Here is a 55,066-nt window from a genome sequence, read left to right on the forward strand (position 1 = left end):
GGGTTTCCAAACCCACGTTCAAGGTTCCACAAGTTTCAGTTTTGTTCAATTTTCAAGGTCCTGCTGTGCTGTCGCGTCTCCGTGACAGCTTGTATATTATAGCCTGTCCAACCAAAAATGTCAATAGGGTTTTTAAAAGTTTTTTGATTTTTTTGAAGGCTGTGTGGTCACGCACAATTCTTTACAAAGCACTTACATATTTCCCCTTGATGCGACAAAGCTTATGGTGTATACTATAAGCATAAGAGCGGTTCTTTCCTACTATATCTTGTACCAGTTATTCCCATTCTGTTGCCTGATCTGCCGAAAGGAGCGTGTTCTCTATGCTGCCTTGCCAAAAAGGCTGTCATGCCTATTGCCCCGGTTGCCATAAGTCCTGCCCGCATTTCCGCGCGATGCAGGAGGCCCAGCGCCGCGACCTGGCCCGCAAAAAGGAGTACTTACGCCGCGCTGATGAATCCTGCCGCACCGTGCTGCACCAATGCCGCGCGGCGGGCGGGTATCTGGGGCCGCTGCCCTATTGAGCTTTACAACGTACTCTGCCTGCGGTATACTACTATAAAATAGTACACGCAGGAGGTTTTCCCCCATGGTTCGACCGCTTATGACCGATACCGTTTTCCTGGCGCAGAAGGCCCAGCCCGCTGACGCCGGGGATGTTGCTGTTGCCGATGACCTGCTCGACACGCTGAAAGCCCACGAGGACGGCTGTGTCGGCATGGCCGCCAACATGATTGGCGTGAACAAAGCCATCATCGTGTTCGACAACGACGGCACCCCCCTTGAAATGTTCAACCCGGTCATCCTCTACCGCAAGGGGCTGTACCTGGCCGAGGAAGGCTGTCTGTCCCTGCAAGGGCTGCGCAAGACCAAGCGCCACCGCACCATCAAAGTGCAGTGGCAGGACCGCACCATGCAGACCCACGTAAAGAATTTTACCGGCTGGACGGCGCAAATCATCCAGCACGAGGTCGACCACTGCAACGGCATTCTTATATAATGAGGTAAGGCGATGCGCTTTTTGGAGCGCATCGCCTTTTGTTATCTCCTATCTAATTTAACAAATATTCTGTCTGTGTCAAATTTGTTACAAAACGTATTGACTGCGCAACAAACGCTATTGCCTATTCGTGTGGATAACAAAAATTCACGAAATATCCTCATTTTTGTTTTCTTCCAAATATTGACAATGTTTCCAATAGCTCGTATAATAGAGACAACAAGTCCGACTGTACGACAGGAACGGACACCGTTTTTCGGCATTTGTTATGTCGAAACGTAAAATAGGAGGTTAGAAAGATGATTTCTACCGGCATCGTCCGCAGTATTGACAACCTGGGGCGCGTGGTATTACCCAAGGAGCTGCGCAACACCTACAGCATCACGCCCGACACCCCGCTGGAGATTTTCACCGATGGGGAATCCATTGTGCTGCGCAAGTACCGTGCCCAAGGCGCCTGTGTATTCTGCGGCGAGATTTCGCCCGACGCAGTTTTGCTGCACGGGAAGTATATTTGCCCGGCCTGCCGCAAGGCACTGGGGAAATAAGGCATCGATAAAAAGTAAAGCAGGGCATCCGCGTTGGATGCTCTGCTTATTTTTTGTGTCCGTTTTGTTGGCGGGCGAGCCATGTTCGCCCCCTACATTTTCTATGGGGCAACGGCTTCATTCTCCCTTTTTCAGCCCGCGCATAGATTCCTCGGCGTTTTTGACGAGGTTGAACAGGCTGGTGGCGTGGCGCGGGTAGTCCCGGGCCAGCTGGTCGGTGCTCAGGGCCAGGGTGGCGGGTTCCAGGCTGTCCTTCGTGCCGTCCTCGCCGGTCAGGGTGGCCGCCAGGTCGCCCTCGGCCATGTGCATGGCGGCGTCGGCGCTGCTGTTCCAGCGGGCCGAGCCGACGCGGAACATACCGCTGATATTTTTCGGCGATGCCTCGTACATCTGGCGGAACATCTTGTAGACAGCCAGCATCAGGTAGTTGCTGACGCCCACGACCAGCTGCTTGTCCTTGCTCTCCTGCAGTTTATCGTAGAGGATATCCAACGAATTTTCGATCAATTTTTTGTACATTGTGGGCAGGACACTGCCTCGGTAGACGCTGCCGCCGGTGGCGGTGTTGCCCTCGGGCAGGTCGTCCACGTTGATGGTCTGGCCGCTGCGCTCGGCACTGCGGCCCAGCAGGTAGTCACAGCTGACGTCGTAGTAGTCCGCCACCTGCACCACGAAGGCCAGGCCGCACTCGCGGATGCCCTTTTCGTAATGGGAAAGCTGAGCCTGGCTGATGCCAAGGTCCTGCGCCGCCTGCTTTTGGGTGATGCCGCGCTCTTTGCGCAGCAGCGTGATGATCCGATTAAATTCGATCCCCATGATCTATCCTGTTCCGGGGCATTGCCGACTTGCGCCGAGCCGCAGTATGCCCCTGCTATGTTTTCTACACGCTGTATATTATAGCGGGTGGAAAACGCTTTGTAAACCCGAAAATTCGACAGATTTTCCGCTGAAAAAGCCGTCAAAGCGCCGAAGTGCAGGACTTTTCCCACATCTAGTCATTATACAGCGAGTACAGCTATAAATATTGTGGGCAAATTTTGGCAGTTGGGCGCAGCCGGCGCGGGCTGTAACCAAATTGTAACAATTTATGGTTGCGCAGGACACGATTTTAGGGTATGCTGATAGGTAGACATTTACGAAAGTGAGAGCTGCATAGTGAAATATTACAAACTGCATTTGATCCGCCACGGCCTGACGGCGGGCAATTTACAGGGGCTGTACATTGGCAGCGGCAGTGACCTGCCGCTGTGCGATGAGGGCCGCGCCCAGCTGAAAACGCTGGTGAAGGATTTTGATTACCCCCAGGTGCCGCTGGTGTTCACCAGCCCGATGAAGCGCGCCACCGAGACGGCGGATATTTTGTTCCCGGGCGTGCGGCAGATCGAGCTGGACGACCTGCGCGAGATGGCCTTTGGCAAGTTTGAGGGCCGCGCCGTGCAGGAGTTGGTAAAGGACCCGGAGTTTGCCCAGTGGATGGACCCGACGAGCCGCACGGTGCCTGAAGGTGCCGAGGACCGGCAGATGTTTTTCAACCGCACGTCCTCGATGCTGATGAAGATGTTTGAGTACATGCTGCGCACCCATACCGAGGAGGCCGCCTGCGTGACCCACGGCGGCGTTATCATGAATATGCTGTCCCAGCACGCGCTGCCTTTCCGCAAGCCGGAGGAGTGGATGACCGACCCGGGCGCGGGGTACAGTGTGCGGCTGGACGCCGAAATGTGGATGCGTGATCATCTGGCCGAGGCGTACGATGTCGTGCCCCACGGGTATCTGGACGGGATGGAATAATGCGGGGTTTTGTTCCTTCTTTACAAAGAAGGAAGCAGAAATCCCAAACAAAAATGCACCTGCTTATGGTAAGCAGGTGCTTTTTTATTGCAGGGGGCGGCGTCCTCGACGCCCCGCGGGCGGATGCAGGCGTCCGCCCCTGCAAGTCGTTTTTATTCTGCCGGGTTCTCGGACTCGGATTCTGCCGGTTGTTCTTCCTCGGGGGCCGGGGTTTCCTCCGGCGCGGCGGCGTCGAGGATAGCCTGATTGTCAGCGATGGTCTGATTCAGCTCGTCGATTTTGGCCTGAACAGCGTCGCGGGCAGCCAACAGGTCGGCATTCTCACTGTCGGCATCACAGGCAGCCTGAGCCTCCTGCAATTCGTCCAGCGCGTCGGCCAGATCAGCCTTGGCCTGATCCACGGCAGCCTGTGCGTCGATGATCCGCTGTGCCGCGCTCAGTTCTTCCTCGGCGGCTGCGGCGGCCTCATCGGAGACACCGCTTTCCAGCAGAATGGGCTTTTCCGGCAGAGTCTGCTCGCTGCCGTCGGCGGCGGTCAGGGTCAGGCCCTGACCGTAGTAGCCGCCCCAGATAGCGATAAAGCTCTTGCCGGGGGCCACAGTCAGCGGCGCACCGTCGGCATCCGTCAGAGCGAACGGCCCGGTGGCATCCTCTTTCGTCCAGTTGATCTGCTCCCACGCGCCGCCCTGCAAGTACAGGCCGGTGCCGCCGGTCATATCGTACTGGCGGGTGTAGCCATCGTCCTTGATGCCGCTGGACGCGTAGAGCACGAACACGTTGGTAAAGCCCACCTGTTGGCCGTTGTCGGCGTCGGTCATCGGGCTGCCGTCTGCGTTCAGCTTCTCATACAGGCCGGTGCCGGTGTTGTAGTTCAGCTGTTCGCTGTCGGTCTTGGAGAAGGTAACGGTCAGGTTCATGCCGTTGCGGTTCTCGGGGTTGACTTCGGGCCGGGTGCCAAAGCGGAACAGCGGCGTGTTGTCGCCCTCAGCCGATGCGCCGTAGTTCGTCAGGCCGGTGCGGATCAACTCACCGGTGGTATACCAGCAGTTTTCCTCGCGGTAGCCTGCGTCCTGGCGGCCCTGGTCAAAGGCGAAGGCTGCCTTGCCGATGTGGTAGCCATCCAGGTCCTGATAGCCCAGCGTGTTCAGCAGGTTGGAGGCGTAAATGTTCTTGTCGATGGACACCGGCACAGCGTTCAGCGGCAGGGCCACCTGCAAAAACAGGTCGCGCCCCGCCCCGACCGGGCCGACTTTGCTGATGCTGTCCACATCGGCAAAGATAGCGGTCAGTCCTGCGGTGCTGCCCTCGGTCACGCCCTCGACCAGCACGTCCGCGGAGGCAACGCCCCACTGAGGCTGTGCGCCGTCCAGCGTGCGCAGCGTCACGGCCACCGGGCGCTTGCCGGTGTAGTCGCCGTCGTCCAAGCCGGTCAGCGGGTTGGTGCTGGGAGCCGGGGCGGGTTCCGCCGTGGCTTCGGGGGCGGCGGTGGCCGCCTGTTCAGGCGTGGCAGGCACAGCCGTCTGGCTGCAGCCGCCCAGCAACAGTGCGGCCAGCAAAGCCGCCGCGCCGCCCAATGCCTGCAATTTTCTCATACAAAACCTCTTTCACAAAAACAACGCGGCCCGCCGCCGGGCGAGCCACGTTGTCGGGTTAGACCTGTTTAGCCTACGTTGTTTTCCTCTGCGGGGGCCTCGGTGTTCTCCACGGGGGTTTCCTCAGCCGGGGCCTCTTCGGCGGGTGCCTCTTCCACAGGGGCTTCCTCCTGGGCAGGGGTCTCGTTCGCGGTGGTCTCCTGGGCGGGTGCCTCGGTGACGGTCTCAGCCTCGCCGCTGCCGGTGGCGGCTGCGGTCAGGTCGTCGGTGGAAGAGCCCAGCGTCTCACCAGCCTTGGCGTCGTCCTCGACGTAGCTGTGCTCGTAAGTGACGGTGGTAGCGCTGGACAGGTCCACACCGTCCAGGCTGCTGTGGACAAAGTTCTCGGCAAAGTCAACGTCGGTCACGGCCACATAGCTCTTGCCGGTGTTGATCTCCAGCGGGGTATCGCTGCAGGTGCCGTCCTCGTTCAGGTAGTACAGGCGCAGAGCCTCCAGCGGGGTGCCCTTCTGCCAGTAGATCTTCTCGCACTTGCCGCCGTAGCAGTAGTAGCCAACGCCGCCCCAGGCGTACTCAGCGTACTGCAGGTCCGTTTTCTCATGGCCGGGGTAGGTGTGGATATCGGTGTAGAGCACGATGACATTGGGGAAGGTCAGCACCTGGTTGTCGGCGGCCTCATCCACGGTATCGCGCCACTGGCCGTCCGAGTAGTTCTGCTGCATCTTGTACTGGTTCGTGGCCTCGTCATAGATGAAGCGGGTCTTGTAGGACTGGCTGTGGACGATCTCGACATACTGGCCGTCAGAGACAACAGGGCCGTACTTATCGCTGTAGGCACTGTCGATGCTGCTGGACAGGTCGCGGGTGGTGCCGAGGCGGTAGTCCACAAAGTTGAAGAAGGTGGAATTGTAGGTGCGGTTCATATCCACGTTCTGGCTGGTGATATAATTCGCGATGTTGTCGGAGTTCGTGTACATCGTGTGCTCCAGCGCCAGCGTGCCGGCGTTGTAGCTCTTGCCGGCCCAGTTCACGCGGCCATAGTCGCGGTAGCCGTTGGCACCGTCGTTGTTGTTCAGCTTGCCGTAATCGTAGTCGATGCCGTACTGCTGCATGACGACGGACTGGCCTTCATGGATATACAGTGCCTGCCAGGGCAGGATGAGGCGGAAGAACTGGTCACGGCCGGAACGGACCGGGCCAATTTCGCCGATGGTCTTATAATCGGTAAAGACCGGCATAAAGCGGGTGATGCCGCCCTCGACCTTGATTTCAAACAGGATGTCGGCTTTGGACAGGCCGCGCTGGGGGCGGGCCGCCACGATGTTGTTGACCATGACCGCCGTGATGCGCTGGCCTTCGGGGTAATCGGCCCCCTTCGGCTCGCCGGTCAGGACGTTGGCCTCATAGGGGGGCAGTTCGGTGGGCGCGGGGGTCGCCTCGACCTGGGCAGGGGTGCTGCCCGGGTTGGTGGCTGCAGAGGAGGTATCGTCGCTCTTTTTGCAGGCTGCCAGCAGCACAGTCAGGGAGAGCAGCGTCGCGATCACAAGCAGAAGACGTTTCATTCCATAGCTCCTTTTCGGGTTTCCGTATCGGTTTAGTAGTTATTTCTTATTGTATCCGTTTTGGGGGCGTTTGTAAAGGTAGGCGGGGAGATTTTACAAAAAACAGTTTTTTCCTATCAAAGTGTAAACTCGTAAAGGTCCGGGCTGTTCAACCGTGTTGCGTGATGGACGAAGAGCACCACATCCGGCTGGTATTCATCCAACAGCTGCTGCGTCAAGGTCGTCTTTGCACTATACGCATCCAGGCATTTCACATTCTGAAAGGTCAACACAAAGAACGGCGCGAGTGCCTTTGTCATGGAGTCACCGACGATCAGTATTTTCTTATCACACGGTGTCCCCTGATTGGAGAAAGTGTCAAACGCTTTGTTGAAGAAATAGTCATACAAGACCACTTTTCTGAACTTTTCCGGGTTCGCTTCCAGTTCCTGCTTGCGGGTCAGTACATCCGTAAAGCTCCCTGTTTCGCCGGTCGTCACATTCACGATATCTGTGTCGTAGTCCGGTTCTATCAGGTCAAAGTCTTCTGCCCCGGAGAAGGCAATTCCCGTTCGCTGCCCATAACCGCCAAACTCTACATCTTTATACGTTGTAATGTTGTAGCTGTCCAGGTCCGTCAGCGCTGCGGGAATCTCAACATCCAGCATATCCTCCATACGTGCCACGATCTGCTTGTAGGCCCAAAACGCTCCCACCATATTCCAGTGATGATCCGTCTTGAACTCCAATGCATAGTACCCGCCGGGATACGCCTCGAACGCAGGCCGCAGATCCAGTGAGGACACGCCCTGCTCATCCAGAGCCGCATAGAGTTTGTCCATTCCTTCGTTCAGGTATTCTACCTCTCCCGTCGGCAATTCCGGGTCAGTTGGTGAAACTTTGGACGGTGTCATTACGTAGAGCATCGGGATGTTCTGCGCCGCCAGCTTATCTTGCAGGGCTTTCATCGCATCCGCACTATATTGGATGTCCTCATCCTTCGGGCGGTCACTATCCAGGATCAGACAGCCATTGTTCAGTTTGACGACCTCGTTCATCCGCCGCTGCCCCAGCAGCCGCCGCACCCCGCCGTTCAGGTTTAAAAACATATCTTTGCCTAGAATCGACGCGGAAAAGTCTGCTTCCAGGGCGTTCTCAGTACCGGTGGCTTGGTTGTTGATGGCTGTCTTTGTCACGTAGGAATGCAGCAGCGTCAGGCAGCTGGCAAGGGATATGATGCCGATGGCCGCAAAGAACAGTACCGTGAGCAGGTGGTCTTGTATGTACTGCACAAGGTGGTGCTTCTGTATTACCTTCATGGACTTACTTCCTTACTAAAAGTTGAAATAGATGAATGGGTTGTGGGCCCCCAGCACCACAAAGGACACTGCCCATGCAAAGACCGCTATCTGCCCCAGGGGCAGCAGCACCTTTTGCCAGGCAGTTCCGGCGCGCCCTAAGCACAGCCGCTGGCCGCACACCTTGGTAATAGGGGTGGAGAACATGACCCCCAACAGCAAAAACACACCATATTCCCGAAAAGAACCTGTCACGGCGGCGCTCCATAACGGCAGGCCGCGCAGACCCAGCATCCCGAAGATATACTGCTTTGCGTCCGCAATACTCAGTGAGTTGAACAGCACCCAGCCGAAGTTGACGATGAGCAGCGTTACTACACGCCACCCCATCGCCGTCGCGCCGTTCAGCCGCTGCGGCTTGACAAGGAACTTTTCCACCAGCTGCATGACAAAGTACATCATGCCCCAAGCCAGGAAAGTGTAATTTGCACCGTGCCATAGGCCGGTCAAAAACCACACAACGAACAAATTAAAGATATGCCGCGCAGGTGTCACGCGGGAACCGCCCAGCGGGAAGTAGACGTAATCGCGGAACCACTGGCTCAGCGAGATATGCCAGCGGTGCCAAAAGTCCGTGACAGACTTTGCCATGTAGGGATAATTGAAGTTTTCCTCAAACTCAAAGCCGAACATCTTGCCCAGGCCGATTGCCATATCGGAATAGCCGCAGAAATCGAAGAAAATTTGCAGCGTGTAGGCCAGCGAGCCGACCCACAGCAGCGCCACGGATTTTTCCCCGTGTACGTCGAAAGCTGCCTCTGCCACAAGGGCGACATTGTTGGCGAGCAGCACTTTTTTTGCAGAAGCCGGCGATGAACCGCTGCACACCCTGGGAGAGTTTTTCCGGCGTGACCTTGCGGTCATCGATCTGTTCAGCGATCGTGCTGTACCGCACGATGGGACCCGCGATCAGCTGCGGGAAGAACGATATGTACAGCGCCAGCGAGAAAGGGTTGCGCTGCACGCGGGTCGTACCGCGGTAGACATCCACTACGTAGGACAGCGCCTGGAACGTAAAAAACGAGATGCCGATAGGCAGCGCAATGCTGGGCAGCTGCAGGTCGATGTGCAGCGCCTTACCCACCATATGCCCAAAGAAGTTCAGATATTTAAATACAAACAAAATGCCCAGATCACACGCCAGCGCCGCCAGCAGCCAGTCCCTGCGCCAGCGTTTTGACCCATAGCCGGGCAGTTCGATGAGCATAGCAAAAGCGTAGTTCAACACGATAGACGCCAGCATGACGAATACGAATTTTGGCTCTCCGTATGCGTAGAACAAAAGGCTGGCCGCCAACAGGATACCGTTTTTCAGCCGCTGCCCTGCAAGGCAGTAGAGCAGCAGCACAATCGGCAAAAACGCGAACAAAAATATCGCGCTTGAAAAAACCATTACAATATGTCCTTTCTGGGCAGTATCTTACTTACCCCCGCGTCTTGAGCCAGTATTCTCCCATGCTGCTGCCGGGTTTACCGGTGCATTCATCGTGGAGGTAGTCGGCCAGGCCGCAGGCAGCCGGGTCCCAGGCGAGGGCCTGGGCTTCGGTTTCGTACTCGACCTCGGCATACCAGAAGGCGGTGGGCAGGTCGGGATCCACGCAGTTGACTTCCAGCGTCAGCCCGCCGGGCAGCCGATAGCCGCGGCGCTCCTTGTGGATGAGCGGCTTACCTATTAAATGTTCGAGCTTGGCGAACAGTTCGGCATTGATTTCCGTTTCGATTTCCTCCCGGCTCAAACCGCCCGCACCTTTAAAGCAGAGCACCAGCGCCGTGCGCCCGCCCTGCAAAGCCTCGCGCCGGATGCGCACCGTGGGCCGCACGCTGATGTAACCTTGATCCATATTATAAACGGAGGTCTGCTCCAGCCCTGCCGGCCAGCCCGTGACCATCCATTTGCGTTCGATTTCCATTTTTATCCTTGCCTCCCCTGTAGGGGCCGGACATGTCCGGCCCTCAACCTATCCGTTATCGCTGCAATGCCGTACAGCAGCGGGCCGGGCATGCCCGGCCCCTACGGCGCTGCGCGTAGGGGCGGATTCCATATCCGCCCGCAAAGTTCCCGCTGCCATAAGGTCCATGGGAGGGATGAATCCCTCCCCTGCTATCTTTTATCCCTTATCTGAAATTATACCACATTCCGTCCGCCGCACGCACCTCACAATCCTGCCAGTTTTCCACTGAAAATTCTGCCCTGCTTTCGTCAAATTGCCACTTGCATTTTGCGGGCTTACCCCGTATAATAGAGGCATAACAGCAAGGGCGCTGCGAATGTGTTTTCGCAGCGCCCTTTTTCTGTAAATAGAGGAAATAAAGGAGTAAGAAGTATGGCAGCAACCGTTATGGAACTTTACGGCAGCAAAGTCTTCAACGAGCATGAGATGCGCGAGCGTCTGCCTAGCTCGACCTACAAGAGTCTGAAAGCGACGATTGAAAAGGGTCAGCCGCTTGACCTTGAGGTCGCCAATGTCGTGGCCAGCGTCATGAAGCGCTGGGCCATTGAGCAGGGCGCGACCCACTACACCCACTGGTTCCAGCCCCTGACCGGCATCACCAGTGAGAAGCACGACGGCTTTGTCAGCCCCCAGCCGGACGGCACTGCCATCATGGAGTTCTCCGGCAAAGAGCTGATCAAGGGCGAGCCGGATGCTTCCTCCTTCCCCTCCGGCGGTCTGCGCGCCACCGCCGAGGCCCGCGGCTATACCGCCTGGGATCCCACCAGCTACGCTTTCGTGAAGGACGACACGCTCTGCATTCCCACAGCGTTCTGCTCCTACACCGGCGAGGCTCTGGACAAAAAGACCCCGCTGCTGCGCTCGATGCAGGCCATCTCCGACCAGGCCTGCAAGGTGCTGCATCTGTTCGGCAAGGATGTTGACCGCGTGGTCACCACCGTCGGCCCCGAGCAGGAGTACTTCCTTATTAAAAAGGAAGACTACGAGAAGCGCCTTGACCTGGTGCTCTGCGGCCGCACGCTGTTCGGCTCCGCCCCCTCCAAGGGCCAGGAGCTGGAGGAGCACTACTTCGGCACCATCCGCCCCATCGTCTCCGGCTTTATGAAGGAGCTGGACGAGGAGCTGTGGAAGCTGGGCATCCCCGCCAAGACCAAGCACAATGAGGTTGCCCCCTGTCAGCATGAGCTGGCCCCCATCTACGACACCACCAACGTCGCCATCGATCACAACCTGCTGACGATGGAGATGATGAAGAAGATCGCCGACAAGCACGGCCTGGTCTGCCTGCAGCACGAGAAGCCTTTCGAGGGCGTCAACGGCAGCGGTAAACACAACAACTGGTCCATTGGCATCAAGCACGAAAACCTGCTGGATCCCGGCGACACCCCGATGGAGAACCTGCAGTTCATGGTGTTCCTGTCCGCTGTCATCAAGGCTGTTGACGACTACGCCGACCTGCTGCGCACCTCCGTCGCCACCCCGGGCAACGACCACCGCCTGGGTGCTAACGAGGCACCCCCGGCCATCATCTCTATCTTCGTCGGTGAGGAGCTGGAAGCTGTCATTGATGCCATCTGCACCGACTCCCCCTATGCGGGCCCGATCAAGATGAAGATGGATCTGGGTGTTGACGTCCTGCCCAAGTTCAGCAAGGATACCACCGACCGCAACCGTACCTCTCCCTTCGCCTTCACCGGCAACAAGTTTGAGTTCCGTATGCCCGGCTCTGCCGAGAACCTGTCCGACGCGAACACCATCCTGAACACCGCCGTGGCCAAGAGCCTGAAGGAGTTCGTGGCCGAGACCGCCGACGCCGCCGATTTTGAGTGCGCTGCCGCCGCCTGGGTCAAGAAAACGCTGAACGCCCACCGCCGCGTCATCTTCAACGGCAACGGCTACAGCGATGCGTGGGAGCAGGAGGCTGAGCGCCGCGGCCTGCCGAACCGCAAGTGCACCCCCGATGCTATGATTGCCCTGAAGGACGACAAGAACATCGCCCTGATGGAGGAGTTCGGCGTCCTGACCAAGACCGAGATGCTGAGCCGCTACGAGGTCGAGATGGAGCATTACTCCAAGATCCTCAACATCGAGGCCCGCACGATGCTCAAGATCGCCAACAAGCAGCTGATCCCCGCCGCCACCGCTTACATGGGGGAGGTCGCATCCAGCGCTGCTGCCAAGACCGCCGCAGTCGAGGGTATCTCCACCAAGGCCGAGACGAAGGTCCTGACCCGCCTGAGCAAGTACACTGACGAAATGTCCGACGCTGCCGATACCCTGACCGAAGTCACCGACAAGGTCAGCGCCATGGACGACGAGGCCGCCAAGGCACACGCCTTCCACGACGAGGTCATTCCCGCTATGGACGCCCTGCGTGCCGCCGCCGACGAGGCCGAGAGCCTGGTCGACGAGGACTACTGGCCGCTGCCCTGCTACTCTCGTATGCTGTTCTATACGGAGTAATTTAACCGTCACCCTCATGTTGTAGGGGTCGATGCCAGGCATCGGCCCGCACCCCCGCGGGCGGATGGCAAGCATCCGCCCCTACGACCAATCGCGGTTCCTACCGCATTTTACAATCGCCATTCTCCTTTTCCTATTTCTTACACCAGCTCGGAAGGCCCGCCTCGCACAAGGTGGGCCTTTCGAGTATGTGTGGCTTCCCCCTTGGGGGAAGGCTTTTACAGGAGGTTCCCTATGAAACGCACCGCACAGGACATTCTCAATTTTGTTGAGGACAACGACGTCAAGTTTGCCAAACTGACGTTCTGCGATATCTTCGGCAACCAGAAAAATGTCTCCCTCTTCGCCAGTGAGCTGCCCCGCGCTTTTGCCGAGGGCGTCAGCTTCGACGGCTCGTCCATCGCCGGGTTCATGAACGTGGAAGAGAGCGACCTGGTGCTCTGGCCCGACCCTGACACCGCCACCGTGCTGCCCTGGCGGCCTACCGAGGGCCGCGTCATCCGTATGTACTGCGATATCACGCTGCCCAACGGCAAACCGTTCGAGGGCAACTGCCGCGGCTACCTGCAATCCGTCGTCAAGCGCGCCCGCGCCATGGGCCTGACCTGCAATGTGGGCTGCGAGTGCGAGTTCTATCTGTTTGAGACGGACGAGAACGGCAACCCCACCCGCATCCCGCTGGATATGGGCGGCTATTTTGACATTCCGCCGCTGGACAAGGGCGAGAACATCCGCCGGGAGATCTGCTTTGCCATCGAGGAAATGGGCCTGCATCCCGAGCACAGCCACCACGAGAGCGGCCACGGCCAGAACGAGGTCTGCTTCCGCTACACCACGGCGCTGAAATCCGCCGATAATCTGAATACTTTCAAGAGCACGGTCAAAGCCATTGCGGCCCGCAACGGCCTGTTTGCCAGCTTTATGCCCAAGCCCCTTGCCAACCAGCCGGGCAGCGGCCTCCACGTCAATGTCTCGCTGCTGCGGGACGGCAAGAACCTGTTTGACGGTGATTTCACCCCCGACAGCGAGGCCGGGCATTTTGTGGCGGGCATCCTTGCCCACGCACGGGAGCTGACGGCCTTCTGCAACCCGGTTCCCAACTCCTACGCGCGGCTGGGTGCCAACGAGGCCCCGCTCTACGTGAGCTGGAGCCGCCAGAACCGCAGCCAGCTGGTGCGGCTGCCCAGCGCCCACGGCGAGTTCTGCCGCGTGGAGCTGCGCGGCCCGGACCCTGCGGGCAACCCGTATCTGGTCATCGGGCTGATTCTGGCAGCCGGCCTGGACGGCATCCAGCGCAAGCTGCCCCTGCCTGAGGCCGTGAACCGCAACCTGTTCCACCCCAGCGCTGCTGCCGGTCTGGAAAGTCTGCCCCACACCCTGCGCGAGGCCATCACCGTAGCAGGCCAGAGCGAGTTTATCAGCGCCGAGCTGCCGGTCGCGCTGCAAAATAAATACTTTGAGTACCAGACCCAGCTCTGCCACGACGCCGAATCCGCTCCCGACACCGACAGCTGGGAAAGAGCGCATAGCTTCCTGATTATTTGACCCTGCGACCCACCCGGAAATTTTCCGCCGCCCGCACACGGCAGGCACAAAAATTTATCAGGAAGGGAGGGCGGCCCATGGCCAAAGCATTGATCGTTTCGGCCGGGAACAACGCCAATGAATATTTAGCGCGGCATATCGGGGAACTGGGCTACACCCGCCCCACGATCGTTGCCAGCGGCGGTGAGGCACGCCGCCGCATGGACACAAACGACTATGAGGTCATCATCATCAATACGCCCCTGCCTGACGAGTTCGGCCATGAGCTGGGCACCGACGCGGTGCAAAAGACCGACGCCGGCGTCATTCTGCTGGCCAAGACCGGCACTGCCGAGCAGATCGCCGACAAATTGCAGGATTTCGGCGTGCTGGTGCTGGGCAAGCCGTTCACGGCGATCCAGTTCCGGCAGGCCGTACAGATCGCCGCCAGCAACTACAAGCGTTTGGCCGTGCTGCGCACCGAGAACGCCAAGCTGCTGGATAAGATCGCCCAGCTGCGGCTCGTTGACCGCGCAAAGTGCTATCTGATCGAGAAAAAGGGCATGACCGAGACCGAGGCCCACCGCCTCATCGAGAAGGGCGCGATGGATACCCGCCGCAGCCGCGGCGAGGTCGCGCAGGAGATTTTGGAGGCAGAAGAGGAAGAGTAACGCCTCAAGCCTTCCCCCTTCGGGGGAAGGTGGCCGAAGGCCGGATGAGGGGCGAGTTTGCCGCTATTGAGCCGCAAAAGGGCAAAAAGGCAAGCTCGCCCCTCATCAGTCCGCTTACGCGGACAGCTTCAGTCTCCGCGCTAAGAGCCGCCTCCGGCGGTTGCGCTTCGACACGCGCCTGCGGGCGCAGTCCCGAGGGGGAAGCCTTTTGGCGTAAAAAAGAGGACGCTTTCGCGTCCTCTTTTTTACATATACCCATATTTCCGGCGTCCCCACACAATAAACCCCGCCGTACACACCAGCGCCATGGCCTCGGCGGCCACGACAGCCAGCCAGATGCCGTCCACACCGATGAGGAGCGGCAGGGTCAAAATCGACACGATCTGGAACAGCAGCGTGCGCAAAAAGCTGATGGCCGCCGACACCGCGCCGTTGTTCAGCGCCGTGAAGAACGCCGAGCCGAAAATGTTGAACCCGGACAGAATAAAGCTGATGGAATACAGCTTCATGCCGTGTATCGTCAGCGCCAGCAGGCCCGCATCGTAGCCGACAAAGATTTTTGCCAAGGGGCCTGCCAGCAGCTCACTGGAAGCCAGCATCGCCACCCCGGCCACCGCAATGATGCCCGCACTTTTGCGCAGCAGGTTTTTCAGTTCGTCCTTATTGTCCGCGCCAAAGTGGTAGCTGACGATGGGCGCACAGCCCTGCGCATAGCCGATGAACACCGCCGCGAACACAAAGCCCACATACATAAGCACGCCGTAGGCCGCAACGCCGTCCGCGCCAAACAGCTTGAGCAGCTGGATGTTATACAGCGCGCTGACCAGCGACATGGAGATGTTCGTCATCAGCTCGCTCGCGCCGTTTGTGCAGGCCTTGAACAGCTCCCGCAGACTGAACAGCGGCTTGGTGAAATATAAGCGGCAGCCGGGGCGTCGCTTGATAAAGTAGAAGATGGGGGCCACGCCGCCGACCATCTGGCTGATGACGGTAGCCGCCGCCGCGCCGGCCAGGCCCAGCCCCGCCACACCTACAAGGACGAAGTCCAGCACCATGTTGGTCGCGCCCGCCGCCACCGTGAAGAACAGGCCCAGCTTGGGCTTTTCCGCGGCAATAAAGAAGCTCTGGAACAGGTATTGCAGCATGAACGCCGTCTGGAACGTCAGCAGAATGCGGCCATACAGCAGACAGCTGGGCAGCAGCTCCGGTGTTGCGCCCAGCAGCAGGGCCACAGGCTCCAACAGCGCAAGGCCGAAAGCGCTAAACAGCACACCCAGCACGGCGGTTGCCACCACCAGCATACTGAACAGCCGGTTTGCGCGCTTCTCATCGCCGGTGCCCAGCGTCATGGCAACAAGGGCGCTGCCGCCCGTGCCGATCATAAAGCCGAGGCAGCCCAGCATCTGAAGATACGGGTAGATGAGGTTCAGCGCTGTAAACGCCGTTTTACCCGCATAGTTCGAGACAAAGAAGCCATCCACGATGGTGTAGATGGAGGTAAAGATCATCATGATAATGGGCGATGCCGTGAATTTCAGCAGCCGCCCGGTGGTAAAGTGGTCGGATAGTTGGATCCGGTTTGATTTTGACATAAATGCTCCTGTTTTTACGGTAAACACGCTTGTAGGGGCGACCATTGGTCGTCTCAACAAGCGTTTTTCGACAGCCTGCGGGCCGGGCATACCCGGCCCCTACCGCGCAATTTTTTCAAACTCCTGCCGTAAGCATTCCAGATACCGCTGGGTCAGTCGGCAGTTCTGCTCGACCTCAGCAAGACCCTGACGGGTCATGGCCTGCTGCTCGGCTGCGATGACCGGCTCCACCGTGCGCTCGGCCAGGGCACGCCCCTCGTCCGTCAGGGTCACGATCTTACCGCTGTGCGCGCCATTTCCCGGGCAAAGCTCCACCAGCCCCTTTTTCACCATGGCGGCAACGGCAGAGTTCAGCGTCTGCTTGGGCTGCCCCCACTCTGCCGCCATACGGTTCTGGGTCTGCGGCTCATGCGTAGTGCGCAGCGCATACAGCACCCAGAACGCTGCGTCCGACAGGCCGCACCGCTGCGCCACCGCGTGGTACAGGGCGTTGCACTCATTGAACTGGCGGTTCGTTATTTCAAGCAGATCATATACCTGCCGCTGTTTCTCCTGCATAGGGCGCCTCTTTTCAAAATCCGATTTCGGATTTTTATTATAATCCGAAATCAGATTTATGTCAAGCCTACAAATTTTAACGCAGTTTTTTGTACACCTTTGCCATTGTGTGTCCGTTTTTCTGCTTTTATAATAGGAGTATAAAAGGGGGTTTTTACCATGTATCAGGCATCCCAGAACCGTTACTGTGTCCTGCCCTACCGCCGCTGCGGCGATAGCGGCCTGCTGCTGCCCGCCGTCTCGCTGGGGCTGTGGCATAATTTTGGCGACACGGCACCCTACGAAAATATGCGCGCGCTCTGCCGCACGGCGTTCGACAACGGCATCACCCATTTTGACCTTGCCAACAACTACGGCCCCGAGCCGGGCGCGGCCGAGCGGAATTTCGGTAAAATTCTGCGGGACGACCTCGGCGTCTACCGCGACGAGCTGATCATCTCCACCAAAGCCGGGTTCGAGATGTGGGACGGCCCCTACGGCAACTGGGGCAGCCGCAAGTACCTGTTGGCCAGCCTTGACCAAAGCCTGCGCCGCATGGGGCTGGACTATGTGGACATTTTCTACCACCACCGTATGGATCCGAACACCCCGCTGGAAGAGACAATGGGTGCGCTGGCACAGGCCGTGCGCAGCGGCAAAGCGCTGTATGTGGGCCTGTCCAACTACGACGGCCCGACACTGGAAAAGGCAGCGGCCATTCTGGACGAGCTGCACGTGCCGTTCGTCATCAACCAGAACCGCTATTCGATTTTCGACCGCACGGTGGAAAACAATGGGCTGAAAGAGACCGCCGCGAAGCTGCACAAGGGCATCATCACCTTCAGCCCGCTGGCGCAGGGCTTGCTGACGAACCGCTACCTGGACGGCATCCCGGCCGACAGCCGCGTACACACCGACGGGCGTTTTTTGAAGGAGAAGGACATCACGCCGGAGAAAATCGCAAAGATCCGCGCGTTGAATGAGATCGCCGCCGCCCGCGGCCAGACCCTGGCCGAAATGGCGCTGGCCTGGCTGCTGGGCCACGAGGAGATCACGACCGTTTTGATCGGCGCGTCCAAGACGCAGCAGATTTTGGATAACATCAAGGCCGTGCAGAACATGAAGTTTACAACCGAAGAATTGGCGGAAATCGACAGGATCAGCAAATAGAAAACGGCTTCCCCATGGGGGGAAGCCGTTTTTGTTGTAGGGTGGCCAGTCCTCTGGCCGCCGTGGCCGTTTGCGGCGGCGGGAAGTGCCCGGGAGGGATGAATCCCTCCCCTACAATGCGAACCGCAAAAAGGGATTTGGCGCAAGCTTGCGGGCCGGGCATGCCCGGCCCCTACAGGGCCGTCTCCTTTCCTTGCCCGCGTTCGCGGGCGGGGTCATCGGAACAACCGCTGTACGCGGTTGTTTTTTATTGTTGCGCCCTCTAAGGGGGTGCACCAATAAAAAATCCCCCATCGTCCGGAGCAGAGAACGATGAGGGCAAAACGCAATAAGCAGACCGCTAAAAAGGCGCAGAGCAAAACGCCAAAACGGAGGCGCAGCCTGTTATTGGCAGGAACCGTACCGGAGAGGCAAACAGCCGGTTGACGGTTCGAGGTTGGTTATGGTTAGCAGTTCCTAACCACGAGTATACTTTACCATATGGAAGCGCTGGTGTCAAGGGTTTTTCAAAAATAATTCCCACTATTTTTGTAGAAATTAGTTTTTCGGGGCATCGGGGTAATCCTGTACGTGCAGCAGCTGCTCCGCCGCAGCGATTTCCTCCGCCGTGGGCACGCGCACGCCGTCCAGCGGATAGGGAATCCCCAAATTCTGCCACTTGAACAGCCCCAGCGTGTGGTAGGGCAGAATTTCCACCCGGCGCACGGTGGGCAGCGCCTTGATAAACGCATCCAGCTGGCGCAGGCCGTCGGCATCGTCTGTCAGGCCGGGTACCAGCACATGGCGTATCCAGAGGTCAACGCCCCTGGCCGCCACATACTGCGCCATGGCCAGGATGTTTTTGTTGCTGTGGCCGGTCAGCTTCTTGTGCTTTTCGTCGTCAATTTCTTTTAAGTCGAGAATCACAAGGTCGGTGTTTTCCAGCAGTTTATCAAAGCGAGCCATCCACTCTGCGTCGTCAGGCGCAAAGGGCTGGGCGCTGGTGTCCAGCGCGGTCTGCACCTTTTTGGCGTGGGCCAGGCGGAACACCTCGCTGACAAAATCCATCTGCAGCAGCGGCTCGCCGCCGCTGATCGTCAGGCCGCCGTTGCTGCGCCAGTAGTTGCGGTAGCGGTAGGCGGCAGTAAAGGTCTCCTGCGGGGTCTTGGCGGTATCTTTGGTAAAGGCCCATGTCTCGGGGTTATGGCAGTATTGGCAGCGCATGGCGCACCCCTGCAAGAAGATGATATACCGCACGCCGGGACCATCGACCAGGCCGAAGGTCTCAACGGAATGGATGTAGCCTAAGGTTTCGGACATAAAGTGTGCCTCCGTTTATTGGGAAAATGAATTGGTAGGGGGCGGCGTCCTCGACGCCCCGCGGCTGCCGCACACGTCCCGGGAGGGATAAATCCCTCCCCTACGCATTCCTTTTGCGGGCGCTTGTAGGGCGGCCAGCCCTCTGGCCGCCGCGGAGGGTCAAGACCCCTCCCTGCGATGCGAACCGTGAAAGGGGCAGCGCCGTAAACCTGCGGGCCGGGCATGCCCGGCCCCTACCGGGTGGTATAACACAGTATACCACAAAAAAGCCCGCAGCCGCAGCTGCGGGCCTTATTCAGCTTAGAAAATCACAGGACCTTATGGCAGGTACGCGCAATAACATCCAGCTGCTGCTCCTTGGTCAGGTCGATGAACTTGACCGCGTAGCCGGAGACACGGATGGTGAAGTTGGCGTACTCCTCCTTCTCGGGGTGCTCCATGGCGTCCAGCAGCTTCTCGGTGCCAAAGACGTTGACATTCAGATGGTGGGCACCCTGGTCAAAGTAGCCGTCCATAACCTGCACAAGGTTGGTCACGCGCTCGCCCTCGCTGTGGCCCAGGGCATCAGGGTTGATGGTCTGGGTGTTGGAGATGCCGTCCAGCGCCCAGTGGTAGGGCAGCTTGGCAACGGAGTTGAGGGACGCCAGCAGGCCGTGGGTCTCAGCGCCGTAGCTCGGGTTGCCGCCGGGGGCAAACGGAGTGTATGCCTTGCGGCCGTCGGGCATAGCGCCGGTGGCCTTGCCGTAGACGACGTTGGAGGTGATGGTCAGGATGGAGGTCGTCGGCTCAGAGTTGCGGTAGGTGTGGCGGCGCTTGATCTTTTCCAGGAAGCTGCGCAGCAGCTCGACGGCGATATCGTCGGCGCGGTCATCATCGTTGCCGTACTTCGGGAAGTCGCCCTCGATCTCGTAATCGGTGACGAGGCCCTGCTCATTGCGGATGCACTTGACCTTGGCATACTTGATGGCGGACAGAGAGTCGACCACATGGCTGAAGCCCGCAATGCCGGTCGCGAAGGTGCGGCGGACCTCGGTGTCGATCAGGGCCATCTCGGCAGCCTCATAGTAGTACTTGTCGTGCATATACTGGATGAGGTTCAGGATGTTGACGTACAGGCCAGCCAGCCAGTCCATCATGACATCGTACTTGGCCATGACCTCATTGTAGTCGAGATACTCAGCGGTGATGGGCGCGTAAGCGGGGCCGACCTGCTCGCCGAGTTTCTCATCGACGCCGCCGTTGATGGCGTACAGCAGGCACTTGGCAAGGTTCGCGCGGGCACCGAAGAACTGCATCTCCTTGCCGGTCTGGGTGGCAGAAACGCAGCAGCAGATGGAGTAGTCATCGCCCCAGACAGGCTTCATGACATCGTCGTTCTCATACTGGACACTGGAGGTGTCGATGGAGATCTTGGACGCATAATCCTTGAAGGTCTTGGGCAGGGCGCTGGAGTACAGCACCGTCATGTTCGGCTCGGGGGCGGGGCCCATGTTCTCGAGGGTGTGCAGGAAGCGGAAGTCGTTCTTGGTGACCATGGAGCGGCCATCCATGCCGATGCCGCCGACCTCGAGGGTCGCCCAGACGGGGTCGCCGCTGAACAGCTGGTTGTAGCTGGGGATGCGGGCGAACTTGACCATACGGAACTTCATGACCATGTGGTCGATCAGCTCCTGCGCCTCGGTCTCGGTCAGGGTGCCGTTGTCGAGGTCGCGCTGGATGTAGATATCCAGGAAGGTGGACACGCGGCCGACGGACATAGCCGCGCCGTTCTGGGTCTTGATGGCGGCCAGATAGCCGAAGTACAGCCACTGGACAGCCTCCTTGGCGTTGGCAGCAGGCTGGGAGATGTCGAAGCCGTAGGCGGCAGCCATCTCCTTCATGCCTTTCAGGGCAGAAATCTGCATTGCAATTTCTTCGCGCTGGCGGACGACCTCCTCGGTCATCGTGCCGTCGCCGCAGTTGGCAAAGTCGTTCTGCTTGGCCTTGATGAGGTAATCGACGCCGTACAGGGCTACGCGGCGGTAGTCGCCGACGATACGGCCGCGACCGTAGGTGTCGGGCAGACCGGTGACGATGTGGCTGTGGCGTGCCTTCTTCATCTCGGGGGTGTAGGCATCAAACACAGCCTGATTATGGGTGCGGGTGTACTTGGTGAAAATCTCGTGCAGCTTTTCGCTGGGCTGGTAGCCGTAGGTGGTGCAGGCCTGTTCCGCCATCTTGATGCCGCCGTAGGGCATGAAGGCGCGCTTTAGGGGCTTGTCGGTCTGCAGGCCGACGACCTTTTCAAGGTCCTTCAGCTCGGGGTCGATGTAGCCGGGGCCGTAAGCGGTCAGACCGGAGACGACTTCGGTCTCCATGTCCAGAACGCCGCCCTTGGCGCGCTCGGCCTTCTGCAATTTCTGCAGAGCGCCCCACAGCTTGTTGGTAGCGTCGGTCGGGCCGGCGAGGAAGCTCTCATCGCCGTCATAAGGGGTGTAGTTCTTCTGGATGAAGTCACGCGTGTTGACTTCCTCTTTCCAGATGCGGCCTTCAAAGCCTTCCCACTGTTTGAAATCTGTCATTATGCACCTCTTTTAAGTTATGGACAGCCGGGTTTTCCCACCCGGCAAAGATACTATACCAAAAAATCAGGGTTTGCGTATGTTGTCTCGGCAACATTACAGAAATTTTACAAAGCTTCTTGCGCCAAAAACGCGCGATTGTTTCTACAGATGCGTAGGGGCGGGGCTCTGCTCCACCCCTACCGCACGCTTTTTGTCAAGCCCGAAGATTTTTCCCTGTTATTTACTTTTTAATATTAAACGCCCCAAATCCCGGGTACTGCGCAGCGCCGCCAAGCTCTTCCTCGATGCGGAGCAGCTGGTTGTACTTGGCAACGCGCTCACTGCGGCTGGGGGCACCGGTCTTGATCTGGCAGGTGTTCAGCGCAACGGCCAGGTCGGCAATGGTGGTGTCCTCGGTCTCGCCGGAGCGGTGGGAGGCAATGGCGGTGTAACCGGCCTTGTGGGCCATCTTGATGGCCTCCAGCGTCTCAGAGACAGAACCGATCTGGTTCAGCTTGATGAGGATGGAGTTGCCGCAGCCCAGGCTAATGCCCTTGGACAGGCGCTCGGTGTTGGTGACAAACAAGTCGTCGCCAACCAGCTGCACCTTGCCGCCCAGCTCCTTGGTCATGTGCTGCCAGCCTTCCCAGTCCTCCTCGTCGAGGCCGTCCTCGATGGAGTAGATCGGATATTTCTCGACCAGCCGCTTCCAGTGCTCGACCAGTTCCTCACTGGTAAAGACCTTGCCGCACTTGGGCAGCTTGTACTCGCCCTTCTTGCTTCCCTTCCACTCGCTGGAGGCGGCATCCATAGCCAGGACGAAGTCCTTGCCGGGCACGTAACCGGCCTTCTCAATAGCCTCGAGGATATACTGGATGGCCTCCTCGTCGCTGGCCAAATCAGGCGCAAAGCCGCCCTCGTCACCGACGGAGGTAGCCAAGCCCTTGCTCTTCAGCAGCGCCTGCAAGGCGTGGAACACCTCGGTGCACCAGCGCAGGCCCTCTTTGAAGCTGGGGGCACCGGCGGGCATGATCATGAATTCCTGCACATCCACGGTGTTGGCCGCGTGTGCGCCGCCGTTCAGAATGTTCATCATGGGCACAGGCAGCTTATTGCCGGACACGCCGCCCAGGAAGCGGTACAGGGGCACATCCAGAGAGATGGCGGCTGCGCGGGCCGCGGCGATGGAGACGGCCAGGATAGCGTTTGCGCCGAGGTTGGACTTATCCTTGGTGCCGTCGGCTTTCAGCATAGCGGCATCGACGGCGTAGATGTCAGAGGCGTCCATGCCGACAAGAGCCTCGTTGATGGTGGTGTTGATGTTCTCCACGGCCTTGCTGACGCCCTTGCCGCCGAAACGGCTCTTGTCGCCGTCGCGCAGCTCCAGGGCCTCAAATTCGCCGGTGGAAGCGCCGCTGGGGGCAGCGCCGCGGCCGATAGTGCCGTCCGCCAGCCAAACCTCGGCCTCAACGGTGGGGTTGCCGCGGGAGTCGATGATCTCGCGGCCAATGACTTTCTCAATTTCCAGATAGCTCATGATGCAAAGTCCTTTCTCTATAAAATACTTTTTACAGTATGCCCGGAAGGGGACAACGCGATACCATTTGGTTAGTGACTTCTAACCAGCCATAAGATAGCATAGACTAACCGCATTTGTCAAGGGGTATAAAAAAACAGCCGTCCGGCACATCAGACAGCTGAAACCGATAGTAAATTTGGCACAGCGAACATTTTGCCCTGTATCACGCTAGTTGTAGGGGGCGGCATCCCCGACTCCCCGCAAGTTGGCATGCGGTTTCCTCAGAGGTTGTAGGGCGGCCTGCCCTCAGGCCGCCCCGGAGGGGTCAAGACCCCGCCCTACAATGGCAACAGATAAATGGGTAGCCACCTCAAGGTCGCAGGCCGGGCACGCCCGGCCCCTACGGAGGTATAACCACACTCTTTTTCCAAGGTGTTTGCCGCGCACTTGACAAATTTTGCGCCGCGCAGTAAGATAGTCTAAACTAACAGTTAATCCATGCTAACCACAACCACTGGAAGGGAGACGCGGCTATGGCAAACCAGACACAGCGGCCGGACACCGCGCTGCACAATACAAGCCATCTGATGCAATATCATGACCTGATCGAGAGCATCGTCGCCGCCATGGACGCCCGCGATGCCTACACCGCCAAGCACTCCGACCGGGTAGCCGACATGGTACTGGTGCTGGCCACCGCCCTGGATTTGAGCGAGGATGAGACGACGCTCCTTCACATGGCCGCCCACCTGCACGATATCGGCAAGATTGCCGTGCCGGATTCCGTGCTGCGCAAGGCCGGGCCTTTGACCAACCCCGAGTGGGAGGAAATGCGCCGCCACCCCGTCACCGGGTATGAAATTCTTCGCAAGGTCGATGATTTCAAAGAGATTGCCGTGCTGGTGCGCCACCATCATGAGCGGTGGGACGGCCGCGGCTACCCCGACGGCCTGCGCGGCGCCGATATCCCGCTGGGGTCGCGCATTCTGGCGGTGGCGGATTCCATCGACGCCATGATGAGCAGCCGCAGTTACCGCCCGGCCATGACCAGCGCCGCCTGCCGCCGCGAAATTGAACGCAACAGCGGCATTATGTATGACCCCAGCGTGGCCGCCGCCGCGCTGGAGCATTGGGACGAGTTGGTCAGCCGCTATGCCGAGGCCGACACACCCCAGACGCCCTACTTTGACCGGATGCAGCTGGAGCACACCCGCCAGGCCCACGACTACCTGCTGACCCACCAGGGCAGCCGTATTACCCTGCCCGAGCTGGCCGCGCGGTTCCATCTTTCCCAAAGCTCGCTGAAGATCTGCTTTAAGGCGCTGTACGGCGTGCCGGTGGCCAGCTACCTGCGCGGGCTGCGAATGGACACCGCCGCCCAGCTTTTGCAGGAGAGCGACCTGCCGGTGGCCGAGATCGCGCACCGTGTCGGCTACGAGGACCCCAGCCGGTTTGCCGCGGCCTTCCGCCGCCACACCGGCCGCCGCCCCACAGAGCTGCGTCGGGTAGCGTGCCCGACGGTCCAGCGGCCCGCCAGCGGTGTGTGATCCACACATAAAATCCAATCTGCACATCACCCGTCTTTTTGGTCTAACCCAGTCATAACTAACCGTTGTAAAATTATGTTTAAACCTTACAGGTTCGCCCTTTAGGGCACAATTTATATAAGACAACACCGCACAATTCCCGCCTGACGGCTTAAGCACCGCTCCGGCGGCTGCGGCACGGCATCTGCGTTGCCAAAATGCTCGATAAGACATCCAGTATTATCTGCGCTTTTGGCTTAGCAGCTGCCGCACCTCGCTCGCCGTATCGGCACTTAGAATTATGCGGTATTGCCATAACTTTTTGTAAAGGGGATTTGAACTATGAATTGGGCAAAGATTGGTTTGTTTGCAGGCGGCGCACTGTTTGGTTCCGCCGGTATTGAGCTTCTGACCAGCAAGGACGCGAAGAAGGTGTACACCCAGTGCACCGCCGCCGTGCTGCGCATGAAGGATCAGGTCATGAAGACCGCCACCAGCCTGCAGGAGAACTGCGGTGACATCCTGGCCGACGCCAAGGAGATCAACGAGCAGCGCGCCGCCGAGGATGACGCCGTTGTTGAGGACGCCGCCGACAAGGCCGCCGAGTAATTTTTGACAGATTACTGCAAATGCAGCCGACGCCATGTAGGGGCGGCATATAGGCCGCCCGCAACCACACGGCGGACGACTACTAGCGGGTAGGCTGCGGGGCGCATATATGCGCCCCCTACACCTCTACTGCGTTTTAACGCTTGCTAAAAAAGCCTTCCCCACCTACCGGGGAAGCCTTTTTTATTTCTTGGGAGAGTAGCTTATGAAATGGAATATTCTGCACGAGAGCCGCGGGCGGATGCGCCTGCACCTCAACAAAAAGCGGATGTCTTTAGCCGAGGCAGACCAGCTGCAGGACTACCTGACTGCCCTGCCCAGTGTGCGCACTGCCGCCGTGTATGAGCGCACCTGTGACGTCGTGGTCGTCTACACCGCTGACCGCGCCGGGGTCGTCAAGGGGCTGGCCGCTTTCAAGTTCGATGTGGAGGCCCTGGCCGAAGTCCCGGCCAACAGCCCCCGCGCCGTCAACCGCGAATATCAGGAAAAGCTCGTCAATATGACGATCTTCCACTTTGCGCGCAATCTGTTCCTGCCTGCACCGCTGCGCATGGCCTACACGCTGGTGCGCAGCGTGCCCTACGTTTTCCACGGTCTGCGCTGCCTGTGGCGGCGCAAGCTGGAAGTCGAAGTGCTCGACGCGCTGTCCATCGGCGTTTCGATGCTGCGCGGCGACTTCTCGACCGCCGGGTCGGTCATGTTCCTGCTGCGCCTGGGCGAACTGCTGGAAGAATGGACCCGCAAGAAGTCCCTGGGCGACCTGGCCCGCTGTATGTCGCTGAATGTCGACCGCGTCTGGCAGCAGACCGCCGAGGGCGAAGTGCTGGTGCCGATTTCCCAGGTCCGCGCAGGCGACGCCATCGTCGTACACACCGGCAGTGTCATCCCGCTGGACGGCAAAGTGCTGGACGGCGAGGCCAGCGTCAACCAGGCATCGCTGACCGGCGAGGCCGAGCCTGTGCGCAAGTCGAACGGTGCCGTCGTCTACGCCGGCACCGTCGTCGAGGAAGGCCAGATCACCGTGACTGTGGAGCAGCAGGCCGGCAACGGCCGCTATGACCAGATCGTCAAGATGATCGAGAATTCCGAGAAGCTGAAGTCTGCCAGCGAGACCCGCGCTGCGGCCCTGGCGGACAAGCTGGTACCGTACAGTCTGCTGGGCACCGCTGTGACCTACGCGCTGACCCGCAACGTGACCCGCGCGATCTCGATTCTGATGGTCGATTTTTCCTGTGCGCTCAAGCTGTCTATGCCGCTGGCCGTGCTGTCCGCCATGCGCGAGTGCGGCAGCTACCACATCACAGTCAAGGGCGGCAAATATCTTGAGGCCTTGGCCAACGCCGACACCATCGTGTTTGACAAGACCGGCACGCTGACCCACGCGACCCCCACCGTCGTGCAGGTCGTGCCCTTCGGCACCCGCACTGAGGACGAAGTCCTGCAGATCGCGGCCTGCCTGGAAGAGCACTACCCCCACTCGATGGCGAACGCCGTCGTCCAGGCGGCCGCCGCGAAGGGCATCCGCCACGACGAGATGCACAGCGAGGTGCAGTACGTCGTCGCCCACGGCATCGCCAGCCAGATTGGCGGCGAGAAGGCCGTCATCGGCAGCCAGCACTTTGTCTTTGAGGACGAGGGCTGCTGCATCCCGACGGCCGAGTGCGATAAATTCGACGCATTACCGCCAGAATATTCCCACCTGTATCTTGCCATCGGCGGTGTGCTGGCCGGTGTCATCTGCATTGCCGACCCCCTGCGCGAGGAAGCCGCCGAGGTGCTGCGCCAACTGCGCAGCTTAGGCATCCGCAAGGCCGTCATGATGACCGGCGACAACGACCGCACGGCGTCGGTGATTGCCAACCAGGTCGGCGTGGACCGCTACTACTCCGAGGTCTTGCCCGAGGACAAAGCCAACTTTGTGGAGGCCGAAAAAGCCGCCGGGCACACCGTTATCATGCTGGGCGACGGCATCAACGACTCCCCTGCCCTGTCCGCCGCTGACGTCGGCATTGCCATCAGCGACGGCGCGGCCATTGCCCGGGAAATTGCGGATATCACGATTGCCGCCGACAGCCTGCGCGAGCTGGTGATTTTGAAGAGCATCGCCAACGGCCTGCAAAAGCGCACGAAGGCGAACTACCGCTTTATCATGAGCTTCAACAGCTCCCTGATCGTGCTGGGTGCCATGGGCATCCTGCCTCCCGCCACCTCCGCCCTGCTGCACAACGCCTCGACCCTCGGCGTCAGCTTAAAGAGCATGACGAATTTGCTGGGGTAAAATTTTCCAGCCTTCCTCCCGAGGGGGAAGGTGGCCCCGCAGGGCCGGATGAGGGGCGGATGTGCCGGTGTTTCCCGGTAAAAGGGTTGCCGCGGCGTGGTTCTGCGGGCGAACAATGTTCGCCCCTACACGCTCTGCCCCGGTGCCCACCATCACAACCAAAAATTTTTCCCATAAAAACCACCCCGCCCGGGCCATCACGCCCGGGCGGGGTTTCTGTGTTATCCTCGTTTTTCCACATTCTTGGTTGCGATCACATCCACGCCGGTGTCGGCGGCATTGGGCAAAATCACCTGCCCGATCACCACCGGCGCAGCGACCTCCACCGCTTTCAACGCGCGGATGATATCGAAAATCTTGCCCTTCGGGATATCGCTGCGGGTCTTGCAGCTCACGGCGGCCAACGAACCGCCTGTCACGCGCACCGTCGTGGTCACGATGCGGGTGGGGGCCGTCACTTCCTTGCGGGCGTAGGCGTCGCCCCGCGGGCAGGTGTTGCCGCGCACCGACACCACCGCGCCACCGTCCAGTTCCACCGTCAGGGCGCAGCCCATCGGGCAGCCGATGCAGGTCAATTCACGTTTTTCCATCGTCAGCCCTCCTCCAAAGTCACGGTCACGGCGTCGCCTGCGCCGCGCAGCAGGTCGGCTTTCAGCCGCACAGTCTCCATCTCACCGGGGGCCAGCACAGGCCGCCGACGGCTGAAAATGCAGGTATCACCCAGGTAGACCGCGATTTTTTTGTTTTTGTACACGCCGCCCACCCGGAAGCGCAGCGTCACGGTGTCGCCCGCGCAGTCGGGGCGGATGGCCGTGGGCACGGTGTAGCGCACACCGTTTTCGCAGCGCACAGGCAGTGTACGCCCGGCTGCGTGTTCGCTTTTCAGAATGTACGCGGCGGCGTGTTCGCCCGCTGCCCCCGCTTCCTCGGAGACATAGTCCACCAGGTCATGTACGTGGAGCACGTTGCCCGCCGCAAACACGCCGGGGATGTTCGTCTCCAGGCTCTCGTTCACGCTGGGGCCGCCGGTGATGGGACTGAGCGCCACCCCCGCCGCGCGGCTCAGCTCATTCTCGGGCAGCAGCCCGCAGGAGAGCAGCAGCGTGTCACAGTCGTAATGTTCCTCGGTGCCGGGGATGGGCTTGCCGTTTTCGACCTGCGCGATCGTGATGCCGGTCACGCGCTCTTTGCCCTGGATATCCACCACGGTATGACTCAGTTTCAGCGGGATGTCGAAATCATCGAGGCACTGTACAATATTGCGCTTCAAACCGCCGGAGTAGGGCATCAGCTCGGCCACGCAGAGGACCTTTGCGCCCTCCAGCGTCATGCGCCGCGCCATGATAAGCCCGATATCGCCGCTGCCCAGGATCACGACCCGCCGCCCGGGGAGATACCCCTCCATGTTGACGAGCCGCTGCGCCGTGCCTGCGGTAAAGATGCCCGCCGGGCGGTAGCCCGGGATGTTCAGCGCACCGCGCGGGCGCTCACGGCAGCCCATGGCCAGAATCACGGCCTTGGGGTGCAGCTGGAACAGGCCGTCCGATTTGTTCATGGCCGTCACGGTCTTGTCCGCCGCCAGATCCAGCACCATGGTGTTGAGCTTATATTCGATGCCCAGCGCTTGCACCTGCGCGATGAACCGTGCGGCGTACTCGGGGCCGGTCAATTCTTCTTTGAAGGTATGCAGCCCAAAACCGTTGTGGATGCACTGGTTCAGGATGCCGCCCAGCTCACTGTCGCGCTCCAGAATCAGGATGTCCTGCACGCCGTTTTTGCGTGCCGCCACGGCTGCCGCCAGCCCGGCAGGGCCGCCGCCGATGATGACCAAATCTACATTTTTCATTGCCGCAGCCCCCCTTTCAAAACGCATCTTTATTTGTGCCGACGATGATTTTGGAGTTACCGCCGGATTTTGTGATTTCACTTTGGGCCACGCCCAGCTCCCGCGCCAATATCTCCATGACGCGGGGGCTGCAGAAGCCCGCCTGGCAGCGGCCCATGCCCGCGCGGGTGCGCCGTTTGACACCGTCCAGGCTGCGTGCGCCGGGCGTGCGGTGGATGGCGTCGATGATTTCGCCCTCGGTCACGCTCTCGCATCGGCAGATGATTTGGCCGTAGGCCGGGTTTTGTTTAATAAGTTCGGCCCGCGCGGCAAAATCCAGCGCCTTGGGATCCAGGATGCCCTTGCGTGTCGGGTCAAAGGCCGGGTTTTCCTTTAGCTGCAAGCTGTCCCGCACAATGCCCGCCACCATCGCGCCGATGGCCGGGGCGCTGGACAGGCCCGGGGACTCGATGGCCGCGCAGTCCACAAAGCCGGGGGCGATCTCCCCGATGAAAAAGTCATGCCGTGCCTCGTGGGCGCGCAGGCCCGCAAAGCTCGTGATGGTCTGGCGCAGCGGGATATCCTTGACCGCCAGCCCGGATTTTGTGCGCACCTCGTCCAGGCCCGCCGCCGTTGTGGCGGTAGCCTCCTTGTCGTCCACATCGATGGCCGTGGGGCCAACCAGCAGGTTGCCGTGGACCGTGGGCGTGACCAGCACGCCCTTGCCGTACTTGCCCGGCAGCTGGAACACCGTGTGCCGCACGTGTTGTCCGGCCGTGTGGTCCAACAGGAAGTAATCCCCGCGCCGCGCGGTAATTTTCATCGGGTGGGCAGCGTCGGCCAGGTTGTGCAGCGTGTCGGCGTAGACGCCCGCCGCATTGACGATGCAGCGCGCCTGGCAGCTGCCGCGGTCGGTATCGACCTGCCAATCGCCCCCGGGCAGTGGGTGCAGACCGGTGACTTTGGTGTCAAACCGGAACTGCACGCCGTTTTTGGCTGCGTTTTCGGCCAGGGCGTAGGTCAGGCCAAAGGGGCAGACGATGCCGCCGGTGGGTGCCCACAGGGCGGCGACGGCGGTGTCGGCAATGTTCGGTTCCATCGTGACCAACTCGTCGCGCTCGACGATGCGCAGCCCTTCCACGCCGTTGGCGACGCCGTTCTCGTAGAGTTTTTGCAGCGCGGGGCGGTCGTCCTCACTCAGGCAGACGACAAGACTGCCGCACTGGTCGTAGGCAAAGTCCAACTCCTTGGCAAGGGCAGGCATACGGCGGCTGCCCTCGACGTTGAGCTGCGCCATCAGGCTGCCGTTTGCGGCGTCGTACCCGGCGTGAACGATGGCGCTGTTGGCCTTGGACGTGCCGCAGCAGACGTCCTCCTCTTTCTCCAGCACCAGAATATCCGCGTTATAGCGCGAAAGTTCCCGTGCGCAGGCACACCCAGACACGCCCGCGCCAATGATGATGATATCGTGCATATATTGTACCTCGTTTGTTGGTTCGTGCGGTTGGAGTGGCTTCCCCCCCTAAGGGGAAGGCTTTGGGTCAATCCTCCTTCGCCCAGCCGTAGCTGCAGCGCACGGCCTTATTCCAGCCCTGGATGCGCCTGGTGCGCTCGGCTTCGGTCAGGGCGGGCACAAATTCGCGATCCACCGACCAGTTTTTCAGTACGTCGTCTGTGGACTGCCAGTACCCCACCGCCAGCCCGGCCAGATAGGCCGCGCCCAGCGCCGTGGTCTCCACGCAGCAGGGCCGCTTGACCGGCCGGGCGCTGATGTCCGCCATCGTCTGCATCAAATAATTGTTAGCGCACGCGCCGCCGTCCACCTTCAGCGCTGTCAGCGGAATGCCGGCATCCGCCTGCATCGCGGTCAGCACGTCGTTGATCTGGTAGCACAGGCTGTCCAGTGTCGCGCGGATGATGTGGTTTTTGTTCACGCCGCGCGTCAGCCCCACGATGGCCCCGCGGGCGTACTGGTCCCAGTGGGGTGCGCCCAGGCCGGTGAACGCGGGCACAACGTAACAGCCGTTCGTGTCCTTGACCTTCTGGGCCATGTACTCGCTGTCGCGGGCGTCCTCCAGCAGATGCAACTCGTCCCGCAGCCACTGGATGGCCGCGCCGGCCACAAAAATAGAACCTTCCAGCGCGTAATTTACCTTGCCGTCCAGTCCCCACGCCACCGTCGTGACCAGTCCGTTGTGGGAGAATACCGGCTTTTCCCCGGTGTTCATCAGCAGAAAGCCGCCGGTGCCGAAGGTGCTTTTCGCCTCGCCCTTGGTAAAGCAGGTCTGGCCGAACAGTGCGGCCTGCTGGTCACCCGCCGCGCCCGCAATTTTGATCTCGCCGCCAAAGTGCATCGGGTCGGCGTACTCGTAAAATTCGCTGTTGGGCACAGGCTTCGGCAGCATACAGCGCGGTATATCGAGGATTTGCAGAATCTCGTCGTCCCAGTCCAGCGTGTGGATGTTGAACAGCATCGTCCGGCTGGCGTTGGAGTAGTCGGTCACGTGGATCTTGCCGCAGGTCAGCTTCCAGATCAGCCAGGTCTCCACCGTGCCGAACAGCAAATCGCCCCGCTCGGCCCGCGCGCGCACGCCGGGGACGTTATCGAGTATCCACTTTAACTTTGTGGCCGAGAAGTAGGCATCAATGACAAGGCCGGTCTTTTCGCGGAACTTTTCGGTCAGGCCGCGGGCTTTCAGCTCGTCGCAGTATTCGCTGGTGCGGCGGCACTGCCAGACAATGGCGTGGCAGACCGGCTCGCCGGTGTCACGATCCCAGACGATGGTCGTCTCGCGCTGGTTCGTGATGCCGATGGCAGCGATATCCTCCGCCGACGCGCCGATCTGGTTCATGGCCGAGAGCGCCACGCCGAGCTGGGTGGTCCAGATTTCGTTGGCGTCATGCTCGACCCAGCCCGGTTTTGGGAAGTACTGGGTAAATTCCTTTTGTGCCACACTGCACATTTCGCCCCGGGCGTTAAAGAGGATGCAGCGGTTCGACGTCGTACCGGCGTCCAGCGCCATAATGTACTTTTGGTTAGCCATCGCAATTCTCCTTTATCCTTTATAATAATGGAAAACCGATATTTGCCTTTATTATACAGGATGTTCATCTTTTATGCGCGTGGCAAATGTACCAAAGATTTGTGCAGATTTTTGGTATTGCGACACCAAAAGTGAAGAATTTCCCCTCTGAACGCCTATGCTATGAAAATCACTTTCTTAATAATCATTGATTTTTTAACATTTTTGGGCAAAAATCAATGGTCTGTTTGAATTATGCACAAAAAGTCCGTCGAAAATTCAGCTTTTCGCTGATTCTGCGAAAAACGCTTTCTTTTTTGTGAAGAATATGTTAAGATGAGATTAACAAAGTGCGCTGTTCGCAGAACCAGGCGGCCCCGCACCGAGTTGGGAAAGACCCACTCACAATTTTTGGAGGAATGCTTTTATGATGAAGTATCTGCAGAAGCTCGGCAAAGCTCTTATGCTTCCCGTTGCTGCACTGCCTGTCTGTGGTATCCTGATGGGCATTGGTTACGCTTTCGCTCCCGCTGTTATGGGTGCTGAGGGCGCAACTTCCGGTTTCGCTTACACTCTCGGTTTCCTGCTGATCAAGGCCGGCGGCGCCCTGATCGACAACATGGCCTGGCTGTTCGCCATCGGCGCTGCCGTCGGTCTGTCTGATGACCACGACGGCACTGCCGGTCTGGCCGGTCTGGTCAGCTTCCTGATGATGCAGCAGCTGCTCAGCCCCGGCGTTGTCGGTGCTGTCCGCACGCTGGAGGAAGGCACCGTCGATTACATTGCTTTCAGCAAGATCGCCGGCAACTCCTTCATCGGCATCCTGGCCGCCATCATCGGTGCTGCCTGCTACAACAAGTTCAAGAACACCCAGCTGCCTGACTGGCTGGCATTCTTCAGCGGCAAGCGCAGCGTTGCTATCGTGACCGCCGTTGTTTCCATCGTGGTTTCCGTTGTTCTGCTGTTCGTCTGGCCCGTCATCTTCGGCGCTCTGGTTGCCCTCGGCAACGGCATTGCCAAGATGAACGGCATCGGCGCCGGCATCTACGCTTTCCTGAACCGTCTGCTGATCCCCACCGGCCTGCATCACGCTCTGAACAACGTGTTCTGGTTCGACACCATCGGTCTGGGCGACCTGAGCCACTACTGGGCCGGCGATGTCACCGGTCAGAATGGTGTCAATTGGGACCTCGGCATGTACATGTCCGGCTTCTTCCCCTGCATGATGTTCGGTATTGCCGGTGCTGCTCTGGCCATGGTCCAGACTGCCAAGAACAAGAAGGCTGCTATCGGTCTGGTTGTTTCCGCTGCTATCTGCGCTTTCGTCTGCGGCGTTACCGAGCCGTTCGAGTTCGGCTTCATGTTCCTCTGCTTCCCCCTGTATGTTGTCTATGCTGCTCTGTACGGCATCTTCACCATCATCACCTACTACTCCGGCTTCCGCGCAGGCTTCTGCTTCTCCGCCGGTGCTACCGACCTGATCTTCTCCGCCAGCCTGCCCGCACATGCTAAGACCTGGATGATCATCCCTCTGGGCATCGCCGCTTTCGTTGTCTTCTATCTGGTCTTCAAGTTCGCTATCGTCAAGTTCGACCTGAAGACTCCCGGCCGTGAGGACGAGGATGCCGAGGCTGCTGAGGCCAACATCACCCTCGCCAACAACGACTTCACCGCCATCGCCTCCGGCGTTCTGGCTGCTGTCGGCGGCAAGGACAATGTTGCCAACGTTGACTACTGCGCCACTCGTCTGCGCTTCGAGGTCAAGGACAGCACTGCTGTCAACGAGAAGGCCGTCAAGGCTGCTGGTGCTGCCGGCGTTATCCGCCCCAGCAAGACCGCTTGCCAGGTCGTTATCGGCCCCAAGGTTCAGTTCGTGTATGACGAGCTGAAGAAGATGCTGTAAAAATCAGCACTGCCAGGTAAAGGTCTGGTTCCCTTTATCAAATCCGCCGCGGGCGGGCGTCAAGCCCACCCGCGGCTTTTATTTTTACCATAGCAAAAACTGCTGCGGAATTTTGGGATAAAAAGCAATTTCTGCTTATAGTATCCCACCCGCAGCGTGGTATAATGAAGATAGGAGAACCGGGGCAACGCGCCCCGAAAAAACAGGAGGTATTGTCTTATGAAGATCATCCGTGCAAAAGATTACTACGATATGTCCCGCAAGGCCGCCAACATCATTTCGGCCCAGGTCATCATGAAGCCCAACTGCGTGCTGGGCCTGGCTACCGGCGGCACCCCCGTGGGCACCTACAAGCAGCTGGTCGAGTGGTACAACAAGGGCGATATCGACTTCTCCGAGGTCACGACCGTCAACCTGGACGAGTACCGCGGCCTGCCGAAGGAGCACCCCGAGAGCTATTGGAGCTTCATGCACCGCAACCTGTTTGACCATGTGAACATCCGCCCCGAGGCCATCAACCTGCCCGATGGCACGAACCTCGACGCTGCGGCCGAGTGCGCCCGCTATGACGCCATCATCCACAGTGTCGGCGGCGTTGACCTGCAGCTGCTGGGCATCGGCAACGACGGCCACATCGGCTTCAACGAGCCGAACGAGGCCTTCGAGCTGGGCACCCACTGCGTTGACCTGAAAGAGGAGACCATTGAGGCCAACAAGCGCTTCTTCGACGGCAACGCCGACCTGGTCCCCAAGCAGGCCTACACCATGGGCATCAAGACCATCATGCAGGCCCGCAAGGTCCTGATGGTCGCCAACGGCAAGGGCAAAGCCGACATCGTCAAGAAGGCGTTCTTCGGCCCTGTCACGCCGGAGGTCCCCGCCAGCATCCTGCAGATGCACCCCGACTTCATCCTGGTCGGTGACGAGGAAGCTCTGAGCGAGATCTGATCAGCGGAGGAATACTGCTATGATCATCAAAAATGCAAAAGTGTACAGCGACGGCTGTCGCTTTGTGGAAAAAGACCTCATCATCCGTAACGGCCGTATCGTGTTTGGCGCGGCGGCCCAGGAGGGCGAGGAAATCATCGACGCAGGTGGTGCCTACGCGCTGCCGGGTCTTGTGGATATCCACTTTCACGGCGCGGTCGGCCATGATTTCTGCGACGCTGACGAGGCAGGCCTGCAGGCCATCGCCGACTTTGAGGCCAGCAAGGGCGTTCTCGCTATCTGCCCCGCCACGATGACTTTCAGCGAGGAGATCCTGAGCGGCATCATGGATGTGGCCGCCGCCCACAAGAACGACCACGGTGCAGATTTGGTGGGCATCAACATGGAAGGCCCCTACATCAGCCCGAAGAAGGTCGGTGCCCAGAACCCGAAGTACGTCATGGGCGCGGACGCTGCGATGTTCCGCCGTTTGCAGGCGCGCAGCGGCGGGCTGATCAAGCTGGTGGACGTAGCCCCCGAGGAGCCGGGCAACCTGGATTTCATCAAGGAATGCCGCGACGAGGTGCGTATTTCCATCGCCCACACCTGCACGAGTTACGACACGGCCAAGGCCGCGTTTGCCGCCGGTGCCACCCACATGACCCACCTGTACAACGCGATGCCGGGCATCACCCACCGTGAGCCGGGCCCCATCATTGCCGCGCTGGAAGAAGGTGCCGAGGTCGAGCTGATCACCGACAACGTACACATCCACCCGGCCATGGTGCGGTTTACCTTTAACACGTTTGGCGACGACCATGTGATCCTGATTGCCGACAGCATGATGGCCTGCGGCCTGCCCGACGGCCAGTACAGCCTGGGCGGCCAGGCTGTCACGGTGCGCGGTCCCCGCGCGACCCTGACCGAGCAGCCCGGCACGATTGCGGGCAGTGCGACCTGCCTGTTCGACTGCATGAAGCGTGCGGTGCTGGAGATGGGCGTCCCCCTCGAGAGTGCCGTCCGCGCCGCTACCCTGAACCCGGCCCGCAGCATCGGCATCGATGCCGATTACGGCAGCCTGGATGCCGGGCGGATCGGCAATGTTGTCCTCGTTGACGATAAGCTGGATATCCTGAAGGTGATTCGCCACGGCGAGGTGCTCTGCTAAAGTGGAAACGGCAGTCTCCCGGGAGATATTTTTCGACGGAGCATACCCACGCCCCTAGGAATCCCAAAGAGGAAGTCGGGTGTTCCCCCGCGCACTTTAGGGAAAAACTAAAGTATGTAGAGTTGTAGGGCGGCCAGCCCTCTGGCCGCCGCACAGTGCCCTTACTGCAACTCACCACTTTAGTTGTAGGGGGGGCGGCTTCCTCGACGCCCCGGGCCGTTTGCCTTTACCGCCCCTTCCCCTTCCATCATACAAAAAATCCTGCCGACACTTTCATCGGCAGGATTTTTTGCTTTATTCCTATCTATCCATCCGTTCTTACTTCCGGTCGATCGCCACGACCACACCCGACAGCGCCAGCAGGGCCAGCAGGTTGGGCACAGCCATCAGGCCATTGAACAGGTCGGCCAGCGCCCACACCAAATCCACTTTCAGCGTGGAACCAACCAAAATAAACACGACCACGATAAGGCTGTACACCGGCAGCATCTTCTCACCGAACAGCGTTTTAAAGTTCGACTGGCCGAAGAAATACCAGCCGATGATCGTCGAAAACGCGAAGAAGAACATACACACCGCAATGAAAATCGGCCCAAACCCGCCGAACGCCTGGCTGAACGCAGCCTGGGTCAACGCCGTGCCGGTCAGTCCCTCAGGGATCAGCCCCGACGTGATGAGCACCAGGCCGGTCAGCGTCAGCACAACGAACGTGTCGACAAACACACCCAGAATTGCCACTGCGCCCTGATCCTGCGGCTGCTTGACCTTTGCCAGCGCGTGGGCATGCGGCGTCGAGCCAAGGCCCGCCTCGTTGGAGAACAGGCCGCGGGCCACGCCAAAACGCATAGCCTGCTGCACGGTCACACCGGCCAGGCCGCCTGCCATCGCCTGCGGCTGGAATGCCAGCACAAACACCTGCTTCAAAGCGTTGGGCAGGACCTTCGCGTTCATGACCAGGATAACGATGCAGCCCACAATGTAAAACGCCGCCATGACAGGTACGATTTTTTCCGTTACAGCGGCAATTCTCTGCACGCCGCCCAGGAAGATGAACGCCGCAATGGCCGCCACAACGACGCCCACCACCAGCCGGTTCACGCCAAAGGCGTTGTGGAATGCGTCGCCGATGGAGTTGGACTGGACCATGTTGCCCATGAAGCCCAGCGCCAGAATGATAAGTACCGAGAACACGGTCGCCAGAATCTTGCCGAGTTTGCCCTTGAATGCCGCCCGGATGTAGTACGCCGGGCCGCCGGTCACATGGCCGTTCACGGTCGTCTTGTAGTGCTGCGCCAGCACGGCCTCGGCATAGATGGTCGCCATGCCGAAGAACGCCGACATCCAGGTCCAGAACAGTGCACCCGGGCCGCCGCTGACCAGCGCCGTAGCGCAGCCGGTGATGTTGCCGGTGCCCACCTGCGCCGCAATGGCCGTCGTCAGCGCCTGAAAGCTGCTCATGCCCTCGGCGTCCGCCTTTTTGCCGCGCAGCGTGAACCCGCCGAACACGCGGCGGAAGCCCTCGCCAAAGCGGCGCACCTGCACGCCCCGCAGCCGAATCGTAAAGAAAATGCCTGTGCCTACGAGCAAAAACAGCAGAAACGAGTTCCAGACAATATCGCTGAACTGCTCAACAAACGTGGTAAATGCCGTCATATTGACCCCCTATTTCTTTCACATCCCAATACCCCGCCGCAATGCGGGTGACTTTATTACTATACTATGATTTTTGTGTAAAGTCAAGTGTATTTATTCGGCGCACAGTTTAACAAAAAAATTTGTAAATACTGCCAAAATCGCCCTTCTGTGTAACAAGTAGGACACAACCGCATGGTATACTACCCGCAAATCAAACCAGAAAGGGGAATCACCATGAAAAAACTTGCTCTTGTATTTGCGGCTGCGCTGGCCCTGACCGCCTGCACCGCTGCGCCGACCGAGACAGCAACCGTCCCTGCCGCCGCCGACCCGCCCGCCGAGGCAGCGGCAACCGAGGAAAATGCGGACGCGGAGCAGTTCCCGGTGGGGGAGCTGCGGCTGTGTGATGACTGGCGGCGTGACACGGACACAGCCTATTACACGCTGTATGGCGACGTGGACACGACCGAGCTTACAGGGCTGAAGCTGGACTATGCCGACGGTGTGCAGACCAAGATAATGTCGCTCGATATTGCCGATACCCCCCACTCCGATTTTCTTGTCACAAACGATAATGTAGTTCGCATGTTTTTGTCGAACGCGGACGGATCAGAGTTTCGTTTCAAGACTTTTTACCCGGATGGCCGCAGTGAAGAACGGACTGCCAGCCAGGAAATTACGCCCACTGTTTATGACGAGTATGCGGCCTATGTCCTGCGCGACAACTATGTTGCCCGCTTGGACTGGCAAACCGGAGAGGTTACAACGTGGGACGCGTCGATTCCACAGATACATACCGTGCTTGGCGGTGCGGGCGGCAAGGTGTTGTTGACCCGCATCGTCTCCGACATGCCGCTGCCCACCGATGCCGAAATGTTTGAGGCCGTGCTGCAAAACTCCCTGATGGAGTATGATTTATACGATCTTGCGTCGAACACGCTGGAAAAGCTGTTTGCCGACGACTTCTACCCGGACGGCGGTTGGAAAACTTACCTGGGATATCGCGGAGATATGCTGTACTTTGTGCAGGGAAGCCCCGATGGCGACGACTACAAAGAGCTTTTGCTGGGGTACGACCTCACGACAGGCACCATGCAGGAGTTGTACGCAGAGGAAGCCACCGATTGTGTGGGTGCCTTTAACAGCCCGAAGAGCTTTAGCCGCGGCGGGCAGTTGGAATTGGTGTTCCTGCAAAGCACGCCGGACGCGCTGCATATCTATAACATCGCCGACGGCCAGATGTACAACGTACCCTGCCACGACCCGACGCTGAACGCCGCCTATGGTATCGAGGAAAACTACGGCCGCCCCATCGCCGTGACCGGGGATGGCCGTGTGCTTGTGATTGACGGTTACGCCCAACGCGGCGGCTACACGGTGGATGCCTATGGACTGATCGACCTGGATGATTATCTGGCAGGCAGCACCGACTACCAACCCGTGCAGATGTGGGCACAGTAGGGGCGGCATATATGCCGCCCGAGGACTTCCCATAAACGACCGTTTTCCGTACACGCGCGGACGGCACATGTGCCGCCCCCACAATGCGGCAATGTTTTACCGCAGAATCGTAAATAAAAAAGCAAGAGCCGCTCCACTCGGGGGCGGCTCTTGCTGTATCGTGCAAAATTACTTATTCTTCTTGCTGGCGGCCTTCATGCGCAGGTCGTGGTCCAGAATGCGCTTGCGGATGCGCAGGTTCTCAGGGGTAACTTCCAGCAGCTCGTCGGGGGCCAGGAATTCCAGGCAGCCCTCCAGGCTGAACTTGGAAACCGGCACCAGACGCAGGGCGTCGTCGCTGCCGGAGGCGCGGGTGTTGGTCAGGTGCTTCGTCTTGCAGACGTTGACCGTGATATCCTCGCCGGTCGGGGTGTAGCCGACGACCTCGCCCGCGTAGACCTTCTCGCCGGCGTTGACGATCAGGGTGCCGCGCTGCTGGGCGTTGAACAGGCCGTAGGTGACGGCGTCGCCGGTATCAAAGCTGATGAGGGAGCCGGTGGAGCGGGTCTGGATATCACCGCACCATTCCTCGTAACCGTCGAAGATCGTGTTCATGATGCCCTCACCGTGGGTGTCGGTCAGGAACTGGCTGCGATAGCCGAACAGGCCGCGGCTGGGCATACGGAACTCAATGCGGGAACGGCTATTCATCATCTGCATATTCATCAGGATGGCCTTGCGCGCGCCCAGAGCGGTCATAACGTTGCCCTGATAGATCTCGGGCACGTCGATGACAACGCGCTCCATAGGCTCCATGACCTTGCCGTTCTCCTCGTGAGTCAGAACGTGCGGGGGGCTGACCTGCAGCTCATAGCCTTCGCGGCGCATCGTCTCGATCAGGATGGACAGATGCATCTCGCCGCGGCCCATGACGCGGAAGGAATCGTTGGTGGCGGAATCCTCGACCTTCAGGGCGACATCCTTCAGCAGCTCGCGCATCAGGCGGTCACGGATCTGGCGGGAGGTGACGTACTTGCCCTCCTTGCCGGCGAACGGGGAATCGTTGACCGAGAAGGTCATCTCGACCGTGGGGTCGTTGATCTTGACGAAGGGCAGAGGCTGCACCTTGCTGGGGTCGCAGATGGTGTTGCCGATGGAGATATCGGGCAGACCTGCGAAGGCGACGATATCGCCCGCCTGGGCGCTCTCGATCGGCTCACGGCCATTGGCCTTGAAGTCGAACAGCTTGGTGATGCGGCCGCTCATATGCACATCGGGGTTGTGCCAGTCGCAGACCTGGATGGGGCTGCCGACCTTGATAACGCCGTTCTGCACGCGGCCAACGCCCATGCGGCCGACGAAATCGTTGTAGTCAACGCTGGAAACCAGCATCTGCAGCGGCTCGTCAGGCTCACCCTCCGGCGGCTGCACATATTTCAGGATGGTGTCAAACAGGGGCTTGAGGTCCGTGCCGGAGGAAGGATCGGTCCAGTCATAGCTGGCCGTGCCGTTACGGCCGGAGCAGAAGACCATCGGGCTGTCCAGCTGCTCGTCGGTAGCACCCAAGTCCATCAGCAGCTCCAGAATCTCGTCGATGACTTCCGCAATGCGGGCGTCGGGGCGGTCGATCTTGTTGACCGCGATGACGAGAGACAGGTTTTGCTGCAAAGCCTTCTGCAGAACAAAGCGGGTCTGGGGCATGCAGCCCTCGGCTGCATCGACCAGCAGCAGAACGCCGTTGACCATCTTCAAAACGCGCTCGACCTCGCCGCCGAAGTCCGCGTGGCCCGGGGTGTCGACGATGTTGATCTTAACGCCGTTGTACTCGCAGGAGCAGTTCTTGGCAAGGATCGTGATGCCGCGCTCGCGTTCGATATCGCCGGAGTCCATGACGCGCTCGGCGACCTGCTGGTTCGCACGGAAAGCACCGGACTGCTTCAGCATCTGGTCGACCAGCGTCGTTTTGCCGTGGTCAACGTGCGCAATGATCGCAACGTTGCGGAGATTTTCCTGAATCATATACGTTCCCTCTCAAATTAGAAATGCCGATATACTGATATTTGCAGGGGTATAACCCCAATATCCACATACTATTTTATAATACGCTATTATGTTCAATTTGTCAAGAATCGCAAAACGCAAAAAAGTGTGCTATAATACAGAATATTATAGTTATATTTTACACTAATCATGCAATGAGGGGAACCACTATGGCAAATACGATGCGCCACATCAATATCATTGGTCACCAGAACCCGGACACGGACTCCATCTGCTCCGCGCTGGCCTATGCGTGGCTGAAAAACCGCGGCAGCCTGACCGGCCTGTATGAGGCCCGCCGCGCCGGGCACGTCAATCGCGAGACGAAATTTGTTTTGCAGCATTTCGGCGTCGAGCCGCCGCGCCTGTGTACCGATGTCAGCCCGCAAATTAAAGATATCGACATCCGCAAGCAGGCCGGCATTGACGGCGAAATGAGCCTGCGCGCCGCCTGGAACCTGATGCGCGATGTGGAAATCGACACGCTCTGCATCGTCGATGACGAGAACGAGCTGCAAGGCCTTATCACCATCAAGGACATTGCCGACGCAAACATGGATCTGTTTGACACGGCCGTGCTGGCCGCCGCCAACACCCGCTGCACAAATGTGTTGGAGACGTTGGAAGCGGAGCTCATCGTCGGCAACGCCGACGCCCACATTGACAGCGGCGTCATCTGCATCGGCACCAGCCCGGAAATCATGGAAGAACTGGTCAAGCCCGGCGACATCGTGCTTGTCTCCAACCGGTACGAGACGCAGATGTGCGCCATCGACTGCGGTGCACAGGCCATCATCGTCTGCTGCGGCTCGGCGGTGCCCCGTACCATCGTGGCCCGCGCCCAGGAGAAGGGCTGCGCCGTGCTGGCAACCCCCTACGACACCTACGCCGCCGCGCGGCTCATCTCCACCGCCGCGCCGGTGCGCCACTTTATGCGCACGAAAGAGCTGCTGAAATTCAGCGTCAATACGCCGATCGAGGACGCGAAAAAGGTCATGGCCAGCGTGCGCCACCGCTACTTCCCGATTCTGGACGAGAACGGCAAGTACTGCGGCGTCGTCAGCCGCCGTAACCTCTTGAACCTGCACCGCAAGCAGCTGATTTTGGTTGACCACAACGAGCGCACCCAGGCCGTGGACGGTCTGGAACAGGCGGATATTTTGGAGATCATTGACCATCACCGCATCGGCAGCCTGGAAACGACCGGGCCGGTCTATTTCCGCAATGTGCCGGTGGGCTGCACAGCAACGATTTTGTACCAGATGTACGGCGAGCAGGGCCTGACGCCCAGCCGCGAGATCGCGGGCCTGCTGCTGTCGGCCATTCTGTCCGACACACTGGTGTTCCGCTCGCCTACGTCCACCCCGCAGGACGAGGCCACCGCCAAGGCGCTGGCCGAGATCGCGGGCGAGGATATCCAGATCTACGCCGAGCAGATGTTTGAAGCGGGCGCGGACCTGACCGGCCGCACAGCCGAGGATGTGTTCAGCTCGGATTTCAAGGCGTTCAGCCGCGGCGACGTCAAGTTCGGCGTCGGCCAGTCCACCTACATGACCGACAAATCCCGCGCCGCCGCTGAGGCGCTGGTGGAGCCGTATCTGCCCGAGGCCAGCCGCCGCGAGGGTCTGCCGCTGATTTTCTATATGTTCACTGACATGAAGACCCAGAGTACGGATTTGATGTTCTACGGCCACAACGCCGAGGAGATCATCCGGGATGCGTTCCATGTTGAGCCGGAAGGCGATATTGCCAAGCTGCCTGGCGTCGTCAGCCGCAAAAAACAGCTGATTCCCCCGCTGCTGGCCGCGCTGCAGGCGCGGCAGTGACCGATTAACGGCAGCCTCCCGGGAGGTCTTACTTTCTTTTGTGACCAAAAGAAAGTAACAAAGAAAAGTCTCGCTGTTGCGACGCAGCGAACCCGCGCCTCGTGGGCTATACGCCCCCGAGACCCCCAAAGCGGAAGTCGGAAGGGGCGGTGGCTACGCGAACGCAGTATTACTGTTCGCGCTTAACGCCCCCGCCCCTTCCTTCACTTTTGAGTCGGGTGTTCCCCCGAACCCCCGCGGCGATAAACTTCTTATCGCTCTGTAGGGGCCGGGCATGCCCGGCCCGCAACTTATCGAAAAATCCCTTTCACGGCCAATCCGTAGGGGAGGGATTCATCCCTCCCGCACACCTCCCCATCGCCACCCACCACACAAAAAAGGACGCACAACCGTTAAGGTCATGCGTCCTTTATTTTTATGCCAGCTTTTTTATGGCCTTGCTGATTGGCCCGCTCACCGCCATCAGCACTGCCGCCAGCGCAAAGCTGACGACCAGATACACCGGGAACATCCCGGTCAGCGGCAGATCGAACCGCGCCGCGACCCGCAAGAACACCAGCGTCAGCAGCACGTGATGCACAAGGTACACGCCATAGCACCAGCCCGCCAGCCGCCGCAGGGCAGGGCAAAACCGCCGGGGCAGCCGCTGCCCGGCAGCATAGACCGCCCAGAACAGCACCGCCGCCAGCACCAGCAGCACGGCCAGGCGCGGGACCGCATCTACCCACAAAAGCGGGCAGACCGCCAGTCCGACACAAATGCGATAGGACGGTTGCACGTCGTTTTTTAATGAACTGCCGAACCACACGCCCAGTGCAAACGCAGGTAAACGGCCCAACACTGTGTGCCCGGCCTCCCACGGCGCAGGGCAGACCAGCGGCCAGACAACCGCCAGCACCGCCATCAAGACGCCCAGCGCCCTGCGGCGCAGCGGTGTTTCCATGCACCACAAAAGCAGCGGGAACACGAGATACAAAATCAGGATAACGCCCAAAAACCACTCGCCAATTTTGTAGAAAGTGACGGTCACAGGGGCTAAATATCCGTCCAGTCCCAGCACCGAAAATACAACGCGCCAGCGCGGGATATCGGCGTTGTTGCCGTGCAGGACCTCACCGTAGACAAACAGCGCCGCAAACCCCAGCCAGAATGCCGGGTAGGTGGCCGCCGCACGTCCCACAAAGTAGCGCCGGGCGTCAAACCGTCCCTGCCATTGCAGGCAGAGTGCCGCACCCGACAGCAGAAAAAACCACGCCAGCCCGATTTCTACCCAGTCAGCCATACCGCGCCCAATGAGCGCCGTCGGCACGGCAAAGCCCAGCCGCGCGGCCTCGATGCAATAGTGGTAGCACAGCACCGGCAGCAGCGCCGCCAGCCGCACCACATCCAGCCCGGGGCGATAGTTGCGGGGCATTTACGCCACGACCGCGCCGAAGGCGGAGACACCCAGCACGCTCAGCGCACCCATGATGCAGCCCGCCAGCAGCACGCCGCCCATGCAGGCGCGGACACTGGACTTGAAATCCATATCCAGCAGGCTGGCGGCCAGCGTGCCGGTCCAGGCACCGGTGCCCGGCAGCGGGATGCCAACGAACAGCAGCAGCGCCCAGGGCAGGCCGCGGCCAGCCTTGGCCTTCAGCTTCTCGCCGCCCTTGTGGCCTTTTTCCAGGCAGAAGGTGAAGAATTTGCCAATGACCGGCTTACCCGCACCCCATTCCAGCACCTTGCGGGCAAAGAAGAAAATGATGGGCACCGGGATCATATTGCCGATGATGGCAATGATGTACACCTGCCACAGCGGCAGGCCCATGGCCACGCCCACCGGGATCGCGCCGCGCAGTTCGATCAGGGGGACCATCGAAATAAAGAACACACTCAGGTATTTTGTCAGCATTTGAAAACCTCGCTTAAACGTTCAAAACCATAGTACAGACAAATTTAATTATACAAAATATTTATGTGCTTGGCAAGAGGGCACACCCATAAAATTTGCCCAAAAATCCGGCGGGCACAAAAAATCCCACCCCCGCGCCGCGCGGAGGTGGGCGCATACAGTCTCATTTCGTTTTCTTCCGCTTTTCTTTCGGCAGCTCCTCCGCCACAGCCACGGCGGCTACCGTCACATCCGTGGCCCCGGCTTGCAGCAGGGCCAGCGCACAGGCCGACGCCGTCGCCCCGGTGGTGATGATATCATCCACCAGCAGCACGCGCTTGCCGGTCAAATCCGCGCCCGGGTGGCAGACAAACGCGCCCCGGGCATTTTGCAGGCGCTCGTCCCGGGTCAGCTCCTTCTGCGGGCGGGTGCCGGGGCGGACCGAAAGCGGCGTTTCCACCGGGATCCCCAACACCTGCCCCAAGCGCCGCGCCAGCAGCAGCGGCAGGCCAGGCACACCGGGCAGCGGCTGGCGGGGCGGCACCGGCACAATGCAGTTGTACAGCGGCAGCATGGCGACGCCCAGATATTGCGGCAGCCCGCCCACCCGCCTGGCGGGCAGCGCACCGAACACCAACACCGCCATGCGGTCGGCCAGCTCCCGGGCACGCCAGGGGCTGCCGCCGCGCTTGCAGCGCAAAATCGCACTGCGCACCGTGTCGGCATAATAGTAGGCTGCGGCAGCCTGGCTCAGGGCATAAAAGCTGTGCTCCCCTTCCGGCAGGCGCGGTGGGATGTGCTGCAGCCGCATTTCTTCGGGCACGCAGGCCGGGCAGACGGTCCCCTGCAAGGCATCCGCGCCCAGCAGCGCCCCACAAAAGGGACACCGCCGTGGGAACAGCGCATCCGCCAGCCGGGGCAGCCACTTTTTAATAGAATCCACAGCCGTGCCTGCCATTCTGTTTGACCTGGTACAACGCCTGATCGGCATCCTTGAAGATGCTCTGGCCGGGGTTCTCGCGGTCGGTAAAGATGGTCGCCGCGCGCCCCTGGTTGCTGCGGATCAGTTCTGTCAGGCTCTCAATGCCCTCCGTCACTTTGTTGGTGACGTCGTTGCGCATATTCTGATACTGGCTGTTGCAGACCAGCTGCTGGGCTTTGCGCATCTGCTCGGCGTCCGACATGGCAAGGTCGCTGTCATGCAGCGTGACCGCGATATCAAAGACACTCACACGTTGTATTCTAATTTTTTTCAACGGCAGTCCGGCTTTCCGCCTGAAATTTCGACGGAACTTCAGGTTATTTTGTATATTGTGTATACCAGTATACCGAAAATCCCGCCGCATTGCAACCAAATTGCTTTGGGCATATCTTCCAAAATTGTACAGTAATTTTCAGCAGATTGCTCGCCGCCGCGCAGCAAAAAAGCGCAGGGGCCTTTGGGGAAAGGTTCCTGCGCAAGGTAGTTTATGTAGGGGCGCCGGCTGTGCTTTTAGACAGTCTGCGCGGTGCGGCCTGCCATCAGCGCACGCATCTTGTCGCGATACTGGAAGAGGAACACGGCAAAGCAGATGCAGACCACCGCATTGCACAGGCTGCTCAGCACCGAGGGAACGCTGCCGAAGCCCAGCATGCCGATCACGGCGCCGATGCCGTTGAGGAAGCTGATGACCGCCACGAAGGTTGAGATTTTGTCCGAGGGCTGCGCGGTCTGGGCGGTTTTCGCCATCACGCCAAGAGTGCTCAGGGTCTTGCTGTTCATCAGGATGCCCAGGCCCATGACGACCAGCAGAAGCAGCATAATGATGATGCCGCCGCCAATCGCGGAATCATCGTATTTTGCCGCGGTTGCGGTGATCATGATGGCCAAAATTTCCGCCACGACCAGGCCCAGAATGCTCACGGCCAGACTGATGATGGTGCTGATCTTGACGAGGGTAAAGCCGGTACTTTTCGTCGCTGTGCTGATCTTGCCAGCCTCCGCAAGGTAGATGAGCCAGAGGCCCACGGCGATCAGGATAGCCGGGCACTGCCCCACCAAGGTCGCGCCCAGGGACGCCCCGGTGAACAGCGAGCCGATGCCGTCCAACAGGCCGGATGCCTCCCGCGAGCTGTACCCGCCCAGGCTCAGGATCATCGAAAGATAGGTGCCCACCGTCCCCAGCAGGCCGCTTGTGCCCGCCATGGACGCGATGATGTTGAACAGCACCATGCCGCTCTGGGCAGCCGTCGCCGCCAAAAACAGCGGCGAGGTTGCCATCTGCTTTACGGTGTTCAGCACCGGGTTGGCAGGTGCGTAGTAGTGCTGCTGGGTGGGTTGCTGGGCGAACCGGGGCGCGGATTGGGCAGGCTGCGATGCAGGCCAGACCGGCTGCTGGGGCTGCTGGGGTGCAGGTTGGGCAGCCGCATTCGCCAAGGGCGTGCCGCACTGTGTGCAGAACGCCATAGAATCATTGAGCATCTTACCGCATTTAGGACATTGTTTCATCGTTATTTCCTCCGCTTCTGTGTTTTTTACTGTGGCTTTATTCTAGCACGCTGTCTGACGTCAGCGGGGCAATCATGGATAAAACGTCATTGAAGCGGGATGAATGACCGATTTCTAGGCTCGTAGGGGACGGGTTCATCCCTCCCGGCAGCTTCGCCTCTACCAGCACTTAAACTTTTCGCATCCCGGTAGGGGCCGGGCACGCCCGGCCCTCCACTGTATCTCTATCGCCCCCCTCCCTTTCACACCGTAGGGGCGGATTCCATATCCGCCCGCGCACCTTCGCCTTTACGGCCCTACTAACCCCGCGTTGCTTTACTCTACTCCCTCTACGTTCGCGCTCGTGTGGGAATCTCCCGCGCCCTAAAAACAGCCCGCAGGGCTGTTTTTGCCCCGCGGTACGCGGACGCGGGGCCCGGGCTTTTCGATTCCTGCACTCCTCTACTCCTTAACATATATAATAAAAAGAAAAAAGCTCAACCTCTTGCGAAGTTGAGCTTCCTGGTGACCCGTGCGGGAATCGAATTTAATCTTGACACATTGCACCATAGTTTTTCTACGTTTCAACGTGCAGTCAAGTTTTCTACATTGTCGATAACCCGCTTAAATGGTTTTTACTGCGGTGTGAAACTGTGGTATTTCCCACACTTTCCCTCTCTCCTGTAATTTGCGCAGGAAAGGGGGATTTTCCTTTTTATGAATTTGTAATCTTTTTGTAATCAAATTTTGCCCAAAAATCATGTTTTTTACTTTGGCTCAAGCAAAAAGCGTTGGTATAGTACCATCACAATCAAAAAAGATAACTTTTTCGAGCATGATTAGGAGAAAAGACATGAGAAAGCTACACATCAAACCATACAAAGAGCTTCATGCAAGAATCATTTTGCGTGATGAAACCGATACAAGTATCGCCGCAAAGATTGGTCTTTCGCAACAGCAAATGTCTTCTCGTATGCAAGGGCTTTGTATGTTTGATGCTTACGAAATAGCAAGAATCGGTCAAGAATTAGGTCTTTCACCAGAAGACTACTATCAATTATTTATTCGACCAACAGAACGACTCAAAGGAGTATCAAATGAATAGCATCTACACACAAAAAAATTTAATGAGCAAAGTCAAGCCCCGCCACACTGGTGGATACCGCTTAGATTTACAAATTAATAATGTACGAAAAACTTTTTATAGTAGCAAAGCAGGTGATGCTGGCCGCCGTGAATGCGCCAAAAAAGCCCTCGCATGGATTAACGGCAGTAGTAAGACCACAAAAAGCTATACTGTCACAACAGATGCAGTTTTTCAGAATTTCTTTTGCGATAAAGAAGCCGTTACAGTCGATATTTATAATTTGCGCAACTACTACAAAAACCACATTGCCCCTGTAATTGGTAATATTCCTGTCTTGCAATTAACACGCCAAGACCTGCGACGCGTCATCAACCTTGCGTATTCTAAGAAACTAAGCGAAAAAACTTTGAAAAACATTCGCGGTGTTCTCTCAGGCTTTTGTCATTATCTTGATGACTGCGACATCCGAAATGATTTAAGTGTTCGTTCTGTTAAGATTCCAAGGGGTGCAAAAAAATCTCATAAGCAAACTTTAACCGCTGTTGGAATTTACCGTGTCTTCACTAGCGACAATACATTTTTGCGCGGGGAGGAAGTTTTTGATGATTTGGTAAATGCTTATCGGTTAGGAATAGCACTCGGATTACGCCCCGGTGAAATCATGGGTCTGCAATGGGGCGACATTACAGATAGTTACATACACATCCAGCGCGCTATTGATGAAAAAGGTCGGCAAAGTCATGGAAAAAATGAATTTGCTGACCGATTCCTCCCCCAAACCGAGCATACACGCGCACTCTTCGCGGCACAAGCTGCTTTTCGTGGTAAGCACTCTGCTTCCGAGCGGGTTTTTGGCGACTATTCAGAAATCACTTATCGATTTCGATGGAAACGCTATTGCACACACAATCATATTTCTTACGTCACTCCTTACGAGCTGCGCCACACATTTGCGTCAATTTACAAGACCGCTCTCCCCTTATGGCAACTAGATGAGCTGATGGGTCATGTACACCCTGGTATGACGCTGGGTGTATACAGTCACTCAATGGACGGTGATTCAGATGCTCTTGTGAACATACTTGAAGCTGAACTGAACAAACAGGTTGAGCGCGGCAGAAAGGCGTATTGCGTAGGTCCTGCCTTGGCAGGATCTACGCAATACGCCGACCCCAACGCAATGTTGGTATAATACGTGCGATATAAATTAAAGGGGGTGATGCCTATGTGCTGATTAACCTATTCCATCGATACTTACAATTTCTACACATTACTAAGGAGATAATTACAATGAAAATTATTGGTATTCGCAAGTCAGACTTTCCGACCAAAACTGGCGAAATGATTAAAGGCTACAATGTTTATGTTTCAGACGCCATCGACCCACGGCATGGACAGGGTCAATCGGCTGAACATTTTTATCTTAGTGAACGAAAGCTCTCCATGATGAACGGCATTGACCCCTTTTCGCTGTTGGGGCACGAAGTAAAACTCTACTACAATCGCTACGGCAAGGTTGACACTGTCGAAGTGCTTGACTAACGCTTGAGTTCGCGCTGGCGGGCTGTGCGCCTGCAAGGTGCATAGCCTGTCAGCTATATTTTTTGTCGCGGTTCGTCCGCTATCGCAGGGGGACTTGACAGTGTAACATCTTAGGGACGTCAACTTTTTAGGTATACTATCTATGGATTCTATTCTTGACAATTATCATTATATGCCCACATCTCTTACCGACTCCACCGGCTTGCCCATTATGCGATGCGTCCCAAAGATGGAAACTAACGTCATCATGGTATATGGAATGGGCAACACTACTAAGGTCATCTATCGCCCGACCTGTATTGCTCCCGGCGTTGACACACATTATGTACATAATTATAATGTCGCATCTGGCTGGGCACTTCCAGATGAACGCACACAAGATGAGCGGCAAGCTGAATCTATCCGTACTTCTGTCAGCCGTTCAATTCGTGCGGTTCGTGAATTAGCCGCTTGCAATCCGTGGCAATTCTTCGTGACAATTACGCTCTCTCCCCAGCTTTGGAAAAATCGCTACACCCCAGACGGTTTGCAAGATATTATCAAAGCTATGGCCAAGCGTTGGCGTAGAAAGCGCAAGAATGGCTCTGCACACTGTCCCGGTTTCGCATATTTACTCGTTCCGGAAATGCACAAGGACGGTGCAATTCATTTACACGGTTTTGTGTCTTGCATGCCTTCCTCGGATTGCATCCCATATACAATGTCAGACGTCAACGGCTCGAAAAAACTTCCAATAAAAATCTGCGAAAAAGTTCGCAAGGGCAGCCCGGTATTTCATTGCCGGGAATGGGAGCGTCTTTTTGGTTACAATACGTTGGAGCCTGTCATTGATTTGGACAAAGCATCGAGTTACGTTGTCAAGTATATTTCCAAGGAAATAGGCTCCGTGCCTTTCAAATCTCGTTATTGGGTTTCGCGTGGTCTCTCTCGTGCAAAGCGGTTAGCCACTTACTATTTTCCAGAATACTGTGACTACTCTCGTCAGTTGGGAGAATATAACAAATACATGCTTTCCGTTGCCGCCGTGACAAAATCGCATCATGTGATGCATCAAGAATCATATCTTCCCGTCCGAAATCGCGCCAAAAAAGCAACCGAAAGTCAACGTCTTGTAGTTATAACCACTTATATTAACGGTTGCAACCACACCCCCTCGGAGATAATAGACCATTTAAGCACTGTTTACGATTCAACACCGCATTATGTGATTTTCAGAAGCGATGCTCTTGCATCTCCCGAAGAAGTCGCTAGTTCTCGGATACAATTAAATTTGATACACAACTATCTGACTGCTACAAAACTCCAGAAAGAATGTATCGACCTCGCTGAAGCCGAAAGACTGGGTACACTGGAATGGATTGATTTTCAGCCTTTCATCGAGCTTTCTAAAGACAGCCCACTCAATAAATGTTTTGATTCACCGAAATGTAAAATTCCCCTTATCCCCTACTCTCAACTTTCATTCTCGGATTTTTATTCAAAAAAGTCTTTACCAAAAAGGAGATTGAATAATCATGACTAATTTGACATCAACTAAAATTGGAACTTTCATCTACTACATTATCAACACTTTTTCTGACGGCGTACACCGCATCGCTTCATCTCCACCAAAAGCATTTCTTTACTTCGTCCTTACTCTTCTTGCTCCTGTTTTGCAAATTATATCTGTTCCGCCAAATTTGCTTCTCGCCCTATTGCCCCTCTACGCTTTCATCGATGTATTGCTTACTGTGATGCTTGTCTTTCCTTTTTCAGATTTGCACCGCCTTTCCACACTTTACAATTTCTCTACAATCAATTTTTGCAACAGCGCAGGGGCCTGTCCTTGGCTTGTCAGCCGCTCCATTTCTGACGGCGTGATTACATACATTTTTCATTGCCGAGGAATTTCTCTTGACCTTTGGCGAGAACGTCAGAAAGACTTGGAAGCCGCTTTTGATTGCCACGTTTTGAGTATTGACTATTCTGACGGTTCGGACACTCTAATTGAATTTCGCGCTTTTCCCGCAAAAGGCTCTTTGCCTACAAAAATTCCCGCTCCTAACTTTTCACCTGATGACTTTGTCGTAAAGCTCGGCATTTCTTATGCTGGCGAATATAGCATCAATTTTAATAGCCTACCGCACATGCTGATTGCGGGCGCAACTGGTGGCGGCAAAACCATTTTATCCCGCTGGATTATTTATCAGATTGTCAACAAGGGTGCTTTCACTTATTTGGTAGACCAAAAAGGATATGTTGACTACCGCGACTTACGCGAGGACTGCCGCTGCCTTGATACCAACGAAGAAATATTAGACGGTTTACAATCTGTGGTTGACGAAATCGCCCGGCGCATGGAGCTATGCCGTTCGGCTTGGATTTCAAAGATTTCCGACTATAATGTGTTGCCCGGCGTGGAACCACAACCACCGATTTTTGTTGTCATTGATGAAGCGAACTGCTTACTAGACCCTACTGGCAAGAGCAAGGTGGAAAAAGATTTTATCGCCCAAGTCGTCCAACACCTTTTGACTATAACTCGCCTTGGCCGTGCGGCTCATGTGCATCTAATCTGCATCTGTCAGCGTAGTGATGTTGGCAGTATTCCAGGTGCTCTAAAGGCTAATATGGAAATCCGCATTACCTCTCACTGTGCAGACAAGGAAAGCAGTATGACGATTCTAGGCACTGGCGATGCCGCCAATCTGCCCAAGATTCCGGGGCGCTTTCTTTCCTCGGACGGCACAGAATTTCAGGCCTATAATTTTTCTTGCCCACCGGGTAAAAATTTGTAAAATAGTTCTTCCTTAATTTATAGTACGTCGGGCGCGAGGATCGCGCCCGACACTTTTTTCTTTTTACTTTCTCTTTTTCCTTAACTTTTTCTAAAAAAGCCCCTATTTAAGTATTGAATCTATTACCACTCCATGTTACAATGCAATCAAAAAATGAAAGGATGTTTTTTATGAAATCTATTCGGCATAAGCTCCTAGCGCTTTCTGTATCTTGTGCGCTGGCGGTCAGTCTGGCAGGCTGTGGCGTTAATGTGACAGGCGTCACGCTGAATCTACCTGATAGCATGGAAAAGGGCACAACGCTCACTGCCACACCAGAGTATGCCTTTGACGGTGCGACACCCGAAAGCGCCGCTCTTGCCAAAAAGCTGGACACGCTGGACATGAGTTACACTTCCAGCGACCCCGCCGTTTTGGTGGTGGACGAAAACGGCAATATGGTGGCTGTCAGCGCAGGCACGGCAGAAGTTGCGCTATCTAGCAAGGACGGCAAAATTACCGCCAGTAAGACGATTGAGGTCATTGTCACGCCTACCGACATTACCACAACGGACGCGCTGACACTGACGGCTGGCGAAACCGCTACGCTGGAAACCGCCGTTGCGCCCGATGATGCGACACACGTTGCCATCAGCTACACTTCTTCCGATGACGCTGTCGCCACAGTCAGCGATGTGGGCGAGGTCACGGCGGTGGCGGCTGGTGATGCGACCATTACCGCCGCTGTTGACGGCACGGCACTTTCCGCCGCCTGCAAGGTCACGGTTTTGCCTGCCATCGAAAGCATCGAATTAAATTACACTGCATTGTCCCTGCGGCCAGATGGTACGGCACAGCTTACCTACACCGTAGCCCCCGAAGAAGCCCTTGCCGATGATGTCACCTACACCAGCAGTGACGAAGCCGTTGCCACGGTGGACGCAGAGGGCAATGTCACCGCCGTTGCAGATGGTACAGCAACTATTACGGTTGAGGTCAACGGTGTGACCGCAGAATGTGAAGTCACGGTCAGCACCAAGGCAACCAACACCACAAACGCCACAAGCAATAGCAACGGCACATCTTCCAGTAACAGCGGTTCTACGTCTGACGGTGGACAAGCTCAGTCTTCCGCGCCCGCCGCATCTTCCAGCTTTGAATACGGCGCTCTCCCAATGGACCCCGCCACCGATGGCGAAACATGGTGGAACATTGATTCTTCCGATTCTGCATACTGGGCTGTTGCAAACAATATCAATACCATGCGCGCAGAGGGCGGTCTGCCTGCCCTTACTGTAAGCAGTTCCTTGTCAAGTATCGCACACGATAGATGCGTTTACCTTATTGCAAATGATGTTTTCTCCCATGATGGTGCAACAACTGCGGAAATCTTGTGCTCTGGTGCAACAAGTGCGTCTGCCGCTTGCACTGGTTGGAAAAACAGCTCTGGCCACTATGCAAACATTATGACCCCCGGTTACACCCAAATGGGTATTGCCTGCACCTTTAATACAGCTTACGGCGTCGAAGTCTGGTGCGTGACTTTCTCCTAATATACCCCCATAAACACACAATCTCCCCTTGCCCATCACGCGGGCAGGGGGAGACTTTTTTCAAATTGAAAAACTATCCCATACACATCGGGATATGATTTCTGTTTGTTCCGCGATTGCCTTCAAAAAGCGAATGAACGGGCTGTCAAGGGGTCGTGGAATACCACAGCCCAACTTGTAAAGCGAGGATATGCCGCGAAAGCCCCTTTACTGCCTGTTCGCTTCGCTTTTATACTGTGCGCGGGAACAACAGACGCTCCCTCTCCCCCGGCACCACCTCTTGACAAAATTACGCGAGTGCGGTAAAAGTGTGGTATGCGCAATGCAGGCAAAGAGAAAAGCACCAAAACCAAACGAATAATCGTCAGATTTTGGTGCTTTTAGCAAGTGACCCGTGCGGGAATCGAACCCACGTTAACGGCGTGAGAGGCCGCTGTCTTAACCGCTTGACCAACGGGCCATAATAAAAAGAGAAGCCGGCATCTACC

45 protein-coding genes and 1 tRNA gene are annotated in these 55,066 nt (G+C 57.9%); 22 read left to right on the top strand and 24 right to left on the bottom strand.

What is annotated here, in order from left to right; genetic code table 11:
- Nucleotides 1–323: 323 nt before the first annotated feature.
- From ACZO0A_RS08295 to ACZO0A_RS08305, 3 genes are all read left to right on the top strand, one after another.
- Nucleotides 324–524: a hypothetical protein gene (locus ACZO0A_RS08295; RefSeq protein WP_215692959.1), complete on the top strand. Its 201-nt coding sequence runs from the start codon at nucleotides 324–326 to the stop codon at nucleotides 522–524.
- Nucleotides 525–589: 65 nt separating this feature from the next.
- Nucleotides 590–1,000 carry a peptide deformylase gene (locus ACZO0A_RS08300; protein WP_291231612.1) on the top strand — a complete coding sequence of 137 codons (411 nt, stop codon included), beginning with the start codon at nucleotides 590–592 and terminating at the stop codon, nucleotides 998–1,000.
- Nucleotides 1,001–1,299: 299 nt separating this feature from the next.
- Complete coding sequence (locus ACZO0A_RS08305; RefSeq protein ID WP_215692963.1) at nucleotides 1,300–1,548, top strand: AbrB/MazE/SpoVT family DNA-binding domain-containing protein; 249 nt, start codon at nucleotides 1,300–1,302, stop codon at nucleotides 1,546–1,548.
- Nucleotides 1,549–1,665: 117 nt separating this feature from the next.
- On the opposite strand, the gene ACZO0A_RS08310 is transcribed toward ACZO0A_RS08305, so the two are convergent.
- Nucleotides 1,666–2,364 (bottom strand): helix-turn-helix domain-containing protein, encoded by a 699-nt coding sequence (locus tag ACZO0A_RS08310; protein WP_215692965.1) that lies wholly within the window; start codon nucleotides 2,362–2,364, stop codon nucleotides 1,666–1,668.
- Nucleotides 2,365–2,703: 339 nt separating this feature from the next.
- Between ACZO0A_RS08310 and ACZO0A_RS08315 the strand changes: the two genes are divergently transcribed.
- Entirely contained in the window at nucleotides 2,704–3,339 is a 636-nt protein-coding gene (locus ACZO0A_RS08315; RefSeq protein ID WP_291209249.1) for a histidine phosphatase family protein, read from the top strand.
- 152 nt (nucleotides 3,340–3,491) lie between these two features.
- Here the strand turns inward: ACZO0A_RS08315 and ACZO0A_RS08320 are convergent, their stop codons facing one another.
- The 6 genes from ACZO0A_RS08320 to ACZO0A_RS08345 form a co-directional block, all read right to left on the bottom strand.
- Nucleotides 3,492–4,931, bottom strand: a complete 1,440-nt coding sequence (locus ACZO0A_RS08320; RefSeq protein ID WP_302376549.1) for a DUF3048 C-terminal domain-containing protein — start codon at nucleotides 4,929–4,931, stop codon at nucleotides 3,492–3,494.
- 68 nt (nucleotides 4,932–4,999) lie between these two features.
- A complete protein-coding gene (locus tag ACZO0A_RS08325) occupies nucleotides 5,000–6,493 on the bottom strand; it encodes a DUF3048 domain-containing protein (protein ID WP_302376548.1) in 1,494 nt (497 codons plus the stop codon).
- Between the two features lie 116 nt (nucleotides 6,494–6,609).
- Entirely contained in the window at nucleotides 6,610–7,791 is a 1,182-nt protein-coding gene (locus ACZO0A_RS08330; protein ID WP_302376546.1) for an alginate O-acetyltransferase AlgX-related protein, read from the bottom strand.
- Between the two features lie 15 nt (nucleotides 7,792–7,806).
- Nucleotides 7,807–8,556, bottom strand: a complete 750-nt coding sequence (locus tag ACZO0A_RS08335; RefSeq protein WP_486846211.1) for an MBOAT family O-acyltransferase — start codon at nucleotides 8,554–8,556, stop codon at nucleotides 7,807–7,809.
- The gene (locus ACZO0A_RS08340; protein ID WP_486846208.1) at nucleotides 8,450–9,223 is read right to left on the bottom strand and encodes an MBOAT family O-acyltransferase; all 774 of its coding nucleotides are present in this window, start codon (nucleotides 9,221–9,223) and stop codon (nucleotides 8,450–8,452) included. Before ACZO0A_RS08340 ends, ACZO0A_RS08335 begins: the two co-directional genes overlap by 107 nt.
- 31 nt (nucleotides 9,224–9,254) lie before the next feature.
- A complete protein-coding gene (locus tag ACZO0A_RS08345; RefSeq protein WP_302376543.1) occupies nucleotides 9,255–9,740 on the bottom strand; it encodes a CYTH domain-containing protein in 486 nt (161 codons plus the stop codon).
- A 414-nt stretch (nucleotides 9,741–10,154) separates the two neighbouring features.
- On the opposite strand from ACZO0A_RS08345, the gene ACZO0A_RS08350 reads away from it, so the two are divergent.
- From ACZO0A_RS08350 to ACZO0A_RS08360, 3 genes are all read left to right on the top strand, one after another.
- Nucleotides 10,155–12,245 carry a glutamine synthetase III family protein gene (locus tag ACZO0A_RS08350; protein ID WP_291209258.1) on the top strand — a complete coding sequence of 697 codons (2,091 nt, stop codon included), beginning with the start codon at nucleotides 10,155–10,157 and terminating at the stop codon, nucleotides 12,243–12,245.
- 234 nt (nucleotides 12,246–12,479) lie between these two features.
- Nucleotides 12,480–13,790 (top strand): glutamine synthetase family protein, encoded by a 1,311-nt coding sequence (locus tag ACZO0A_RS08355; RefSeq protein ID WP_215692976.1) that lies wholly within the window; start codon nucleotides 12,480–12,482, stop codon nucleotides 13,788–13,790.
- Between the two features lie 77 nt (nucleotides 13,791–13,867).
- Nucleotides 13,868–14,440, top strand: a complete 573-nt coding sequence (locus ACZO0A_RS08360) for an ANTAR domain-containing response regulator (protein WP_215692978.1) — start codon at nucleotides 13,868–13,870, stop codon at nucleotides 14,438–14,440.
- Between the two features lie 245 nt (nucleotides 14,441–14,685).
- On the opposite strand, the gene ACZO0A_RS08365 is transcribed toward ACZO0A_RS08360, so the two are convergent.
- The gene (locus ACZO0A_RS08365) at nucleotides 14,686–16,032 is read right to left on the bottom strand and encodes an MATE family efflux transporter (RefSeq protein WP_215692980.1); all 1,347 of its coding nucleotides are present in this window, start codon (nucleotides 16,030–16,032) and stop codon (nucleotides 14,686–14,688) included.
- Nucleotides 16,033–16,131: 99 nt separating this feature from the next.
- Complete coding sequence (locus ACZO0A_RS08370; protein WP_215692982.1) at nucleotides 16,132–16,590, bottom strand: MarR family winged helix-turn-helix transcriptional regulator; 459 nt, start codon at nucleotides 16,588–16,590, stop codon at nucleotides 16,132–16,134.
- Between the two features lie 159 nt (nucleotides 16,591–16,749).
- Here ACZO0A_RS08370 and ACZO0A_RS08375 point away from each other — a divergent pair, with 159 nt between their 5' ends.
- Nucleotides 16,750–17,739, top strand: a complete 990-nt coding sequence (locus tag ACZO0A_RS08375) for an aldo/keto reductase (RefSeq protein ID WP_215692984.1) — start codon at nucleotides 16,750–16,752, stop codon at nucleotides 17,737–17,739.
- 537 nt (nucleotides 17,740–18,276) lie between these two features.
- Here ACZO0A_RS08375 and pflA read toward each other — a convergent pair.
- The 3 genes from pflA to eno all read right to left on the bottom strand — a co-directional run bounded on the left by pflA (nucleotide 18,277) and on the right by eno (nucleotide 23,118).
- Nucleotides 18,277–19,038, bottom strand: coding sequence for a pyruvate formate-lyase-activating protein (gene pflA / locus ACZO0A_RS08380; RefSeq protein ID WP_215692986.1), 762 nt, complete (start codon nucleotides 19,036–19,038; stop codon nucleotides 18,277–18,279).
- 308 nt (nucleotides 19,039–19,346) lie between these two features.
- Complete coding sequence (gene pflB, locus ACZO0A_RS08385) at nucleotides 19,347–21,599, bottom strand: formate C-acetyltransferase (RefSeq protein WP_302376538.1); 2,253 nt, start codon at nucleotides 21,597–21,599, stop codon at nucleotides 19,347–19,349.
- A 223-nt stretch (nucleotides 21,600–21,822) separates the two neighbouring features.
- Nucleotides 21,823–23,118, bottom strand: coding sequence for a phosphopyruvate hydratase (gene eno / locus ACZO0A_RS08390; protein WP_302150049.1), 1,296 nt, complete (start codon nucleotides 23,116–23,118; stop codon nucleotides 21,823–21,825).
- A gap of 515 nt (nucleotides 23,119–23,633) precedes the next feature.
- Here eno and ACZO0A_RS08395 point away from each other — a divergent pair.
- The 3 genes from ACZO0A_RS08395 to ACZO0A_RS08405 all read left to right on the top strand — a co-directional run bounded on the left by ACZO0A_RS08395 (nucleotide 23,634) and on the right by ACZO0A_RS08405 (nucleotide 27,513).
- Complete coding sequence (locus ACZO0A_RS08395) at nucleotides 23,634–24,647, top strand: HD domain-containing phosphohydrolase (protein ID WP_308132441.1); 1,014 nt, start codon at nucleotides 23,634–23,636, stop codon at nucleotides 24,645–24,647.
- A 321-nt stretch (nucleotides 24,648–24,968) separates the two neighbouring features.
- Entirely contained in the window at nucleotides 24,969–25,235 is a 267-nt protein-coding gene (locus tag ACZO0A_RS08400; protein ID WP_215692994.1) for a DUF6110 family protein, read from the top strand.
- Between the two features lie 205 nt (nucleotides 25,236–25,440).
- A complete protein-coding gene (locus ACZO0A_RS08405; protein WP_302376537.1) occupies nucleotides 25,441–27,513 on the top strand; it encodes a heavy metal translocating P-type ATPase in 2,073 nt (690 codons plus the stop codon).
- Nucleotides 27,514–27,734: 221 nt separating this feature from the next.
- On the opposite strand, the gene ACZO0A_RS08410 is transcribed toward ACZO0A_RS08405, so the two are convergent.
- The 4 genes from ACZO0A_RS08410 to glpK all read right to left on the bottom strand — a co-directional run bounded on the left by ACZO0A_RS08410 (nucleotide 27,735) and on the right by glpK (nucleotide 32,382).
- On the bottom strand, nucleotides 27,735–28,103 hold the full coding sequence (locus tag ACZO0A_RS08410; protein WP_302376535.1) for a DUF1667 domain-containing protein: 369 nt from the start codon (nucleotides 28,101–28,103) through the stop codon (nucleotides 27,735–27,737).
- A 2-nt stretch (nucleotides 28,104–28,105) separates the two neighbouring features.
- Nucleotides 28,106–29,359, bottom strand: coding sequence for an NAD(P)/FAD-dependent oxidoreductase (locus tag ACZO0A_RS08415; RefSeq protein WP_302376534.1), 1,254 nt, complete (start codon nucleotides 29,357–29,359; stop codon nucleotides 28,106–28,108).
- A 16-nt stretch (nucleotides 29,360–29,375) separates the two neighbouring features.
- Nucleotides 29,376–30,812: an NAD(P)/FAD-dependent oxidoreductase gene (locus ACZO0A_RS08420; RefSeq protein ID WP_486846209.1), complete on the bottom strand. Its 1,437-nt coding sequence runs from the start codon at nucleotides 30,810–30,812 to the stop codon at nucleotides 29,376–29,378.
- A 67-nt stretch (nucleotides 30,813–30,879) separates the two neighbouring features.
- Nucleotides 30,880–32,382: a glycerol kinase GlpK gene (glpK, locus tag ACZO0A_RS08425; protein ID WP_215693003.1), complete on the bottom strand. Its 1,503-nt coding sequence runs from the start codon at nucleotides 32,380–32,382 to the stop codon at nucleotides 30,880–30,882.
- A 406-nt stretch (nucleotides 32,383–32,788) separates the two neighbouring features.
- Here glpK and ACZO0A_RS08430 point away from each other — a divergent pair, with 406 nt between their 5' ends.
- The 3 genes from ACZO0A_RS08430 (at nucleotide 32,789) to nagA (ending at nucleotide 36,359) form a co-directional block, all read left to right on the top strand.
- Entirely contained in the window at nucleotides 32,789–34,264 is a 1,476-nt protein-coding gene (locus ACZO0A_RS08430) for a PTS transporter subunit EIIC (RefSeq protein WP_486846210.1), read from the top strand.
- Nucleotides 34,265–34,483: 219 nt separating this feature from the next.
- Nucleotides 34,484–35,212, top strand: a complete 729-nt coding sequence (gene nagB / locus ACZO0A_RS08435) for a glucosamine-6-phosphate deaminase (RefSeq protein WP_215693008.1) — start codon at nucleotides 34,484–34,486, stop codon at nucleotides 35,210–35,212.
- Between the two features lie 19 nt (nucleotides 35,213–35,231).
- Nucleotides 35,232–36,359, top strand: coding sequence for an N-acetylglucosamine-6-phosphate deacetylase (nagA, locus tag ACZO0A_RS08440; protein WP_215693010.1), 1,128 nt, complete (start codon nucleotides 35,232–35,234; stop codon nucleotides 36,357–36,359).
- Between the two features lie 318 nt (nucleotides 36,360–36,677).
- On the opposite strand, the gene ACZO0A_RS08445 is transcribed toward nagA, so the two are convergent.
- On the bottom strand, nucleotides 36,678–38,012 hold the full coding sequence (locus ACZO0A_RS08445) for an alanine/glycine:cation symporter family protein (protein ID WP_215693012.1): 1,335 nt from the start codon (nucleotides 38,010–38,012) through the stop codon (nucleotides 36,678–36,680).
- Between the two features lie 216 nt (nucleotides 38,013–38,228).
- Here ACZO0A_RS08445 and ACZO0A_RS08450 point away from each other — a divergent pair, with 216 nt between their 5' ends.
- Nucleotides 38,229–39,455, top strand: coding sequence for a hypothetical protein (locus ACZO0A_RS08450; RefSeq protein ID WP_302371341.1), 1,227 nt, complete (start codon nucleotides 38,229–38,231; stop codon nucleotides 39,453–39,455).
- A gap of 168 nt (nucleotides 39,456–39,623) precedes the next feature.
- Here the strand turns inward: ACZO0A_RS08450 and typA are convergent, their stop codons facing one another.
- Nucleotides 39,624–41,453 (bottom strand): translational GTPase TypA, encoded by a 1,830-nt coding sequence (gene typA / locus ACZO0A_RS08455; protein WP_302376523.1) that lies wholly within the window; start codon nucleotides 41,451–41,453, stop codon nucleotides 39,624–39,626.
- A 191-nt stretch (nucleotides 41,454–41,644) separates the two neighbouring features.
- On the opposite strand from typA, the gene ACZO0A_RS08460 reads away from it, so the two are divergent.
- Complete coding sequence (locus ACZO0A_RS08460; RefSeq protein WP_215693021.1) at nucleotides 41,645–43,300, top strand: putative manganese-dependent inorganic diphosphatase; 1,656 nt, start codon at nucleotides 41,645–41,647, stop codon at nucleotides 43,298–43,300.
- Between the two features lie 415 nt (nucleotides 43,301–43,715).
- Here the strand turns inward: ACZO0A_RS08460 and ACZO0A_RS08465 are convergent, their stop codons facing one another.
- The 5 genes from ACZO0A_RS08465 to ACZO0A_RS08485 all read right to left on the bottom strand — a co-directional run bounded on the left by ACZO0A_RS08465 (nucleotide 43,716) and on the right by ACZO0A_RS08485 (nucleotide 47,661).
- Complete coding sequence (locus tag ACZO0A_RS08465) at nucleotides 43,716–44,714, bottom strand: acyltransferase family protein (RefSeq protein ID WP_302376519.1); 999 nt, start codon at nucleotides 44,712–44,714, stop codon at nucleotides 43,716–43,718.
- The gene (locus ACZO0A_RS08470) at nucleotides 44,715–45,194 is read right to left on the bottom strand and encodes a COG2426 family protein (RefSeq protein ID WP_215693025.1); all 480 of its coding nucleotides are present in this window, start codon (nucleotides 45,192–45,194) and stop codon (nucleotides 44,715–44,717) included.
- A gap of 163 nt (nucleotides 45,195–45,357) precedes the next feature.
- A complete protein-coding gene (locus ACZO0A_RS08475) occupies nucleotides 45,358–46,116 on the bottom strand; it encodes a ComF family protein (protein ID WP_291209302.1) in 759 nt (252 codons plus the stop codon).
- Nucleotides 46,103–46,405, bottom strand: coding sequence for a hypothetical protein (locus ACZO0A_RS08480; RefSeq protein ID WP_302376517.1), 303 nt, complete (start codon nucleotides 46,403–46,405; stop codon nucleotides 46,103–46,105). Before ACZO0A_RS08480 ends, ACZO0A_RS08475 begins: the two co-directional genes overlap by 14 nt.
- A gap of 260 nt (nucleotides 46,406–46,665) precedes the next feature.
- Nucleotides 46,666–47,661, bottom strand: coding sequence for a zinc ribbon domain-containing protein (locus ACZO0A_RS08485; protein ID WP_302376514.1), 996 nt, complete (start codon nucleotides 47,659–47,661; stop codon nucleotides 46,666–46,668).
- 832 nt (nucleotides 47,662–48,493) lie between these two features.
- On the opposite strand from ACZO0A_RS08485, the gene ACZO0A_RS08490 reads away from it, so the two are divergent.
- The 6 genes from ACZO0A_RS08490 to ACZO0A_RS08515 all read left to right on the top strand — a co-directional run bounded on the left by ACZO0A_RS08490 (nucleotide 48,494) and on the right by ACZO0A_RS08515 (nucleotide 54,578).
- On the top strand, nucleotides 48,494–48,745 hold the full coding sequence (locus ACZO0A_RS08490) for a hypothetical protein (RefSeq protein WP_302376496.1): 252 nt from the start codon (nucleotides 48,494–48,496) through the stop codon (nucleotides 48,743–48,745).
- Nucleotides 48,738–49,919, top strand: a complete 1,182-nt coding sequence (locus ACZO0A_RS08495; RefSeq protein WP_302376495.1) for a tyrosine-type recombinase/integrase — start codon at nucleotides 48,738–48,740, stop codon at nucleotides 49,917–49,919. The genes ACZO0A_RS08490 and ACZO0A_RS08495 overlap by 8 nt, the downstream gene beginning before the upstream one ends.
- Before the next feature lie 98 nt (nucleotides 49,920–50,017).
- On the top strand, nucleotides 50,018–50,269 hold the full coding sequence (locus ACZO0A_RS08500; protein WP_302376493.1) for a hypothetical protein: 252 nt from the start codon (nucleotides 50,018–50,020) through the stop codon (nucleotides 50,267–50,269).
- 142 nt (nucleotides 50,270–50,411) lie between these two features.
- Nucleotides 50,412–51,791 (top strand): rolling circle replication-associated protein, encoded by a 1,380-nt coding sequence (locus ACZO0A_RS08505; RefSeq protein WP_337757207.1) that lies wholly within the window; start codon nucleotides 50,412–50,414, stop codon nucleotides 51,789–51,791.
- A complete protein-coding gene (locus tag ACZO0A_RS08510; RefSeq protein WP_302493112.1) occupies nucleotides 51,784–53,046 on the top strand; it encodes a hypothetical protein in 1,263 nt (420 codons plus the stop codon). The genes ACZO0A_RS08505 and ACZO0A_RS08510 overlap by 8 nt, the downstream gene beginning before the upstream one ends.
- A 170-nt stretch (nucleotides 53,047–53,216) precedes the next feature.
- Nucleotides 53,217–54,578, top strand: a complete 1,362-nt coding sequence (locus tag ACZO0A_RS08515; RefSeq protein WP_302376490.1) for an Ig-like domain-containing protein — start codon at nucleotides 53,217–53,219, stop codon at nucleotides 54,576–54,578.
- Nucleotides 54,579–54,966: 388 nt separating this feature from the next.
- On the opposite strand, the gene ACZO0A_RS08520 is transcribed toward ACZO0A_RS08515, so the two are convergent.
- A tRNA-Glu gene (locus tag ACZO0A_RS08520) sits at nucleotides 54,967–55,038 on the bottom strand.
- Nucleotides 55,039–55,066 lie beyond the last annotated feature (28 nt).

The organism is Gemmiger sp., assembly GCF_057431175.1.

Bases quoted from the DNA above. Each gene is read 5' to 3' on its own strand.
- ACZO0A_RS08295 (WP_215692959.1), top strand. From the start codon at position 324: ATGCTGCCTTGCCAAAAAGGCTGTCATGCCTATTGCCCCGGTTGCCAT.
- ACZO0A_RS08300 (WP_291231612.1), top strand. From the start codon at position 590: ATGGTTCGACCGCTTATGACCGATACCGTTTTCCTGGCGCAGAAGGCC.
- ACZO0A_RS08305 (WP_215692963.1), top strand. From the start codon at position 1,300: ATGATTTCTACCGGCATCGTCCGCAGTATTGACAACCTGGGGCGCGTG.
- ACZO0A_RS08310 (WP_215692965.1), bottom strand. From the start codon at position 2,364: ATGGGGATCGAATTTAATCGGATCATCACGCTGCTGCGCAAAGAGCGC.
- ACZO0A_RS08320 (WP_302376549.1), bottom strand. From the start codon at position 4,931: ATGAGAAAATTGCAGGCATTGGGCGGCGCGGCGGCTTTGCTGGCCGCA.
- ACZO0A_RS08325 (WP_302376548.1), bottom strand. From the start codon at position 6,493: ATGAAACGTCTTCTGCTTGTGATCGCGACGCTGCTCTCCCTGACTGTG.
- ACZO0A_RS08330 (WP_302376546.1), bottom strand. From the start codon at position 7,791: ATGAAGGTAATACAGAAGCACCACCTTGTGCAGTACATACAAGACCAC.
- ACZO0A_RS08340 (WP_486846208.1), bottom strand. From the start codon at position 9,223: ATGGTTTTTTCAAGCGCGATATTTTTGTTCGCGTTTTTGCCGATTGTG.
- ACZO0A_RS08345 (WP_302376543.1), bottom strand. From the start codon at position 9,740: ATGGAAATCGAACGCAAATGGATGGTCACGGGCTGGCCGGCAGGGCTG.
- ACZO0A_RS08350 (WP_291209258.1), top strand. From the start codon at position 10,155: ATGGCAGCAACCGTTATGGAACTTTACGGCAGCAAAGTCTTCAACGAG.
- ACZO0A_RS08355 (WP_215692976.1), top strand. From the start codon at position 12,480: ATGAAACGCACCGCACAGGACATTCTCAATTTTGTTGAGGACAACGAC.
- ACZO0A_RS08360 (WP_215692978.1), top strand. From the start codon at position 13,868: ATGGCCAAAGCATTGATCGTTTCGGCCGGGAACAACGCCAATGAATAT.
- ACZO0A_RS08365 (WP_215692980.1), bottom strand. From the start codon at position 16,032: ATGTCAAAATCAAACCGGATCCAACTATCCGACCACTTTACCACCGGG.
- ACZO0A_RS08370 (WP_215692982.1), bottom strand. From the start codon at position 16,590: ATGCAGGAGAAACAGCGGCAGGTATATGATCTGCTTGAAATAACGAAC.
- ACZO0A_RS08375 (WP_215692984.1), top strand. From the start codon at position 16,750: ATGTATCAGGCATCCCAGAACCGTTACTGTGTCCTGCCCTACCGCCGC.
- pflA (WP_215692986.1), bottom strand. From the start codon at position 19,038: ATGTCCGAAACCTTAGGCTACATCCATTCCGTTGAGACCTTCGGCCTG.
- pflB (WP_302376538.1), bottom strand. From the start codon at position 21,599: ATGACAGATTTCAAACAGTGGGAAGGCTTTGAAGGCCGCATCTGGAAA.
- eno (WP_302150049.1), bottom strand. From the start codon at position 23,118: ATGAGCTATCTGGAAATTGAGAAAGTCATTGGCCGCGAGATCATCGAC.
- ACZO0A_RS08395 (WP_308132441.1), top strand. From the start codon at position 23,634: ATGGCAAACCAGACACAGCGGCCGGACACCGCGCTGCACAATACAAGC.
- ACZO0A_RS08400 (WP_215692994.1), top strand. From the start codon at position 24,969: ATGAATTGGGCAAAGATTGGTTTGTTTGCAGGCGGCGCACTGTTTGGT.
- ACZO0A_RS08405 (WP_302376537.1), top strand. From the start codon at position 25,441: ATGAAATGGAATATTCTGCACGAGAGCCGCGGGCGGATGCGCCTGCAC.
- ACZO0A_RS08410 (WP_302376535.1), bottom strand. From the start codon at position 28,103: ATGGAAAAACGTGAATTGACCTGCATCGGCTGCCCGATGGGCTGCGCC.
- ACZO0A_RS08415 (WP_302376534.1), bottom strand. From the start codon at position 29,359: ATGAAAAATGTAGATTTGGTCATCATCGGCGGCGGCCCTGCCGGGCTG.
- ACZO0A_RS08420 (WP_486846209.1), bottom strand. From the start codon at position 30,812: ATGCACGATATCATCATCATTGGCGCGGGCGTGTCTGGGTGTGCCTGC.
- glpK (WP_215693003.1), bottom strand. From the start codon at position 32,382: ATGGCTAACCAAAAGTACATTATGGCGCTGGACGCCGGTACGACGTCG.
- ACZO0A_RS08430 (WP_486846210.1), top strand. From the start codon at position 32,789: ATGATGAAGTATCTGCAGAAGCTCGGCAAAGCTCTTATGCTTCCCGTT.
- nagB (WP_215693008.1), top strand. From the start codon at position 34,484: ATGAAGATCATCCGTGCAAAAGATTACTACGATATGTCCCGCAAGGCC.
- nagA (WP_215693010.1), top strand. From the start codon at position 35,232: ATGATCATCAAAAATGCAAAAGTGTACAGCGACGGCTGTCGCTTTGTG.
- ACZO0A_RS08445 (WP_215693012.1), bottom strand. From the start codon at position 38,012: ATGACGGCATTTACCACGTTTGTTGAGCAGTTCAGCGATATTGTCTGG.
- ACZO0A_RS08450 (WP_302371341.1), top strand. From the start codon at position 38,229: ATGAAAAAACTTGCTCTTGTATTTGCGGCTGCGCTGGCCCTGACCGCC.
- typA (WP_302376523.1), bottom strand. From the start codon at position 41,453: ATGATTCAGGAAAATCTCCGCAACGTTGCGATCATTGCGCACGTTGAC.
- ACZO0A_RS08460 (WP_215693021.1), top strand. From the start codon at position 41,645: ATGGCAAATACGATGCGCCACATCAATATCATTGGTCACCAGAACCCG.
- ACZO0A_RS08465 (WP_302376519.1), bottom strand. From the start codon at position 44,714: ATGCCCCGCAACTATCGCCCCGGGCTGGATGTGGTGCGGCTGGCGGCG.
- ACZO0A_RS08470 (WP_215693025.1), bottom strand. From the start codon at position 45,194: ATGCTGACAAAATACCTGAGTGTGTTCTTTATTTCGATGGTCCCCCTG.
- ACZO0A_RS08485 (WP_302376514.1), bottom strand. From the start codon at position 47,661: ATGAAACAATGTCCTAAATGCGGTAAGATGCTCAATGATTCTATGGCG.
- ACZO0A_RS08490 (WP_302376496.1), top strand. From the start codon at position 48,494: ATGAGAAAGCTACACATCAAACCATACAAAGAGCTTCATGCAAGAATC.
- ACZO0A_RS08495 (WP_302376495.1), top strand. From the start codon at position 48,738: ATGAATAGCATCTACACACAAAAAAATTTAATGAGCAAAGTCAAGCCC.
- ACZO0A_RS08500 (WP_302376493.1), top strand. From the start codon at position 50,018: ATGAAAATTATTGGTATTCGCAAGTCAGACTTTCCGACCAAAACTGGC.
- ACZO0A_RS08505 (WP_337757207.1), top strand. From the start codon at position 50,412: ATGGATTCTATTCTTGACAATTATCATTATATGCCCACATCTCTTACC.
- ACZO0A_RS08510 (WP_302493112.1), top strand. From the start codon at position 51,784: ATGACTAATTTGACATCAACTAAAATTGGAACTTTCATCTACTACATT.
- ACZO0A_RS08515 (WP_302376490.1), top strand. From the start codon at position 53,217: ATGAAATCTATTCGGCATAAGCTCCTAGCGCTTTCTGTATCTTGTGCG.